Annotated in this window: 36 protein-coding genes, 2 pseudogenes and 1 riboswitch (1 of these 39 cut by a window edge); of the genes and pseudogenes, 21 read left to right on the top strand and 17 right to left on the bottom strand. The window is 52.9% G+C overall.

Annotated features, from left to right (window positions below; genetic code table 11):
* Window positions 1–38: 38 nt before the first annotated feature.
* From asmA to udk, 3 genes are all read right to left on the bottom strand, one after another.
* Window positions 39–1862: an outer membrane assembly protein AsmA gene (gene asmA, locus QRY16_RS09680; protein ID WP_289776424.1), complete on the bottom strand. Its 1824-nt coding sequence runs from the start codon at window positions 1860–1862 to the stop codon at window positions 39–41.
* Window positions 1863–1878: 16 nt separating this feature from the next.
* Window positions 1879–2460, bottom strand: a complete 582-nt coding sequence (gene dcd, locus QRY16_RS09675; RefSeq protein WP_193404891.1) for a dCTP deaminase — start codon at window positions 2458–2460, stop codon at window positions 1879–1881.
* Window positions 2461–2537: 77 nt separating this feature from the next.
* Window positions 2538–3179, bottom strand: a complete 642-nt coding sequence (gene udk / locus QRY16_RS09670) for a uridine kinase (protein WP_193404890.1) — start codon at window positions 3177–3179, stop codon at window positions 2538–2540.
* A gap of 284 nt (window positions 3180–3463) precedes the next feature.
* Here udk and QRY16_RS09665 point away from each other — a divergent pair, with 284 nt between their 5' ends.
* The 3 genes from QRY16_RS09665 (at window position 3464) to yegD (ending at window position 5851) form a co-directional block, all read left to right on the top strand.
* Window positions 3464–4078 (top strand): phosphatase PAP2 family protein, encoded by a 615-nt coding sequence (locus tag QRY16_RS09665; RefSeq protein ID WP_193404889.1) that lies wholly within the window; start codon window positions 3464–3466, stop codon window positions 4076–4078.
* 153 nt (window positions 4079–4231) lie between these two features.
* The gene (locus QRY16_RS09660) at window positions 4232–4414 is read left to right on the top strand and encodes a hypothetical protein (protein ID WP_289776423.1); all 183 of its coding nucleotides are present in this window, start codon (window positions 4232–4234) and stop codon (window positions 4412–4414) included.
* An 84-nt stretch (window positions 4415–4498) separates the two neighbouring features.
* Window positions 4499–5851 carry a molecular chaperone gene (gene yegD, locus QRY16_RS09655; RefSeq protein ID WP_289776422.1) on the top strand — a complete coding sequence of 451 codons (1353 nt, stop codon included), beginning with the start codon at window positions 4499–4501 and terminating at the stop codon, window positions 5849–5851.
* A gap of 141 nt (window positions 5852–5992) precedes the next feature.
* On the opposite strand, the gene QRY16_RS09650 is transcribed toward yegD, so the two are convergent.
* Both QRY16_RS09650 and QRY16_RS09645 read right to left on the bottom strand, forming a co-directional pair.
* The gene (locus QRY16_RS09650) at window positions 5993–7336 is read right to left on the bottom strand and encodes a carbohydrate porin (protein WP_289776421.1); all 1344 of its coding nucleotides are present in this window, start codon (window positions 7334–7336) and stop codon (window positions 5993–5995) included.
* 224 nt (window positions 7337–7560) lie between these two features.
* A complete protein-coding gene (locus QRY16_RS09645) occupies window positions 7561–8520 on the bottom strand; it encodes an aldo/keto reductase (protein ID WP_289776420.1) in 960 nt (319 codons plus the stop codon).
* A 239-nt stretch (window positions 8521–8759) separates the two neighbouring features.
* On the opposite strand from QRY16_RS09645, the gene QRY16_RS09640 reads away from it, so the two are divergent.
* The 13 genes from QRY16_RS09640 (at window position 8760) to QRY16_RS09580 (ending at window position 28547) form a co-directional block, all read left to right on the top strand.
* On the top strand, window positions 8760–9992 hold the full coding sequence (locus QRY16_RS09640) for an MdtA/MuxA family multidrug efflux RND transporter periplasmic adaptor subunit (protein ID WP_289776419.1): 1233 nt from the start codon (window positions 8760–8762) through the stop codon (window positions 9990–9992).
* The gene (locus QRY16_RS09635; RefSeq protein ID WP_289776418.1) at window positions 9992–13114 is read left to right on the top strand and encodes an MdtB/MuxB family multidrug efflux RND transporter permease subunit; all 3123 of its coding nucleotides are present in this window, start codon (window positions 9992–9994) and stop codon (window positions 13112–13114) included. Before QRY16_RS09640 ends, QRY16_RS09635 begins: the two co-directional genes overlap by 1 nt.
* Window positions 13111–16188 carry a multidrug efflux RND transporter permease subunit MdtC gene (gene mdtC, locus QRY16_RS09630; RefSeq protein ID WP_289776417.1) on the top strand — a complete coding sequence of 1026 codons (3078 nt, stop codon included), beginning with the start codon at window positions 13111–13113 and terminating at the stop codon, window positions 16186–16188. The genes QRY16_RS09635 and mdtC overlap by 4 nt, the downstream gene beginning before the upstream one ends.
* 12 nt (window positions 16189–16200) lie before the next feature.
* Complete coding sequence (mdtD, locus tag QRY16_RS09625) at window positions 16201–17607, top strand: MFS transporter (RefSeq protein ID WP_289776416.1); 1407 nt, start codon at window positions 16201–16203, stop codon at window positions 17605–17607.
* Window positions 17604–18992 carry an envelope stress sensor histidine kinase BaeS gene (baeS, locus tag QRY16_RS09620; RefSeq protein WP_193404882.1) on the top strand — a complete coding sequence of 463 codons (1389 nt, stop codon included), beginning with the start codon at window positions 17604–17606 and terminating at the stop codon, window positions 18990–18992. Before mdtD ends, baeS begins: the two co-directional genes overlap by 4 nt.
* A gap of 6 nt (window positions 18993–18998) precedes the next feature.
* A complete protein-coding gene (gene baeR, locus QRY16_RS09615; protein WP_193404881.1) occupies window positions 18999–19706 on the top strand; it encodes an envelope stress response regulator BaeR in 708 nt (235 codons plus the stop codon).
* Window positions 19707–19833: 127 nt separating this feature from the next.
* Entirely contained in the window at window positions 19834–21234 is a 1401-nt protein-coding gene (trhP, locus tag QRY16_RS09610) for a prephenate-dependent tRNA uridine(34) hydroxylase TrhP (protein ID WP_289776427.1), read from the top strand.
* A gap of 327 nt (window positions 21235–21561) precedes the next feature.
* Window positions 21562–22461 carry a lipid kinase YegS gene (yegS, locus tag QRY16_RS09605; protein WP_193404880.1) on the top strand — a complete coding sequence of 300 codons (900 nt, stop codon included), beginning with the start codon at window positions 21562–21564 and terminating at the stop codon, window positions 22459–22461.
* Between the two features lie 167 nt (window positions 22462–22628).
* On the top strand, window positions 22629–23843 hold the full coding sequence (gene manD, locus QRY16_RS09600) for a D-mannonate dehydratase ManD (RefSeq protein ID WP_289776415.1): 1215 nt from the start codon (window positions 22629–22631) through the stop codon (window positions 23841–23843).
* A 10-nt stretch (window positions 23844–23853) separates the two neighbouring features.
* Complete coding sequence (locus QRY16_RS09595) at window positions 23854–24864, top strand: Zn-dependent oxidoreductase (protein ID WP_289776414.1); 1011 nt, start codon at window positions 23854–23856, stop codon at window positions 24862–24864.
* An 80-nt stretch (window positions 24865–24944) separates the two neighbouring features.
* Entirely contained in the window at window positions 24945–26228 is a 1284-nt protein-coding gene (locus QRY16_RS09590; RefSeq protein ID WP_289776413.1) for an MFS transporter, read from the top strand.
* Window positions 26229–26295: 67 nt separating this feature from the next.
* Window positions 26296–27798: a mannitol dehydrogenase family protein gene (locus tag QRY16_RS09585; RefSeq protein ID WP_289776412.1), complete on the top strand. Its 1503-nt coding sequence runs from the start codon at window positions 26296–26298 to the stop codon at window positions 27796–27798.
* A gap of 59 nt (window positions 27799–27857) precedes the next feature.
* Window positions 27858–28547, top strand: a complete 690-nt coding sequence (locus QRY16_RS09580; protein WP_193404875.1) for a GntR family transcriptional regulator — start codon at window positions 27858–27860, stop codon at window positions 28545–28547.
* A gap of 104 nt (window positions 28548–28651) precedes the next feature.
* Here QRY16_RS09580 and fbaB read toward each other — a convergent pair whose 3' ends face one another.
* The 3 genes from fbaB to thiM all read right to left on the bottom strand — a co-directional run bounded on the left by fbaB (window position 28652) and on the right by thiM (window position 31437).
* Window positions 28652–29704, bottom strand: a complete 1053-nt coding sequence (fbaB, locus tag QRY16_RS09575; RefSeq protein ID WP_193404874.1) for a class I fructose-bisphosphate aldolase — start codon at window positions 29702–29704, stop codon at window positions 28652–28654.
* Window positions 29705–29848: 144 nt separating this feature from the next.
* Complete coding sequence (gene thiD, locus QRY16_RS09570) at window positions 29849–30649, bottom strand: bifunctional hydroxymethylpyrimidine kinase/phosphomethylpyrimidine kinase (protein WP_289776411.1); 801 nt, start codon at window positions 30647–30649, stop codon at window positions 29849–29851.
* Complete coding sequence (gene thiM / locus QRY16_RS09565) at window positions 30646–31437, bottom strand: hydroxyethylthiazole kinase (protein WP_419776120.1); 792 nt, start codon at window positions 31435–31437, stop codon at window positions 30646–30648. Before thiM ends, thiD begins: the two co-directional genes overlap by 4 nt.
* 31 nt (window positions 31438–31468) lie before the next feature.
* A riboswitch (TPP riboswitch) is annotated at window positions 31469–31570 on the bottom strand.
* A gap of 344 nt (window positions 31571–31914) precedes the next feature.
* Between thiM and QRY16_RS09560 the strand changes: the two genes are divergently transcribed.
* From QRY16_RS09560 to QRY16_RS09550, 3 genes are all read left to right on the top strand, one after another.
* On the top strand, window positions 31915–33393 hold the full coding sequence (locus tag QRY16_RS09560; protein WP_289776410.1) for a flagellin N-terminal helical domain-containing protein: 1479 nt from the start codon (window positions 31915–31917) through the stop codon (window positions 33391–33393).
* Window positions 33394–33924: 531 nt separating this feature from the next.
* On the top strand, window positions 33925–34884 hold the full coding sequence (locus tag QRY16_RS09555; protein ID WP_289776409.1) for an AEC family transporter: 960 nt from the start codon (window positions 33925–33927) through the stop codon (window positions 34882–34884).
* A 109-nt stretch (window positions 34885–34993) separates the two neighbouring features.
* Window positions 34994–36187: an IS4 family transposase gene (locus QRY16_RS09550; protein WP_289776408.1), complete on the top strand. Its 1194-nt coding sequence runs from the start codon at window positions 34994–34996 to the stop codon at window positions 36185–36187.
* A gap of 22 nt (window positions 36188–36209) precedes the next feature.
* On the opposite strand, the pseudogene QRY16_RS09545 reads toward QRY16_RS09550, so the two are convergent.
* The 5 genes and pseudogenes from QRY16_RS09545 to prfC form a co-directional block, all read right to left on the bottom strand.
* A pseudogene (locus tag QRY16_RS09545) lies at window positions 36210–36668 on the bottom strand (TatD family hydrolase); the annotation flags it as partial.
* Window positions 36665–37717, bottom strand: a complete 1053-nt coding sequence (locus QRY16_RS09540) for a patatin-like phospholipase family protein (RefSeq protein WP_289776407.1) — start codon at window positions 37715–37717, stop codon at window positions 36665–36667. The pseudogene QRY16_RS09545 and the gene QRY16_RS09540, both read right to left, overlap by 4 nt.
* Before the next feature lie 223 nt (window positions 37718–37940).
* Entirely contained in the window at window positions 37941–38102 is a 162-nt protein-coding gene (locus tag QRY16_RS09535) for a DUF1328 domain-containing protein (RefSeq protein ID WP_003848537.1), read from the bottom strand.
* A gap of 99 nt (window positions 38103–38201) precedes the next feature.
* On the bottom strand, window positions 38202–38816 hold the full coding sequence (gene osmY, locus QRY16_RS09530) for a molecular chaperone OsmY (RefSeq protein ID WP_289776406.1): 615 nt from the start codon (window positions 38814–38816) through the stop codon (window positions 38202–38204).
* A gap of 257 nt (window positions 38817–39073) precedes the next feature.
* Window positions 39074–40660, bottom strand: coding sequence for a peptide chain release factor 3 (prfC, locus tag QRY16_RS09525; RefSeq protein WP_289776405.1), 1587 nt, complete (start codon window positions 40658–40660; stop codon window positions 39074–39076).
* A gap of 488 nt (window positions 40661–41148) precedes the next feature.
* Here prfC and ftnA point away from each other — a divergent pair, with 488 nt between their 5' ends.
* Window positions 41149–41658 (top strand): non-heme ferritin, encoded by a 510-nt coding sequence (gene ftnA, locus QRY16_RS09520; RefSeq protein ID WP_193406416.1) that lies wholly within the window; start codon window positions 41149–41151, stop codon window positions 41656–41658.
* Window positions 41659–41858: 200 nt separating this feature from the next.
* On the opposite strand, the gene QRY16_RS09515 is transcribed toward ftnA, so the two are convergent.
* Entirely contained in the window at window positions 41859–42461 is a 603-nt protein-coding gene (locus QRY16_RS09515; RefSeq protein WP_289776404.1) for a cupin domain-containing protein, read from the bottom strand.
* A gap of 260 nt (window positions 42462–42721) precedes the next feature.
* Here QRY16_RS09515 and QRY16_RS09510 point away from each other — a divergent pair, with 260 nt between their 5' ends.
* Window positions 42722–43204 carry a YlaC family protein gene (locus QRY16_RS09510; protein WP_193406414.1) on the top strand — a complete coding sequence of 161 codons (483 nt, stop codon included), beginning with the start codon at window positions 42722–42724 and terminating at the stop codon, window positions 43202–43204.
* Here QRY16_RS09510 and QRY16_RS09505 read toward each other — a convergent pair.
* From QRY16_RS09505 to QRY16_RS09495, 3 genes and pseudogenes are all read right to left on the bottom strand, one after another.
* Window positions 43201–44604, bottom strand: a complete 1404-nt coding sequence (locus tag QRY16_RS09505) for an aminotransferase-like domain-containing protein (protein WP_193406413.1) — start codon at window positions 44602–44604, stop codon at window positions 43201–43203. The two genes, QRY16_RS09510 and QRY16_RS09505, sit on opposite strands and share 4 nt — an antisense overlap.
* Window positions 44605–44649: 45 nt before the next feature.
* Window positions 44650–46740: pseudogene (locus QRY16_RS09500) on the bottom strand (putative bifunctional diguanylate cyclase/phosphodiesterase).
* 154 nt (window positions 46741–46894) lie between these two features.
* Window positions 46895–47052: the 3' end of a putative bifunctional diguanylate cyclase/phosphodiesterase gene (locus QRY16_RS09495; protein ID WP_289776403.1), read on the bottom strand. The gene runs 1948 nt beyond the window's last position; 158 of the gene's 2106 nt are visible here — the last part of the coding sequence; its start codon lies beyond the right edge, outside the window — the gene reads right to left on this strand; it ends in the stop codon at window positions 46895–46897.

The following is a 47052-nucleotide window of genomic DNA, read 5'->3' as shown; positions in this document are numbered from 1 at the left end:
CTGAACAGGCCAGTCATGAAGCGTGAAACCTGCGCCCGTTACGGGCGCAGCAACGTTTTCATGTCACGGCGACTGTCCATTTCCTGCTGACGATCAATCCACTCATTCAAGCGTGATTTGGCTTCATTTTGCAGTCGGTTACGCAGGACCTCATCGACAGGTAATGTATATTGTACGTTATTCCAGTTGCCAAACATGCGCAACGGAATAGCCTGATCGGTCAGCGCGGCAACCAGCTTATCGTCACCGCTCCAGCCGCTGAATTTCAAACCAAGGGTGACATCCAGCTGCTGCTGCTGCAGGTCCACCTTGCCTTTACCTTGTAGCGCCAGATGTGTGCCGTGGCCGTTCAGGTCGTCGAACGTCAGCTCGCCGTGATTCAGCGCTACCTGCCCTGCGATCTGCTTAATACCTTGTTCATCATCTTCTTCGCTGCTGACGCGGTTACTGACCCGCGCGACGGCGCGGCGCACCATTTGTTGCAGATTAATCTGCGCCAGCCTGAGATTCTCGGCGCTAATGGCTGCCCTGCCCTGCCAGTCTTTTTTCGCCGCCTCAACGGACAGATTTTCACCTGACAGTTGTCCAGATAAGCTCACCGTGCCCTGTAACGATTCTGGCAGCCCCAGCGCATTAAGGAGCGGTTGAATCGCTACCTGCTGCAATTCTGGCTGCAAAGTTACCCGTGTTTCAGGTTGTCGAATATCAACCGTACCCGGAACAGAAAAACTGCCTGCGCCGAGCGCGCCTTTCAGCGTGTTCAGCTGCATCAGGCCCTGCTGATTACTGGCATCAAGCTGTAAATTATTGAGGGTTAACCCGCGCCACTCCGCGCTGTCGGCACGCAGTTTTAAAGCCAGATCGAGCGTCTTAAGCGGCGAATCGGCGTTACTTTGCTCTCGCGCCTCGGCAATTACCGGCGCGCGGGCAACGGTCGCGTGTTGCTCACCTTCACCAATACGCTTTGCTGCGTTCACCATTAAGTTATCAAGGTTTAGCGAAGTAGCATGAAGATTGAGCGCTAAACGCGGCGGCTCTGCCAGACTGCCTTCCGCCTCACCGGACAGCGAACTGTCATTGGCAGTCAGTTGCAGGCCAGTAACGGCAAACTGCTGTTTATCGCCGTTCCAGCTTCCCTGAAAACTCAGCGAGCCTTTAATACCCTGCGGCTGAATATCGGCACCCGCCAGCGTGTAATCAAGCTGATCAATCTGCCCGCTCAGGCGATGCGGGTACTGCGATGCATCCAGCGCACCTTTTACCTTCACCGTCGCGTTGCGTTGATTGCGCGTCAGGTTGGTACTTAAGGTGATCGTGGCTTGTTTATGATCGTCCTGTTCAAGATTGAGATTGAAGTCGCGGAAGTTATATTCGTCGCCACCCGCTTGTTGCCAGATGACTAAACTGTCGGCGACTTTAAGCTGGCCGATATTAAATGACCAGCCGTCAGAAGGAGATGGCGGCTCTGCATTACGCGGCCCCTGCGGCACATTCTGCGGCCTTTTTTCTGCGCTGTCTGGCGTGACGCGCACCACAGCGTTTTTCAGCATAACCTGGCTGACACTTAACTGATGCGATAGCAAGGGCCACAGATTAACATCAAGCCGCATGTTTTCCGCTGAGACCACAGGCTGTGCAGCACCCGGCGCGGTTAAGCTCATGCGGCCTGAAAGAATGCTCATCTGCGGCCAAACGTGCCAACGCAAATCGCCATGCAGGTCGAGCCGATACCCACTACGTTGTTCAACCTGTTGCACCATATAGGCACGGAAGTCGTTGGGATTCACCAGTAATACTAATGCGGTCATTCCCGCTACGACCACCACTAACAGGATGGCCAGCGTGGGTGTCACTCTTCTCATGACGTCCTCAGTAAATTCAGTCTTTGTCGATACGGCTGGCGTCGGCACCCTGCTGTCCGCGATACTTCGCATCTTCGCGACGGTTATAAGGGCGCGCGGCTGGGCCAGAGAGCGGCTCAAAGCTCAGCGCGCCAATCAACATGCCAGGACGCAGCGCCAGCGGTAATTTACCGGAGTTGTAAAATTCGAGCACAATGCGGCCCTGCCAGCCGGGATCGATACGGTGCGCGGTGACGTGTACCATCAAACCCAGGCGGGCCAGTGAAGATCGACCATCCAGCCAGCCGACTAAATCGTCAGGCAGCGTCACCGATTCCAGCGTCACCGCCAGCGCTAGCTCGCCCGGATGCAAAAAGAAGGCTTCGCCTTCCGGCAGGACAATTTCATCGCTCATGACGCGATCCAGCGCGGCGCTGACTTCATGTTTCGGTCCGCTCAGGTCAATAAATGCCGCCGTGTGGCCACTGAAAGTACGGAACTGATTGCCCAGGCGCACATCGACCGTGGCCCCATTAATGCGTTCCATCGGCGGGCGCGGCGTAATCGCCAGCTTGCCGGTATCCAGCCAGGCTTCAATATCGCGGTCGCATAATCTCATTGACGTAACTCCATGAATTAAGTGTAGCGAACGGTCAGCATGACGTACCGTTCGCGTCACGTCCTGTCAGACGCAGATTATTCAAAAAACTGATTGATTTTGGCTTTGAGAATATCAATAGCGATGCGGTTTTTTCCACCACGCGGCACAATAATATCGGCATACTGCTTAGAGGGTTCGATGAATTGCAGGAACATCGGACGCACCGTTTTTTGATACTGACTCATGACCGAATCCATCGAACGACCACGCTCATTAACGTCACGCTTCATGCGCCGCATTAAACAAATATCGAGTGGCGTATCGACAAAAATGGAGAAGTTAAGTTCCTGGCGCAGGCGCGAGTCGGTCAGTAACAGAATACCTTCCAGAATAATAACTTTTTTCGGTTTGAGATGAATAGATTCCTGAGTGCGCGTGTGTTCAACATAGCTGTAAACCGGCAGATGAATATCCTGACCGGCTTTAACCGCACGCAAATGTTGCAGTAACAAATCATGATCCATCGCGCTGGGATGGTCATAATTGGTTTTAACCCTCTCTTCCATGGTGAGGTGACTTTGATCTTTGTAATAAGCATCTTCAGGGATCACCCCGATATGCTCGTCACCAACCTGATCACGGATTTCACGATAGAGCGTACTGGCAATTAAACTTTTACCGGATGCGGACGCACCGGCAATGCCAACAATCACGCACTGATGAGACTTGTCAGTCATACTTTTAAAGACCTGATAACTGGAGCCAGCGACTGTACACGGATTACGCGCCCAGCCTGCGGGCCTAAATGGAGAGGGTGAGTTGGCGCTAAGTATAGGGATTTCGGCGTTTTGATGCCAGAGAAATGGCGCCAGCGGCTTTTCAGAATTTCCCCTTTGGAAGCTAATCATTTCATGGATAAACTAGCGGCCAGTTTCGATCCGCACAAAGCGGCCGTGGCAACACCCTTTTTGCCGCATGATGGCGGGAATCATCGTGTCCGCCAGTATTCACAAGGAGTCGTATGCTCTGGAAGACCTTGACCTACTTTGGCGACAGTATGCTGTTGATCCCGACGGCGGTGATCATCGCGCTGATTCTGCCGTGGAAAAGCGATAATCGCCGCACCGCGTTATATTGGATTGTGGCGTTTGGTTTGGCGGGTTTGTTTGTCAGTCTGTCTAAAATTCTGTTTCTCGGCTTTGGTATTGGTAGCGCCCGGTTTAACTTCACGGGCTTCAGTGGTCACAGCGCAATGTCTGCCACCTTATGGCCGGTAATGTTGTGGTTAATCTCTGGACGCTGGTCCGGTTTATGGCGCGGATTCGCCATTGGTATGGGCTATATGATTCCGCTGTTGGTGGGGTTTTCGCGCCTGGTTATTCATGCGCACTCAAAAAGCGAAGTGGCTACCGGCTTGTTGCTCGGCTTTACCTTAAGCACCGCTTTCCTGATTTCGCAGCGCCGGACAGCATTAAAAGGTTTTAGCTGGCCGCAGATTAGCGCTGCATTACTGGTGCCGGTGCTGCTGTTAAGCCATGGCCGTGTTGCCACCACTCAACAATTCCTTGAGCGCTTTTCCGCCGATCTGGCTGGCTTAGAAAAACCGTTTACCCGCGCCGATCTTTTCCGCCAGTAATCACTAAAATGGCCTCCCATGGTTGAAAGGCCACGTTATCGCCGAATAACGCCTCTGACAACATAATCGCCCCTGCAAAGCGGCGCACACTGCTGGGACTATACCTGACCTCTTGCCTCCCATAACTCACAGCGGATTTCGCGGATTGCTACCATGGAATCCCATTTTTCTGACGTTTTTTGCCTGGTATTGATGCTGGTGAGCGGCAAGGCGGTCTCGCCTTTTGTCTTTGGACAGGCTATTTTCAGCCTTATTAGCCTGTTACGGCTTGCGACAGTGCGGCTGGCGGGTCCGGCCTGGGGGCTTTTGAATACGTTAGCCAGCCTTAATGCGTGATGCCCGGGGCAGCGCAGTAAGCCGCTTGCCAGCCCTGTCAAGCTACGCTAAAGTCGCCCCCTTTTTTCCGGCTCGGGGGCAAAGATGTTTATAGGATTTGATTACGGCACGGCCAACTGTTCTATTGCGGTAAGCGAACAAGGTGCGCCGCGCCTGTTGACGCTGGAAAATGGTCAGCGCCTGCTGCCTTCAATGCTCTGTGCGCCCACGCGTGAATCCATCAGCGAATGGCTTTACCGCCATCATCAAGTCGCCACGCCCGACAGTGAAACTACCGCGTTATTACAGCGAGCACTGCGTTATAACCGTGAAGAAGATATTGAAGTCCTGCCTGGTAGCGTGCAGTTTGGTCTGACCGCGCTGCAAAACTATATGGTCGATCCTGAAGACGTGTGGTTCGTTAAATCCCCTAAGTCATTTCTCGGTGCCAGCGGCCTGAAGCCACAACAGATTGCGTTATTTGAAGATCTGGTCTGCGCCATGATGCTGCATATTCGTCAGCAAGGTGAAAGTCAGCTCGGCCAGACGATTGATCAGGCGGTAATTGGCCGCCCGATTAACTTCCAGGGTTTAGGTAGCGAGGACGCTAACCAGCAGGCAGAAGGGATTCTGTTGCGTGCGGCTAAGCGCGCCGGTTTTCGTGATGTCGAATTTCAGTTTGAGCCGGTGGCCGCTGGCCTGGATTTTGAAGCAACGCTGGAAAAAGAGACGCGCGTGCTGGTTGTTGATATTGGCGGCGGCACAACTGACTGCTCAATGCTGCTAATGGGACCGCAATGGCGCAATCAGGCCGATCGTCGTGAAAGCCTGCTGGGTCACAGCGGTTGCCGTATTGGCGGTAACGATCTTGATATTATGCTGGCGTTCAAAACGTTGATGCCATTGCTTGGTCTTGGCGGTAATACCCAGAATGGCATCGCCCTGCCCGCGCTCCCCTGGTGGAACGCTGTCGCAATCAATGACGTTCCGGCGCAAAGTGAATTTTACTCCGTGGCCTGCGGTAAATTGCTGCGTGATTTAGTTCGCGATGCAGAGAACAGCGACACCGTTGCCCGCCTGTTAAAGGTGTGGCAGCAGAAGCTGAGTTATCGTCTGGTACGTGCAGCGGAAGAGAGCAAAATTGCCCTATCGGATCGCGTTGAAACCGACACGCCACTCGACTTTATTGCCCCTTCTTTACAGGCAGCCATCAGCGTGGAGATGTTGCGCGAAGCCATCAATCAGCCGCTGGAAAAGATCCTTGAGCAGGTGCATCTGGCGCTGGCGACCAGCCATATTAAACCAGATGTCATTTATCTGACCGGAGGCAGCGCACGTTCGCCGCTGTTGCGTGCAGCGTTGCAGCAGGCATTACCGGATACGCCTATTGGGGGCGGAGATGATTTTGCCTCGGTAACGGCAGGATTAGCCCGCTGGGCGGAAGTGATGTTTGCTTAATGGCTGATGAGTTTGAATAAAGTGATACGGTCCTTAACGGACCGTTTTTTATGGCTGTAACGGCATAGAAAGAACAGGGTTAGCCTGTTTGATCGCGAATAAACTGCAGGCGGATCGCTCTCGCTAACCCCGTGAACTTAATTAAAAGGCGATATTCGCGCTGATGCCGCCAATAAACGCATCTTTCACTTCACTCACCGCACCCGGCGCGGTGACATATTGCAGGTTCGGACGCAGCGACATCCATTTCGTCACTTTAGCGTTGTAATAGATTTCGTAATCGTATTCAGAACCATCCTGAATCGGCAAATACGTTGGGCTATTGTAGTCGGTTTCACCATTAGCCGCATTCTGCTGACGCAGCGAGCGGGTATAGGTACTGTTTACGTGAATACGTGCGGCACCGATGCCAATCTCATCATCGGGACGCGCATCAAACGGTCCTTTCCAGGTAAACGCAATGGACTGATAGTTATCCGTTTTCGACGTTTTGTGGTCGTTCATTACCGCCTGAACGCGCACGCCTAAACCACGATGCACATCGCCATCCTGTGCTGTTAACTGTTGTTGCAACAACACGTAACCGCCGTAAGCGTGGTCCTGCTCCTGATACGCCCCGTTGCGCCAGCTGCCATAAACATCCCCGTTAGCAGAAGAGTAGTAACCGCCGATGCGATAGTTACCCGGCAGTTTTTGTGGACCAAACTGCGGCATCCAGCCCAGTTCAGCCGGAACCATGTTCCCTTCGGAATTGCTGGTATCAAGACGGAAGCCGTCACCGCGATTGTAGTTCGCCTGGTTTTGGTTATAGAAACCAACCTGGAAGAACACCTCAGGGGTAAAATTCAGCTTGATACGGCCACCCCATTGCGAAACTGGCCAGTTAAACCACCGATCGCCACGCCAGTTACCGGCCTGACCGCTACCCAGCGCAAGGTTCTGGAACAGGTTGCCGTCAAAATTATCAAAGTCTTCGCCAACGGTGACGCGGCCAGCTTTAATATCCACGACGTCATCAAACAAGCCCTTACGTAACCAGAACTGGGTCAGACGCCAGGTTTGTCCACGTCCATACACTTCCTGAACGGATGACAACATCCCGGTGCGTTTGTCAGCAACCTGATCCGACACGTTATGTCCGTCACGATTGGTAACGGTCATCTGGAATTCCGCATCCTGCCAGTTCAGCAGTTTTTCCAGATCGAAATTGGTGGAAAATGTCCACTGGTCGCTGTAGCGCATGGTGGTATTAGTGTCAGCACCACCCCCTAAATTCGCGGCGCTTTCCATGGTGTAGTTAACATCAAATTTAATGCCGTCATCCTGTAGCTGCGTTCGGTAGCCGCCCCAGTCACCGAACATCCATTCAGAGTCAGGGCTAAGCGCGTCAGCCGCTAAAGCCGAGCCGCTTAACATGGCGAACATCAGGGTGCCGGTCGCTACGCGACGCAGCGGAAAACGTTGCACTGCTTTTTTGCTTTTCATGATGTTTATTCTTATGTGAGTTGCTGGATAGTAAGCGCAGAGAATAGGATCGGGAAAAGTTCAATTTTTATAAAAAAGTGCGCAAAAATCCCCTAAGAAACCGTTTCTTTACACATTTGTGAATTGGATCGCTTATTGTTAATACTTTTGTGAGGTTGTATGTTTTTTTATTGTGCTTTTTTTATGAAAAGTATGAAAAGGAGCATCCCTGCCCCTGCTGAAAATTAACTGCTGGCGTTGGCCAGTTGTTCAATTTCTGCTTGCGTCAGCTTCAACTGTGTCGCGCCGACTAAATCATCGAGTTGCGTCAGCGAAGTCGCACTGACGATAGGTGCGGTAATACCCGGACGGGCGATTTGCCAGGCCAGCGCAACCTGCGTCGGTGAAACCTGATGCGCCTGACTGATCTCATCCAGCGACGCAAGGATTTTTAACCCGCGTGGATTGAGATATTTCTCTACCACACCTTGTCCACGTGCGCTTTTGCTGGCATCTGCGGCGCTACGGTATTTGCCGCTAAGGAAACCGCTGGCGAGCGAGTAATAGTTGATGACGCCTAAACCGTGTTCCGTTACCACCTTTTCCAGTTCGGCTTCGTAGACTTCCCGATCGTAAAGGTTGTACTCCGGTTGCAGGGTTTCATAACGCGCCAATCCTTCTTTTTCACTTGTTTGCAAGGCTTCCTGCAAGCGGGCGGCACTGTAATTGGAAGCACCAATCGCGCGCACTTTGCCTTCTTTAATCAGCAAATCAAAAGCGTTTAACGTCTCTGCCAATGGCGTGTCTTCATCATCACGGTGGGCTTGATAAATATCGATATAATCCGTTTGCAGACGACGCAAAGAGTCCTCAACAGCCTGACGAATATATTGCGGTTTTAGCCCGGTTTTTTCCGGTGACATTTCCATACCGACTTTAGTCGCCAGTACGATGCTGTCTCGTTTGCCGCTTTTTTTCAGCCAGTGACCAATAATCGTTTCCGATTCGCCTCCCTTATTGCCGGGCGCCCAACGTGAATAAACGTCAGCCGTATCGATAAACCACAATCCTTTATCCACCAGCGCATCCAACAGAGAAAACGAGGTGCTTTGGTCAATGGTCCAGCCAAATACGTTGCCGCCAAACGTTAGCAACGGTACTTCAATGCCACTGTCACCTAACTGCCGGGTTTCAATTTGACTCATGGGGTTCTCCTTTAAGCGAGTCGAGAGGAACGCTCACTCAGCATAGCAAAGGGATTTGGCGCGTTTATGCATAATCCGGGCGGAATATTGTCAGAATATGAATACTTACCCCGACCTGACAGTTATCCTTATTTCCTTCAATTTCTGTCCGACAGAGACAGCTACACTCTGTCGTTTGCAGGCCGACGACTTTCGGCTTGTTTATGGAACGACGACACTGCTGGAGAGCAATAAAAAAGATGAGCACCCGCAATCCTTTTACGAAAAAAAGCCTGATGGTTCTGGTGGTGCTTGCCGCTGCCGTAGGCGCTTATTACTGGTGGCAGCATCCGGCGCAGCCCAATACCGACACGCAAGCGGATACCCACCCGCAACGTGGAAAAGGCGGCAACCGCGCCCGTCGTCCGCTGGCGCCAGTGCAGGCTGCCAGCGCCACCACGCAAAGCGTGCCGCAATATCTCAGCGGTTTAGGCACGGTTACCGCAGCCAATACGGTCACGGTGCGCAGCCGGGTAAATGGTGATTTGGTTGCAATTCATTTTGATGAAGGTCAGCAGGTCAAAGCCGGTCAGCTGCTGGCAGAAATCGATCCACGTCCCTATCAGGTGGCATTAACCCAGGCACAAGGCCAGCTGGCAAAAGACCAGGCAACCCTTGCTAATGCCCGACGCGATCTGGCGCGCTACGAAAAGCTGGCGAAAACTTCGCTGGTGTCACAACAGGAGCTCGATACCCAGCGCTCACTGGTCAGTGAGACACAGGGCACCATCAAGGCTGATGAGGGCAGCGTCGCCAGCGCCCAGCTCGATCTGACCTACAGCCGCATTACCTCCCCGATTGACGGACGAGTCGGCCTGAAACAGGTTGACGTGGGTAACTACCTTACCAGCGGCGATACCAGCGGGATTGTGGTCATCACCCAAACGCATCCTGTCGATGTTGTTTTCAGCGTGGCTGAAAACAACATCAGCCAGATTTTAAAAGCACAGAAAGGCAGCGAGCCTCTGTTGGTGGAAGCCTGGGATCGCAGTAATCAGAACCTTTTGACTACCGGTAAATTGCTTAGCCTCGACAATCAAATTGATGTCACTACCGGCACCATCAAAATCAAAGCACGCTTCGATAATCAGGACGATCTACTGTTCCCTAACCAGTTCGTCAATGCGCGATTAAAGGTCAATACCTTGCAGGATGCGATTGTGATCCCCACTGCTGCACTGCAAATGGGGAATGAAGGCCACTTCGTCTGGGTGATCAACAGCGAGAATAAAGTCAGCAAAAAAAGCGTCACCGCGGGGTTGCAGGATAGCCAAAAAGTGGTGATCAGCGCCGGGCTGGAATCCGGCGAGCGCGTTGTCACCGACGGATTAGATCGTCTGACTGAAGGCGCCACCGTAGAGGTCGTCGCGCCGCAAAGCACCGCTACACATAGCAGTCGCGCGACGTTGCCATCGAAGGGAGATCGCGAGTAATGCAGGTGTTGCCTCCTGATTCCAGCGGTGGACCGTCGCGCCAGTTTATTCTGCGCCCGGTCGCAACCACACTCTTAATGATTGCTATTTTACTGGCAGGCGTGCTCGGCTACCGCTTTTTGCCGGTCTCGGCACTGCCCGAAGTGGATTATCCAACCATTCAGGTCGTCACGCTTTATCCCGGCGCCAGCCCGGATGTGGTGGCTTCTTCAATAACGGCTCCGCTGGAACGTCAGTTTGGTCAGATGTCCGGCCTGAAGCAGATGGCTTCGCAAAGCTCCGGCGGTGCGTCGGTGGTCACGCTACAGTTTCAGCTCACGCTACCGCTCGACGTTGCCGAACAGGAAGTGCAGGCGGCAATCAACTCCGCGACAAATCTGTTGCCCAGCGATCTGCCAAATCCGCCGGTTTACAGCAAGGTCAACCCCGCCGACCCGCCAATTATGACGCTTGCCGTTACCACCAGCAGCATGCCGCTGACCCAGGTTCAGGACATGGTGGAAACGCGCATCGCACAGAAAATTTCCCAGGTTTCTGGCGTGGGTCTGGTCACGCTTTCCGGCGGCCAGCGACCCGCAGTGCGGGTGAAAATGAATGCGCAGGCACTAGCGGCGTCAGGCTTAACCAGTGAAACCGTACGGACCGCAATCAGCAATGCTAACGTCAATTCGGCCAAAGGCAGCCTTGATGGCCCAACGCGTTCTGTCACGCTCTCTGCCAACGATCAGATGAAATCAGCAGAGGATTATCGTCAACTGATCGTTAGCTACAACAATGGCGCACCAGTGCGATTGGGTGATGTGGCCACCATCGAACAAGGTGCCGAAAACAGCTGGCTCGGCGCCTGGGCCAATCGCGATCCGGCCATTGTACTGAACGTGCAGCGTCAGCCAGGCGCAAATATTATCGCCACCGCTGACAATATTCGCGCCATGCTGCCTGCGTTGACGGCAACGTTGCCAAAGTCGGTGGATGTGAAGTTGCTTACCGATCGCACCACCAATATTCGCGCATCCGTCAGCGATACTCAGCATGAGTTAATGCTAGCAATGGCGCTGGTGGTGATGATCATCTATCTGTTCCTGCGCAACGTTCCCGCCACTGTCATCCCAGCCGTCGCGGTGCCGCTGTCGCTGATCGGCACTTTCGCCGCCATGTATTTCCTTGGCTTCTCGATCAACAACCTGACGCTGATGGCATTAACTATCGCCACCGGCTTTGTGGTAGACGATGCGATAGTGGTGATCGAAAACATCTCACGCTATATCGAAAAAGGCGAAAAGCCGCTCACCGCCGCCCTTAAAGGGGCGGGTGAAATTGGTTTTACCATTATCTCCCTGACCTTCTCACTGATTGCAGTATTAATTCCGCTGCTGTTTATGGGCGATGTGATTGGTCGTCTGTTCCGCGAATTCGCCGTCACGCTGGCGGTGGCGATTTTGATTTCGGGTATTGTATCGCTGACGCTGACGCCAATGATGTGCGCACGTATGCTGAGCGTTGAATCACTGCGCAAGCAGAATCGTTTCTCGCGCGCCAGTGAGGCGATGTTTGACCGCATCATTGCGGTTTACGGTCGCGGTTTAAGCCGGGTGCTGAATCATCCCTGGCTGACTTTGTCGGTGGCGCTTGGCACGCTGGTTTTAACCGTTTTGCTGTGGATAGCGATCCCGAAAGGCTTCTTTCCGCAGCAGGACAACAGCATTATTCAGGGCACCTTGCAGGCCCCCCAGTCAGTCTCCTACGCCAGCATGGCGCAGCGTACCCGCGATGTCGCCTCAATCATTATGAAAGACCCCGCGGTACAAAGCCTGACCTCGTTTGTTGGCGTGGACGGCACGAATGCCGCATTAAATAGCGCGCGTTTGCAGATCAACCTGAAACCGCTGAGCGAGCGCGATGATCGTATTCCTGAAGTGGAGCAGCGTTTACAACAGCAGGTAAACCAGATCCCTGGCGTACAGCTATGGCTACAAGCCGTACAGGATTTGACGATTGAAACTCAGGCCAGCCGCACGCCGTATCAGTTCACCCTGCAATCAGGATCGCTGGAGTCATTAAGTACCTGGGTGCCAGCGCTGCTGAGTGAGCTAAACAGGTTACCGCAGCTACGTGATGTCAGCAGCAACTGGCAGGATCAGGGACTGGAAGCTTACGTAAATGTTGATCGCGCCAGCGCCAGCCGCCTGGGCATTAACATGGCGGACATCGATAATGCCCTGTATAACGCCTTTGGTCAGCGGTTGATCTCGACTATTTACACCCAGGCTAATCAATATCGCGTGGTGCTGGAGCAGGACAATCGCACTACGCCAGGGCTGGAAAGTCTGGACGCGATCCGCCTGGCCAGCAGCGACGGCGGCAGCGTGCCGCTCAGCGCCATCGCCAAAATCGAACAACGCTATACTCCCCTGAGTATTAACCATCTCGATCAGTTTCCATCCGCCACCTTCTCGTTTAACGTCGCCGACGGCTATTCACTTGAAGATGCGGTTAAGGCCGTAACGCAAGCCGAAGGCCAACTCGGTATGCCTTCAGACGTTATGACGCAATTTCAGGGCAGCACGCTGGCGTTTGAAGCCGCGCTGAGCAGCACCGTTTGGCTGATTGTGGCGGCAATTGTCGCAATGTACATCGTGTTGGGCGTGTTATATGAAAGCTTTATCCATCCGATCACCATTCTTTCGACGCTGCCAACCGCGGGGGTCGGCGCGCTGCTGGCGTTGATGTTAAGCGGCAACGAGCTGGATATTGTTGGCATCATTGGCATTATTTTGCTGATCGGCATCGTGAAGAAAAATGCCATCATGATGATCGACTTTGCGCTGGCTGCTGAACGCGAACAGGGCATGGCTCCGTATGACGCCATTTATCAGGCCTGCCTGCTGCGCTTCCGCCCGATTTTGATGACCACGCTGGCGGCGCTGTTGGGGGCGCTGCCGCTGATGCTCAGTACCGGCGTTGGCGCCGAGTTGCGTCATCCGCTGGGGCTTGCGATGGTTGGCGGTTTAATCCTCAGCCAGATCCTGACGCTGTTTACCACGCCGGTTATCTACCTGCTGTTTGATCGTCTGGCGCTCGCTACGCGCCATCGCCTGGGACGTTCGGAGGCGGCAGAGTGAAGTTCTTCGCGCTGTTTATCCACCGACCGGTCGCCACGACGCTGTTAACAATTGCGATTGCGCTGGCGGGCATACCTGGATTTCGTTTGTTGCCCGTGGCTCCGCTGCCCCAGGTGGATTTTCCCGTTATCGTTATTTCCGCCTCGCTGCCGGGCGCTGCGCCTGAGACGATGGCCTCATCGGTGGCGACGCCGCTGGAGCGATCGCTGGGGCGCATTGCGGGCGTCAGTGAAATGTCCTCCACCAGTTCGCTGGGCAGCACGCGCATCATTCTGGTATTTGATTTTGATCGCGACATTAACGGTGCTGCGCGCGATGTGCAGGCCGCGATTAACGCGGCACAAAGCCTGCTGCCAACCGGTATGCCCTCTCGACCAACCTATCGCAAAGCTAACCCATCTGATGCGCCAGTAATGATTTTGACGCTGACCTCGGACATCTACAATCCGGGTCAACTGTACGATTATGCCTCAACGCAACTGGCACAAAAGCTGTCACAAATTGAGGGCGTCGGGGATGTCACGGTAGGGGGCAGCTCATTACCAGCCGTGCGCGTGGCGCTGAATCCGCAGGCGCTGTTTAATCAGGGCGTTTCGCTGGATGCGGTGCGTGAAGCCATTTCCAACGCCAACCAGCGTCGCCCGCAAGGAGCGCTGGAGGATCGCGAACAGCGCTGGCAGCTGCGTACCAATGATAAGTTGCAAAGCGCCAGCGAATACCAGCCGCTGATTGTGCATTACAATAATGGCGCGGCGGTAAAACTGTCAGATGTGGCAACGGTAAAGGATTCAGTGCAGGACGTTCGCAACGCCGGGATGTCACGCGGTAAACCTGCGGTGTTGCTGGTCGTGCGTAAAACGCCCGAAGCCAATGTTATTGATACCGTGGATCGCATCCGTGCCGAACTGCCAGAACTGCATGAAGTGATCCCGGCGGCGATTGACTTGCAGGTGGCGCAGGATCGCTCTCCGACAATACGCGCCTCGCTGCATGAAGTTGAGCAATCCCTGGTTATTGCAGTGGTGCTGGTGATTCTGGTGGTGTTTGCCTTCCTGCGTTCGGGACGCGCCACGCTGATCCCCGCCGTAGCGGTGCCGGTTTCACTCATTGGCACCTTTGCGGCAATGTATCTGTGCGGCTTTAGCCTGAATAATCTGTCACTGATGGCGCTGACTATCGCCACCGGATTTGTGGTGGATGATGCGATTGTGGTGCTGGAAAATATTGCACGTCATGTCGAAGCCGGAATGAAGCCGTTGCCTGCGGCGCTGAAAGGGGTGCATGAAGTCGGGTTTACCGTGCTGTCGATGAGTTTGTCATTGATTGCGGTGTTCCTGCCGTTGCTGATGACGGGCGGCTTGATTGGCCGATTTTTTGCCGAGTTTGCTATCACGCTCTCGGTAGCGATTATCATCTCGCTCTTTATCTCCGTCACGCTCACGCCGATGATGTGTGCTTATTTGCTGAAGCCGCACGCGCCGCGCAGCCAGCCGCGTCGGCGTGGTTTTGGCCGTGTCTTGCTGTCGATGCAACAAGGTTATGGTCGTTCACTGCATTGGGTGCTTGATCATGCGCGTTGGGTACTGATGCTGTTGTTGGGCACCGTGGCGCTGACCGTCTGGCTGTTTATCAGCATTCCTAAAACTTTTATGCCTGAACAGGATACGGGCCGCCTTTCTGGTTTTATCTCTGCCGATCAGAGCATTTCGTTTCAGGCGATGCGCGGCAAATTGCAGGATTTCATGCAAATCGTGGGGGCCGATCCGGCGGTAGATAGCGTGGTCGGGTTTACCGGTGGACAACGTACCAACAGCGGATCGATGTTCATTTCGCTAAAACCGCTGTCGGAGCGTAACGAAAGTGCGCAGGAAGTGATTGCGCGATTGCGCATAAAGCTGGCAAAAGAGCCGGGGGCAAATCTCTATCTGAACGCGGTTCAGGATATTCGCGTCGGCGGGCGTGAATCCAACGCCAGCTATCGATATTCGCTGCTGTCGGACAATCTCAACGATTTAAGAACCTGGGAACCGAAGATCCGACAGGCATTTGCGGCCTTGCCGGAGCTGGCAGATGTGAACTCCGATCAGCAGGACAAAGGCAGCGAGATGGCGCTGACCTATGACCGCGACAGCATGGCACGCCTAGGCATTGATGTTTCTGAAGCCAATGCCCTGTTAAATAATGCCTTTGGTCAACGCCAGATTTCCACTATTTATCAGCCGCTCAATCAGTACAAAGTCGTGATGGAAATCGATCCGCGCTATACCCAGGACATCAGCGCGCTGGATCAGATGTTTGTCATTAACAACGAAGGCAAAGCCATTCCGCTGTCGTGGTTTGCCAAATGGCAACCCGCCAATGCCCCGCTGTCGGTAAACCATGATGGCTTATCTGCCGCGACGACAATTTCATTTAACCTGCCGGAAGGCGTGTCGCTGTCGCAGGCGTCAGAAGCCATTGACCGCACCATGACGGCGCTGGGCGTACCCGCCAGCGTACGTGGCAGCTTTGCCGGCACCGCGCAGGTGTTCCAGCAGTCGCAAAATAGTCAGGTGTGGCTGATGTTAGCGGCCATCGCGGCGGTGTATATCGTGCTGGGCATACTTTATGAAAGCTATGTGCATCCGCTGACGATTCTGTCAACGCTGCCTTCGGCGGGCGTGGGCGCGCTGCTGGCGCTGGTGTTGTTCGATACGCCGTTCAGCCTGATAGCCTTGATCGGTATTCTGTTGCTGATTGGTATCGTGAAAAAAAATGCCATTATGATGGTTGATTTTGCTTTGGATGCCGAGCGTAACGGCAACCTCTGCGCGCGCGACGCAATTTTCCAGGCGTGTCTGCTGCGCTTCCGGCCGATTTTAATGACCACGCTGGCAGCGCTGTTCGGTGCGCTACCCTTGGTATTAAGCAGCGGCGACGGCGCGGAGCTGCGCCAACCGCTCGGCATCACTATTGCGGGCGGCCTGGTGATGAGTCAGCTACTCACGCTCTACACCACACCAGTGGTGTATTTGATGATGGATAAACTGCGGCGCAAAAAGCCGTCTCATGCCGTTAACGCCACACAAAGTTAAGGGGACGAATTGATGGGTACTCAGAACGCGACGGTGCGCTGGCAATTGTGGATTGTCGCTTTCGGATTTTTTATGCAGACGCTGGACACCACCATCATCAATACGGCCATTCCGTCTATGGCGAACGACCTGGGTGTGAGTCCGCTGCATATGCACTCGGTTATTGTCTCTTACGTCTTAACCGTGGCGGTAACGTTGCCCGTCAGCGGCTGGCTGGCCGATCGCTTCGGTGTACGTAATATCTTCTTCAGCGCGATTGTGTTGTTCAGCCTCGGTTCGCTGCTGTGCGCTTTTGCCGGCACGCTCAATCACCTGGTTATGGCGCGCGTAGTGCAAGGCATTGGCGGGGCGATGATGGTGCCGGTGGGCCGTTTGACGGTGATGAAAATCGTGCCGCGCGAACAATACATGTCGGCAATGACCTTCGTTACGTTGCCTGGGCAAATTGGACCGCTGGTGGGCCCGGCGCTCGGCGGCGTGCTGGTACAATACGCCAGCTGGCACTGGATTTTCTTAATCAATATTCCGGTTGGCATTGCAGGTGCCATTGCCACCATCATGTTAATGCCAAACTATTCTATGCCCACCCGCCGCTTTGATTTTTCCGGTTTCCTGCTGCTGGCGGCGGGCATGGCGACCTTAACGCTGGCACTGGATGGGCAGCGCAGCAGCGGTGGTTCACCGCTATTGCTGGGCGCAATGATCCTGGTCGGCTTCTTTTCGCTGCTGCTCTATCTGATGCACGCGCGCGGCAACGAACGCGCCATTTTCAGTCTCAGGCTGTTTGCGAACCGCGTTTATTCCATTGGCCTACTTGGCAGTTTTACCGGTCGTATCGGCAGCGGTATGTTGCCGTTTATGACGCCCATTTTTTTACAGATCGGCATGGGTTACAGCCCGTTCCACGCGGGATTGATGATGATACCCATGATACTCGGCAATATGGGAATGAAACGCATCGTGGTGCGCATCGTCAATCTGTTTGGCTATCGCAACGTGCTGGTTGGTTCAACCATTGCTTTGGCTTTTATCGTGCTGCTGTTCCCGCTGGCGGCGTTGTTGGGCTGGGTTTGGCTGCTGCCGCTGGTGTTGTTTCTGCAAGGCACAGTGAACGCAATTCGCTTCTCCTCCATGAATACCTTAACGCTAAAAGAGCTGCCGGATGAGCTCGCCTCCAGCGGCAACAGTTTGCTGTCGATGATTATGCAGTTGTCGATGAGTATCGGCGTTACCATTGCCGGTTTGCTACTGGGCGCGTTCGGTCAGGATGCCGTCCGCGACAGCGCAGCCAGTCACCAAACCTTTGTTTACGCCTATTTGTGCATGGCGTTAATTATTATCCTGCCTGCCCTGGTATTCTGGCGCGTACCCAAAGAAATCAGTAAAAACGTCGATCTGCGACGCCGGAGAAGTCAATGAAACCGACTCTGCACCTCGGTATTGGTGCCAAACTTTTTATGGCCATATTCGCCACCAGCATGATGGTGTTGATCACCATGCACTGGGGCGTACGTCTCAGCTTTGAGCATGGCTTTGTGGATTACATTAAGCGCGGCAATGAACAGCGTTTAAATATGCTCAGTGATGCGCTAGCGGATCAGTTCGAGCAGCATGGCGACTGGGATTTCCTGCGTCATAACGATCGACTGGTATTTAATATTCTGCGTTCGCTGGAGCAGAATCCCGACAGCAGCAATCAGCTCCCCCCGCACGGCTGGCGCACCCAGTTCTGGATTATCGATCAGCAGTATAAAGTGCTGGTTGGCCCGCGTTCGCCAGTGCCGCTGGAGGGATCGCGCCGCAACATTACGTTAAGCAATGGCAAAATTGTCGGATGGGTCATCGGATCGCCGCCGGAGCGCCTGACGCGCAGTACTGACATCAACTTTGATCAGCAGCAACGCCGCACCAGCTGGTATATCGTCGGGTTATCGACCTTACTGGCGGCACTGATGACCTGGCTGATTGCCCGCGGCCTGCTGGCCCCAGTAAAACGGCTGGTGGATGGAACGCACCATCTGGCGGCCGGCCATTTTGCCAGTCGGGTTGAGGTCAGCAGCCACGATGAGCTGGGTCAGCTGGCGCATGATTTCAACCGCCTTGCCAGTTCGCTGGAAAAAAATGAACGTATGCGGCGTGCCTTTATGGCCGATATATCGCATGAGCTGCGCACCCCACTGGCGATTTTACGGGGCGAGCTGGAAGCGATGCAGGATGGCGTGCGGAAACTGACCCCGGAAGCCATTGCCTCGCTGCAAAGCGAAGTGGTTGTGCTCACCAAGCTGGTGGACGATCTGCACCAGCTCTCCCTTTCTGATGAAGGCGCCCTTGCCTATCGCAAACAGGCCACCGATTTAGTGCAGCTCATGGAAGTCACAGCGGGGAGCTTTGCCGAACGCTATCGCTCGCATGGTTTAACGCTTAACTTATCCCTGCCGGAAGATGCCCCTTTCTTTGGCGATCCAGACAGGCTATTGCAGCTGTTCACTAATTTGCTGGAAAACAGTCTGCGCTACACCGATGCGGGCGGCGGTCTCCAGGTGCGCCTGTGGTATGAAGCGCCTTACTGGATGCTGACATTTGATGACAGTGCGCCCGGCGTAGATGGTGAATATCAGGCGCAAATATTTGAGCGTTTTTTCCGCACCGAAGGCTCACGTAACCGTGCCAGCGGCGGTTCTGGCCTGGGTTTAGCCATCTGTAAAAATATCGTCGATGCGCATGGCGGAGACATTTCTGCGACACACTCTGATTTAGGTGGCCTGAAAATCACGCTACAATTGCGCTATGTTCCTCATGCGTAGCTGATTATGAGCCAGGAAAAACAAGACCCGCTGATTCTTATTGTGGAAGATGAGCCGAAACTGGCTCAGCTGATGATTGATTATCTTCAGGCTTCTAACTATCGCACTCATCATATTGCCCATGGCAACGAGGTGCTGGACTACGTTCAGCATACACTGCCTGATCTGCTGTTGCTGGATCTGATGCTACCAGGCACCGATGGCTTAACATTGTGCCGTGAAATCCGTCGTTTCTCCGAGCTGCCGATCATTATGGTCACGGCGCGAACCGAAGAGATTGATCGCCTGCTGGGGCTGGAAATTGGTGCCGACGATTATATCTGCAAACCGTTTAGCCCACGAGAAGTGGTGGCGCGCGTCAAGACCATTCTGCGTCGGGTAAAACGTTCCCCAGAAGAAGTGCAAAAATCATCGCTGCTGAAAGTTGATGAAGGCCGTTTCCAGGCCAGCTGGCGCGAAGAACCGCTGGATTTAACCCCTGCCGAATTTCGCTTGCTGAAAACCTTGTCATTAGAACCCGGCAAGGTGTTTTCACGTGAGCAATTGCTGAACCATCTGTATGACGACTACCGCGTCGTTACCGATCGCACCATTGACAGCCATATTAAAAACCTGCGCCGCAAGCTGGAGAACCTTGATGCGGAACAGCCGTTTATCCGTGCCGTTTATGGCATGGGGTATCGCTGGGAAGCTGACAGCTGTCATTTGATCTAGATTGATTTAGATCAATTTACCCAACGCTATTCACAGCCTACAATTCCGCACCTTTTACGGGGCCGCTCAGAACGGCCTTGTACATGCCGCATCCGGCGGTGTGCTGACCTGACATCAGTGAGAAAATCTGTTGAAACCCGAACTCCTCTCTCCAGCCGGAACGCTGAAGAACATGCGTTATGCCTTTGCCTATGGTGCAGATGCCGTCTATGCCGGGCAGCCCCGCTACAGCCTGCGGGTGCGTAATAACGAATTCACCCATGAAAATTTGGCTAAAGGCATTAATGAAGCGCACGCGCTGGGTAAAAAATTCTATGTCGTGGTAAATATCGCGCCACATAACGCCAAGCTAAAAACTTTTATCCGCGACTTAACGCCCGTAGTGGAAATGCAGCCAGATGCGTTAATCATGTCCGATCCGGGTTTGATCATGCTGATACGCGACGCCTTCCCGCAGATGCCAGTTCACCTTTCCGTGCAGGCTAACGCAGTGAACTGGGCAACGGTGAAGTTCTGGCAGCAGATGGGCCTGACGCGGGTGATCCTGTCACGCGAGCTGTCGCTGGAAGAGATCGCCGAAATTCGTCACCAGGTGCCGGAAATGGAGCTGGAGATCTTTGTCCACGGGGCGCTGTGCATGGCCTATTCCGGCCGCTGCCTGCTTTCCGGTTATATGAATAAACGCGATCCCAATCAGGGAACCTGCACGAATGCCTGCCGCTGGGAATATAAAGTGGAAGAAGGCAAACAAGACGATGCGGGCAATATTGTCGAAATGCATCAGCCGATTGCGGTGCAGAACGTCACACCAACGCTGGGTGTCGGACAGCCTACTGATAAGGTGTTCCTGCTCGAAGAAAAAATGAAGCCGGGCGACGTGATGAGTGCTTTTGAAGACGAACACGGCACCTACATCATGAACTCCAAAGATCTGCGCGCCGTGGCGCATGTTGAACGTCTGAGCCAGATGGGCGTGCATTCGCTGAAAATAGAAGGCCGTACTAAATCATTTTACTACTGCGCGCGTACCGCCCAGATTTATCGTTGGGCCATTGACGATGCGGCGGCGGGTAAACCGTTCAATCCACAGTTACTGCTGGCGCTGGAAGGCCTGGCGCATCGCGGCTATACCGAAGGTTTTCTGCGTCGCCATACCCATGACAGCTACCAGAACTACCAGCAGGGTTATTCGGTTTCGGAACGTCAGCAGTTTGTCGGCGAGTTCAGCGGCAAACGCCGGGGCGACTGGGCAGAAGTGGCGGTAAAAAATAAATTTATGCTGCATGACAACCTGGAGATCATGACGCCATCCGGCAACCTGATTTGTACTCTGGATGCGCTGCAAAATGCGCGCGGCGAAGCCATTGACGTTGCGCCGGGTGATGGGCATCGCGTCTGGTTACAGGTGCCACAAAACGTTGATCTACCGTTTAGCCTGCTGCTACGCAATTTTACTGATGGGCTGAATACCCGCGATCCGCACGGTAAATTATTTACCAGCGAAAAAGTTTCGGCGAAGTTAGAGTAGGATCACAGACCCCCGCTGCGCTCTGTTTTATAGTCGCGCCTGCTGCTAACGAGTAACAAAAAAAAGCAGGTAACACTAGGAACCACCTCCTTCACCCGCCCGGCTCCCCCGTGCGGGTTTTCTTTTTTCTCCCTTTCGCCAATAATTTTTTAGCCTCAGCTGTGTTATACCCTGAAGCGTTCAAAGTGCTATAAGGCGGTGAGCCAACCAAAGCTAATGAACACAGTAAACGACTGTTTCGGGCAGACAGATGCCGCTAACCAGAGGCAGCCCGGACACTAAAGGATATACCTCCTCTTTTCTGAACTGGCCTTCAAGGAACGTATCATGGATAAAAATTCGCTAACGTTATTGATCCTCAACGGCAAAGGTGCAGGCAATGAAGACCTGCGCGTGGCGATCAATAAGCTGCGTGATGAAGGCTTTAATATTGCGGTGCGTGTTACCTGGGAAAAAGGCGACGGACAGCGTTATTTAGATGAAGCGATGACGCTGCAAGCCGAAACCGTGGTGGCTGGCGGTGGCGATGGCACCATCAATGAAATTGCCACTGCGCTGGCAGTCCTTGAGGTGGCAAGCCGCCCCGTGTTAGGAATTTTGCCGCTCGGGACGGCGAACGACTTTGCCACCAGCGCTGGCATTCCAACAGAGATGGAAGCGGCGCTACGGCTGGCGATTCAGGGTAAAGCCTGCGAGATCGATCTGGCGCGAGTCAATCAGCAGCGCTATTTCATCAATATGGCAACCGGTGGTTTTGGCACTCGCATCACGACCGAAACGCCGGAGAAGCTAAAGTCCGCGCTTGGTGGCGTCTCTTATTTCATTCATGGTTTGGTGCGCATGGATACGCTTAAGCCGGACAGCTGCGACATCAGCGGACCGGATTTTCACTGGCAAGGCGATGCCCTGGTGATTGGTATCGGTAACGGTCGCCAGGCGGGCGGCGGTCAGCGTTTGTGTCCTGCTGCGCTGATTGATGACGGGCAACTGGACATCAGCATCGTCACCGCACAGGAACTGCTGCCGACACTGATGCATTCTCTGACCGGCGATGATGAAAATCCAGGCATTGTAAGAAAGCAGCTGCAATCACTGCATATTCGTTCGCTGCATGAAATGACTTTTAACCTGGACGGTGAACCGCTGTCGGGGCGTGAGTTTCATATTGACGTTCTGCCCGGCGCATTGCGTTGTCGCTTACCGCCGCAGTGTCCGCTGTTGGCCTGACCGCGTTTTAAAGGGCGGTATTGACGCCGCCCTGAGCTCCCTCAACCCCTTCCCTCTTTCCCGCTGGCTGACAGTGTGAGTCTGTTCACAACTCTGCTACATAAACTTGTATGGTAGTATTAATGCGCGTACTTTTTCTTCATTAAACGCTGAATGAAGGCAGAAAGATGAAAATTGTTAACGCGGAAGTGTTTGTAACCTGTGCAGGCAGAAACTTCGTTACCCTGAAAATCACCACCGATGAAGGACTGACCGGCGTGGGTGATGCCACCCTGAATGGCCGCGAATTACCTGTCGCCTCCTATCTGAAAGATCACGTTTGCCCGCAGTTAATAGGTCGCGATGCGCATCAGATTGAAGACATCTGGCAATACTTCTACAAAGGGGCGTACTGGCGTCGTGGCCCGGTCACTATGTCAGCGATCTCAGCCGTGGACATGGCGTTATGGGACATCAAAGGAAAAGCCGCCAATATGCCGCTTTATCAGTTACTTGGCGGTGCATCGCGCACTGGCGTGATGGTTTACTGCCACACTACCGGTCACTCCATTGACGAAGTTATTGACGACTACGCCCGGCATAAAGCGCTGGGCTTTAAAGCGATTCGCGCGCAATGCGGCGTTCCGGGCATGAAAACCACTTATGGCATGGCAAAAGGCAAAGGTCTGGCTTACGAACCGGCAACCAAAGGCAGCTGGCCGGAAGAGCAATTATGGTCAACCGAAAAATATCTCGATTTCACGCCAAAACTGTTTGCCAGCATCCGCGATAAATTCGGATTTGATGAGCATTTACTGCACGACATGCATCATCGCCTGACGCCGATCGAAGCCGCACGCTTCGGCAAAAGCGTAGAGGATTATCGCCTGTTCTGGATGGAAGATCCGACCCCGGCGGAGAACCAGGCCTGTTTTCGCCTGATTCGGCAGCACACCGTGACGCCAATTGCGGTAGGCGAGGTATTTAACAGCATCTGGGATTGCAAACAGTTGATTGAAGAGCAGCTGATCGACTACATCCGCACCACTATTACCCATGCGGGAGGCATTACCGGTATGCGGCGTATTGCCGATTTTGCCTCGCTGTACCAGGTGCGTACCGGCTCGCATGGCCCTTCCGACTTGTCGCCGGTGTGCATGGCGGCCGCACTGCACTTTGATCTTTGGGTGCCGAACTTTGGCGTCCAGGAATATATGGGCTTCTCCGAACATATGATGGAGCTGTTTGACGCGAACTGGACATTTGACGATGGCTACATGCATCCGGGTGATAAGCCGGGTTTAGGCATTGAATTTAACGAGAAGCTGGCAGCGAAATATCCCTATGAACCCGCCTGTTTGCCGGTAGCCCGCCTTGAAGACGGCACGTTGTGGAACTGGTAAGGAGATCGTCATGAAGAGTGTTGTTATTGAGCGACCTGGCGAGCTGGTGCTGGCCGACCGACCGTTGCCTGAACCGGCTACTGGTGAAGTACGGGTGAAAGTACAGTTTGCCAGCATCTGCGGCTCTGACGTTCACATCTGGCATGGTCATAATCCGTTTGCCAAATATCCACGGGTAATTGGGCATGAATTTTTTGGCGTTATTGATGCGCTGGGCGACGGCGTGGCGAGTACACGTCTCGGCGAGCGCGTAGCGGTCGATCCGGTGGTGAGCTGCGGTCACTGTTATCCGTGCTCTGTTGGTCGCCCTAACGTCTGTAAAGAATTGCAGGTAACGGGTGTGCATCGCGACGGTGGTTTCAGCGAATATGCCGTCGTGCCAGCAGCTAATGCTTATCGTCTGCCGGACGCGATCCCTGACAGACTCGCCAGTCTGATCGAACCGTTTACCATTGCCGCTAACATCACTGCCTTTCTGAAACCGCAACAGCAGGAGGTGGCGCTGATATACGGCGCGGGTCCAATGGGCTTAACCGCCATTCAGGTATTGAAAAACGTATACCATGTTGAGCAGGTTTTAGTGGTGGATCGCCTGCCGCAGCGCCTTGAGCTGGCCTTACAGAACGGTGCCGATCGCGTGTTTAACAATGCCGAGGTCCCGCTGGCCGCGCAGCTGGAAGGCGTGCAGCCGACACTGATTATTGATGCAGCCTGCCATCCGACCATTCTGGCTGAAGCCGTTGCCCTCGCTTCGCCCGCAGCACGCATCGGTTTGCTTGGCTTCTCTGGCGAACCCTGCAGCCTTACCCAGCAAAGTTTAACCAGCAAGGAGCTGTCGCTGTTTACTTCGCGCCTGAACAGCCATCGCTTTCCGCAGGTGATTGAATGGATGGAAAAAGGATTGATCCAGCCGGAGAAGCTGGTCACGCACTATTTTCCTTTGCATGACATCGAACGCGCCATGACGCTGTTCGAAAAAGATCCTCGTACCTGCTGCAAGGTGATCCTGCAAATGCATTAACCTAATCCGTACCCCAGCTGTCTTCTGCCGGTGCGTACCCGCCGGCCTATTACAAATAGAAAACAGATCACGGAGTTTCTATGTTTAAGAATCTGCGCTGGACCCTCGTATTACTGTTATTCCTTGTCTATATGATCAATTACCTCGATCGCGTAGCGCTGTCGTTGACCGTGCCGCTGGTAGAAAAAGATCTGGTGATTAATGCTGAGCAGTTCGGCATGATTTTCGGCAGTTTCTTCTTCGGCTATGCGCTGTTTAACTTTGTGGGTGGCCTGGCGACCGACAAATATGGCCCGAAAATGGTGCTTGCCGTCGCTGTCGGCGCATGGTCAATCTTTTGCGGCATGACGGCGCTGGCTACCGGCTTCTGGTCGTTATTGATTTTGCGTGTGCTGTTCGGCATGGCAGAAGGCCCGATTTGCGCTTCGGCGAATAAAGCCATCAACGGCTGGTTTCCGAAAAAACAGGCGGCAACCGCCATGGGGTTGCTGAGCGCCGGTTCTCCGCTTGGGGGCGCGGTCGCGGGGCCCATTATTGGCTATCTGGCGCTCGCCTACGGCTGGCGACCCGCGTTTATCATCGTTTGCTGTATTGGTCTGGCGTGGATGACCATTTGGCTCTTCTTTGCCGCCGATACCCCCGCAAAGAGCAAGCTGGTAACGGCAAAAGAGCGAGCGCTGATTGATCAGATGAAAGCCGAAAGTCCGAATGATGAAGCCGACTTATCGCAAACGTCACACACCTTCGGCTACTATTTGCGCCAGCCAGTCATCCTGGTCACGGCGTATGCTTTCTTCTGTTACAACTACATTCTGTTTTTCTTTCTGAGCTGGTTCCCGGCGTATCTGGTGCAGGCGCATGGCCTTGACATCAAAGCGATGAGCATCACCACGATGATCCCGTGGATTGTCGGTTTTGTTGGCCTGGCGCTCGGTGGCTGGATCTCCGATAAAATTTTTAATTTCACCGGCAAGCTGCTGTTGTCACGTAAAATTGTGTTAGTGGTCTCACTGTTTGCTGCCGCCATTTGTGTCGCGCTGGCAGGTACGATAAAAGATGTCGTACCTGCCGTGATGATGATGTCGGTATCCATTTTCTTTCTCTACATCACCGGCGCGATCTACTGGGCGATTATTCAGGATGTGGTGCATAAAAGCCGAGTTGGCAGCATCAGCGGGTTTATTCATCTGGTAGGCAGCTTATCCGGCATCATCGGTCCAGTCGTCACAGGCTTTATCGTGCAGCACACGGGCAAATTTGACAGCGCCTTTGTGCTGGCAGGTTGTGTCGCTGCCGTCGGCGCATTCCTGGTGCTTTTTGTGATCCGCAGTCCGAAAACCAGTGATAAACCGGTTTCGGTCTGAGCTTCACGCGGTTAACGCATTATTGATTACGGGGCGCTCGGCGTCCCGTTTGCCATAAGGACGGACTATGTTACAGATTGATCGCCTTCCCGCTGATATTCAGCAGCCACGCTACGACCGTAGCCAACTTAAAACCCGCATGGTGCACATCGGCTTTGGCGCTTTTCACCGCGCGCATCAGGCGCTGTGTAGCGATAAGCTCGCCGAACAGGGCAGTGACTGGGGCTATTGCGAAGTGAATCTCAACAGCGGCGCACTGATTCAGGCGCTGCGGGCACAGGATTTACTCTATACAGTCACTGAAATGGCTGACGATTCGCTGAATACCCGCGTTATCGGTGTCATTACCGCCGCGCTGCATGGCAAAGGCGACGGCATCGATGCAGTCATTGAGGCAATGAGCCAGCCAGATGTGGCGATTGTGTCGATGACCGTGACGGAAAAAGGCTATTGCCATTTACCCGCCAGTGGCGATCTCAATCCTGACCATCCCGATATTGTGCATGACATCGCCCATCCTGACGCCCCTCGTTCACTGCCGGGGCTGATTCTGGCAGCCATTCGTCGTCGTCGCGCTGCCGGTTTAGCGCCGTTTAGCGTGATGTCCTGTGACAATATGCCGGAAAACGGCCACGTCACGCGCAACGTGATCGTACAGCTGGCGCAGCATCAGGATGAGGCATTAGCCGACTATATTCAGCAGCACATTACCTTTCCCTCGACCATGGTCGATCGTATCGTGCCCGCCATGACTGACAGCGCCTTTGAACAGCTCAGCGCCCGCCTGGGTTCCGCCGATCCCGTGGCCGTTGAAGCGGAACCGTTTTTTCAATGGGTGATTGAAGATAACTTTGTCAGTGGACGCCCCGCCTGGGAAAACGCAGGTGCCGAACTGGTAAACGATGTCCTGCCATTCGAAGAGATGAAGCTGCGCATGCTGAACGGCAGCCATTCATTTCTGGCCTATTTAGGCTTTCTGGCCGGTTATGAACACATCAGCGACTGTATGGCAGACGGCCATTTTCGCGCCGCCGCTCGCGCCTTAATGGTAAACGAGCAAGCACCGACGCTGCGCACTCAGGGCATTAATTTGCAGGAATACGCCAGTAAGCTTATTGCCCGCTATGAAAATCGCGCCATTAAGCATCGTACTTACCAGATTGCGACCGATGGCACCCAAAAACTGCCACAGCGTCTGCTCGACAGCCTGCGCTGGCATCTGCGCAACGGGAGTCGTTGCGATCTGTTATTGCTTGGCATCGCCGCCTGGATGCGTTATGTCGGTGGCGTTGATGAGCAAGGCCAGCCGTTCGAGATCCGTGATCCTCTGAAAAACGAGCTGACAAAGTGCGTAGCAAACAGCGAGGAAGGAGAAGCACGCGTGCGCGCGCTGCTGGGAATAAAAACGGTTTTCGGCGAAGATCTCCCGCAAAATGTCGAGGTTGTTGCACGATTAACGGATTTTTATCAGCAACTTTTGCAGCAAGGTGCCCGCGCTACCGTTCACCACCTTATGAATCAGACAGCATTGCGCACTAGCAAAAGCGCTGGCGCAGATGTAGCGCGCTGATTAGACTGATTCTTTCTTATCGGGCTGGCTTTTGCCAGCCGTAATACGGATATTGCTGCATGTCGATCGCCTATACCATTACTACCAGCGAACCAGTGAATCAGCAGATATATCGGTATCTGCGCAAAGACATCGTTACCTGTGTGATTCAACCGGGTTCGCTGTTGTCTGAAAAAGACGTTTCTGCTCGCTTTAATGTGTCACGTCAGCCGGTGCGTGAAGCGTTTATTAAGCTGGCAGAGGCTGGACTGGTACAGGTGTTGCCACAGCGCGGCACCTTCGTTCGTAAAATTTCTGCCAAAGGCGTTGCCGATGGCCGCTTTATTCGGGAAGCAGTAGAAATCTCCGTCGTGCGTCGCGCCGCGCAGGAAATTGAAGCGCCAGCACTGATGGCGCTGGAGTACAATTTACAGCTGCAAAATATGGCCTCTGAACGACACGACAGCCAGACGTTTCTTAGCCTGGATGATGAATTTCATCGCCTGATCGCTGAAAGCATCAACTGCGCGCTGGCGTGGGAAACGGTAGAAAATATCAAGGCGGCAATGGATCGGGTACGTTTTTTAACGCTAAGCGAAGTCTCTCCACCAGAGCGTTTGATCCAGCAGCATGAAGAGATTTTCACTGCGCTGAAACAGCATGATGCCGATGCAGCAGAAGCAGCGATGCGTCGTCATTTGCAGGAGATGATTTTTTCTATTACACCAATAGCGGAACGCAACAGCGAGTGGTTTGAAGAAGGATCCTGAGCCAGCTCACTGCCCCTTCCACAACCAGGGCCAGCGGGTGCTGGCCTTTTTAGCCTTATCGAACGCAGCGGGAATTCACCCGTCGGCGGGAAAGCCAGTTTGAATTACGCAATCGTCACATCTTTAGACAAATACACATCCTGTACGGCATTGATCAATGCGACGCCATCTTTCAGTGATTTTTTAAATGCCTTACGACCCAGTATCAGCCCCATGCCACCGGCACGTTTATTAATCACCGCCGTGCGCACGGATTCGGCAATATCCGTTTCCCCGGCTGAAGCACCGCCAGAGTTGATCAGGCCAGCGCGCCCCATATAGCAGTTGGCAAGCTGATAGCGAACCAGATCGATTGGATTCTCTGTGGTCAGCTTGCTGTAGACCCGCTCGTCCGTATGACCAAATTTCACGGCGTTATAACCACCATTATTTTCCGCCATTTTTTGCTTAACAATATCCGCACCAATGGTTGCCGCCAGATGGTTAGCCTGCCCGGTCAGGTCAGCGCTGGCGTGATAATCCACCCCATCCTTTTTGAAATCGTTATTGCGCAGATAAGCCCACAGAACCGTGACCATCCCTAGTTCATGTGCCCGCTCAAACGCGGCGGAAATTTCTTCAAGCTGACGACGTGATTGCTCAGAACCGAAGTAAATCGTCGCGCCAACCGCTACCGCGCCCATATTGAACGCCTGCTCCACGCTGGCATAGAGCGTCTGGTCATATTGCGCCGGATAGCTCAGCGTCTCGTTGTGGTTCAGTTTCACCATAAACGGAATGCGATGCGCATAGCGCCGTGACACTGAAGCCAGCACGCCGTAGGTTGATGCCACGCAGTTACAACCAGCTTCAATGGCCAGCTCAACAATATTCTTTGGATCAAAGTAGTGAGGATTTGCAGCAAACGATGCGCCGGCCGAGTGCTCAACGCCTTGATCCACCGGCAGAATAGACAGATAGCCGGTTCCCGCCAGGCGGCCGGTATTATACAACGTTTGCATATTGCGCAGCACCGCAGGAGAACGGTTGTTATCGATCATGACGCGATCGACAAAATCCCCGCCTGGTAAATACAGGCTTTCCGCTGGAATGGTCATGCAGCGATGTTGGAGAAGGGAATCAGCTTCCTGACCCAATAACTGTACGATGTCCGTCATGTAAGCTCCTGTTAAATGTCGAAGATGAACCGGCACCCGCCGATTCGACCCCAACAGCCTGGACCGGAATGCCCCGTCGATGCAAATTGCTGACTCCATTTTTCAGACGGATCCGCAGAAAAAAGAGGCCCTTCGCGCTTTGCCCTACCACCATTGATGAAAATGATGCACCGGTCCAATGCCTTTCCCGACTTCCAGCGAGTCGGCCTGTAACAGAGCCTGTTGTAGCCAGGCTTTAGCTTCGCTCAGGGTATCGTTCCAGTTCTGATGACGTGGCCGCAACGCCGCCAGCGCCGCCGACAGGGTACAACCCGTGCCGTGGGTGTGCCGCGTATTAACGCGAGGTGCGGTAAAGCGCTGCTGCGCCGAACGCGTGATCAACCAATCGGGGCTCTCTTCGTCACTCAGATGGCCGCCTTTCATTAGCACCGCCTGGCATCCCAGGGCCAACAAGGCTCCCCCCTGGGTCAGCATCTCGTCTTCATTACGCGCCATTTCACACTTTAACAGCGCCGCCGCTTCGGGCAAATTAGGGGTAATCAGTGAAACCTGTGGCAGTAACAACTCACGTACGCTGGCAATGGCGTCAGGCGAAAGCAGGGCATCGCCGCTTTTTGCCACCATCACCGTGTCGAGTACCACAAACGGCAAACTGGCTCGTTTCAGGCGATTAGCTACCCGCTCAACGATCGCGGTTTCCGCTAACATGCCGATTTTTGCGCTGTCGATACGCACATCATCCAGCACTGAATCGAGCTGGGCCGCCACGAAATCAGGTTCGACACGGTAAACCGACTGCACGCCACAGGTGTTTTGTGCCACCAGCGCGGTGATAACGCTGGTGCCATAGGCGCCTAACGCAGAGAAAGTTTTCAGATCGGCCTGGATTCCCGCGCCGCCGCTGGGGTCGGTTCCGGCGATAGTTAAGGCATTAATCCGCTTCATACTGCCACCTCCAGCAGCCATAACGCATCAAGGAAAGCGGCGACAAAACTGCCCGGACCTTGCGACTGTGCGGCAGCTTTCTCACCCGCTAACGCCATGATACGGCAGGCGCTGGCAGCGTTAAGCAACGCATCCCCCGGCAAACTGGAAAACGCCGCCACCACCGCAGATAAAGCACAACCGGTGCCAACCACACGCGTCATGAGCGGGTTGCCGCCAGCGACGCTTAAAGTACGCGCGCCATGAGTAACGTAATCGACTTCACCCGTAACGATGACAATGGTTTGATAGTCGCGAGCAAGTTGTTGAGCGGCCTCCAGGGCGGCATCGGCCTGATGCAGACTATCGACGCCTCGCCCGCCAGCCGCCTGCTGCGCCAGCGCTAAAATTTCTGAGGCGTTACCGCGAATCGCGGCAGGTTTCTGGCGAAGCAATTGCTGGCAGAATTCGCTGCGTAATTTAAGCGCGCCAACCGCGACCGGATCGAGCGTCCAGGGCGTACCCGCTTTATTCGCAGCGGTTACTGCGGCCTGCATGGCAAGCTGGCGATCTCGCGTTAAGGTGCCGACATTTATCAGTAACGCATCGGCAAAACCGCTGAACTGAGCGGCTTCGTCAACATCAATGACCATGGCGGGGGAGGCATTCAGCGCCAGCAGCACGTTGGCGCTGAAGGTTTGTACAACGTCATTGGTCATGCAGTGCACCAGCGGCGCGTGTTGACGGAATTGATGCAGAATGGGCGCGACGAGCGCGTCAGAAAGGCGTTCAGGTTGATGTGTCATCATAACTCCCAACCGGCGAACAAGAAGGCAAATGCGGTCAGGCATCAGACTTCCCTACGCTGGCATTATCCAGTTCAGGTAATACGGGTATTTCTCAGCCCTTCCCTTGCGGAAAGCGGCACCCCGAGTCGTTAAGTCACTCTCATTACATTTCACCAGCATACGGGAAGTGTCGCTTGCAACACAAGCCAGCCTGACTGCATATGCCTTCTTGAGCGCCGGACACAGATACCCCCGACTTCCCTTTAGGCATTATCCAGCGGCTGAAAAAATAATGGTACATAGCGAGCTCTTCAAGCGACTGATGTATCAGCCATAACACTGGGCAACATCTCAGAAAGCGCTGAGCAGGAAAAAAAGAAATAAAAAAGGAAGTTAAAGTTTTTTTGGAGGGTGACGATAGTAGGTATGACGGCGCTGAAGCCGACGGGTTGAAGCCCACACCTTAACCAAATGACTTGATAAACAGGAACTTTTACCATGGCTCAAGTAATCAATACCAACAGCCTCTCGCTGATCACTCAGAACAACATTAATAAGAACCAGTCTGCTCTGTCTACCTCTATTGAGCGTCTGTCTTCTGGCCTGCGTATCAACAGCGCGAAAGATGACGCTGCGGGCCAGGCAATTGCCAACCGCTTCACCTCTAACATTAACGGTCTGACTCAGGCGGCACGTAACGCTAATGACGGTATCTCAGTTGCACAAACGACTGAAGGCGCACTGTCAGAAATCAACAACAACTTACAGCGTGTACGTGAACTGACCGTGCAGGCACAGAACGGCACTAACTCTGATTCTGACCTGTCTTCAATCCAGGACGAAATTAAATCACGTCTGGACGAGATCGACCGCGTTTCAGGTCAGACTCAGTTTAACGGCGTGAACGTGCTGGCAAAAGACGGCACCATGAAAATCCAGGTGGGTGCTAACGACGGTCAGACCATCGACATTGATTTGCAGAAAATTGATTCTTCTACACTGAATCTGTCTGGTTTCAGCGTTAAAAATAACGATGCTGTTACTACCAGCGATGCAATCACCGCGTTTGGTGATACAACAAGCACTACGGCAACTATTGATTATTCAACCACTACTCTTTCAACAGGTGCGTCAGCTGGAACGGGTGCTGCTATTTCTGGTATTTCTAAAGATACCAGTGGAAACTATTTTGCTCAGGTAACTGGAGGTGATAAACCAGGTTATTATGCTGTTACTGTTGATAGTGATGGCAAAGTTACTATGGATAGTGGTGCAACAGCTGAGGCTACAACTCCTACAGGCCTCACCGCAGCAACCAGCATTACCACAACTACCGGCGGTACTGATGTTGATTTTGGAGACGATACCGCCACGGCTTCGTTGGGTACTGTTAGCCTGGTTAAATTACAAGATGCTAATGGCAAAGATACTAATACCTACGCTCTGAAAGATGCCGATGGTAATCTTTATGCAGCGAATGTTGATGAAGATACCGGTGCTGTTTCAGTTAAAACAGCAAGCTACACCGATGCTGATGGCAAGCCTGTAACAGATGCTGTAGTTAAGTTAGGCGGCACCGATGGTAAAACCGAAGTTGTAACTGACGCTGCTTCTGGTAAAACCTACGCAGCAGCAGATTTGAAAGACGCAGACCTGTCAAGCACAGATAATACTGTTGAAGCTGTGGCTGACGGCAAAACTGCAGACCCTCTGGCAGCTCTTGACGCAGCGATTGCACAGGTAGACAAGTTCCGTTCAAGCCTGGGTGCAGTACAGAACCGTCTGGACTCTTCTATCACCAACCTGAACAACACTACTACCAACCTGTCTGAAGCACAGTCTCGTATTCAGGATGCTGACTACGCTACTGAAGTTTCAAACATGTCTAAAGCACAGATTATCCAGCAGGCGGGTAACTCCGTGTTGGCGAAAGCGAACCAGGTTCCACAGCAGGTACTGTCACTGCTACAGGGCTAATAGCTCATGGCTCCCCGCTTTTGCGGGGAGCTTTATTGTTTCAACCGTAAAAATATTGCTAATGCAGTATATTTACCGATGAAATCGTTGAGATTTTATTCATTAACCGAATTCAACCGGCAGTTTTTTTATTACGTTCAAGCCGGGCAACCAAATTCACCATAAAATGCCGGGCCTTAGCGGTATTATTTTCCAGACTAAAGGTCATCTGTTAATTATTCCCCGGTTTACGTTAATATCCTGACGGTACATATGCTGCTATTTTTTATGTCCAGTGATTCAGTCAGGAATGCGTCCACTTTCTGTTAATTTTGGCGTAAAATAATAACTCAGCGTTATATTCCTCTATTCTGACAGAGAAAAATATCTCTCCAGTTATTACCGAACTGTTATTAAAGATAATCACCTGCGCGGATTTATCACTGCTCTTTAATCCTGAACAACTTTTCTCATTTCGGACAATCAAAGCGTTACGAAGCTGGCAACAACCTGTTAACCTTGTTGCATTGAACCACTGACTCTTCATCGCTTATGCCAACCTTGCTGAATACGCTCAGCCATCAAATCTATTTATCCGCACCGCTGTTTGTTCTTATCTTGCTGGGCTACTGCCTGACGCGCGTCGGTAAATGGCCCGCCACCATCAGTGAAGGCATGAACCGCTTTGTCTTCAATGTCGCCCTGCCCTGTATGCTGTTTCGCGTAATGAGTGATTTTTACAAAAGCCCGCCGGTGGATTTTCGCCTGTTGCTGGCTTTTTTTGGTAGCTGCCTGCTGGTATTTATTGTGGGGCGTATACTGGCGACACACATATTTAAGCTGGATGGCGTAGCCGGTTCAGTATTCGCACTCGGTGGGATCTTCTCAAATAATGTGATGTTGGGCATTCCGGTGGCAACCGCCCTGCTAGGGACAGAAGCCTTGCCCTCGGTGGCGCTGGTACTGGTCTTTAACAGCCTGATCCTCTGGACGCTACTCACGCTTTCGGTTGAATGGGCTAAGCAGGGTAACGTCTCGCTAAAAGGTTTAGGCCGCACGCTGATAAGCGTGCTGAAAAACCCGCTGATCATTGGCATTCTGAGCGGCACCGCATGGAGCTTTTTACAGCGCCCGCTGCCGTTAATTGCCGCTGAACCGTTGCGTATGCTGGCGTCGATTGCGGCCCCGCTATCGCTGATCACGCTTGGCATGAGCCTGGCGCATTATCGGGTGCGCGAGGGATTGAAGGAAAGCTATACCATTTGTGTGCTGAAGCTGATCTTTCAGCCGATGACGGTATGGGCAATTGCCTGGCTGGCCGATCTGCCACCGCTGGAGAGCAAAGTGGTGGTCCTGCTGGGATCCATGGCGGTAGGCGTGAATGTTTATTTAATGTCGCAGAAATTTAATGTGATTACCGGCCCGGCGGCGGCCAGCATGTTATTTTCGACGATTTTTGCCGCAATAACGACGCCATTATGGATGATGCTGATGTCGCTGGCGGGATATTAAAAAACCCCGGCACCTGCTGGGGAATCCCCAGAAATGTGCGGGTGAAAAAAGACAGGCATAGAGTTATGTGATCTACTGATTGTGCCAACAATTCAATGAGATCACCTCTATGCCTGCCCATCAAGTATGCCAGAAATTTTTCCGCGACTCTCTGTTGCCGCTACATAAATACCGCCAGAACGCTCTGCTTGACGCCACAACGGCCATCGTTAACGGTGCATCACTTTCTCTGACCAGCATCGGGCGATTTATGCCGGGTGGCGCTCAGGTCAAAAATAAGATTAAACGGGCAGACCGTTTACTGGGTAACCATGCGCTTCAGAAAGAGGTGCCGGCGATCTTCAGCAGCATCATTTCAATGCTGACCGGCAGGCTGTCTTTATGCGTGATTGCGGTGGACTGGAGCGGCTATCCGACGCAGGATTTCCACATTCTGAGGGCCAGCCTCGTGTGTGATGGACGCTCAATACCGCTGCTGAGTCAGGTAGTTACATCGGATAAGCAGCAGAATGCTGATATCCAGTCAGCGTTTCTCAGTGCGCTCAGTCACGCTGTCGGCCCCGATAAAAAGGTTATCATCATTACGGATGCGGGGTTCCGCAATACCTGGTTCCGGCAGGTAAAAGCGCTGGGCTGGGATTTTATCGGGCGGGTTCGGGGAGCGGTGCTGCTTAATCTTCACAGTGAGGGCGACCGCTGGCGCAGAGGTGAAACGCTGACTACGTCAAAAGAGCCGGTCTGTCTGGGGCCGGGCTCGCTTGCCCGCGGTAAAAAGATTCGTTGTGACGGTTATTTTTATCTTCACAAACAGGCCCCGAAAATGCGTAAAAATAAACGCGCACGCGGACGATATTTTAGTGCAAAAACAGAGAAAGAACAGCGGGAAGCTGGTCGTGAGCCCTGGCTGATTTTTACCAGTACAACTGAATTTGAGCCCCGTAAAATAATGAAGCTTTACAGTCGCCGCATGCAGATAGAGCAGAACTTTCGGGACGAAAAAAGCGAACGTTACGGCATGGGGTTGCGCACCAGTTACAGCCGCTCAGCAGGAAGGCTGCTGATAATTAGCCTGCTGGCAACGCTGAGCACAATCGTCCTGTGGCTGCTGGGTTATCATGCTGAAAGTAAAGGATTACATCTGAGATATCAGGCCAACAGTATAAAGTCGCGACGGGTCATATCCTACCTGACGTTAGCGAAGAACATCCTCAGACATTCTTCGCTGGTCTTAAGGCAGCTGTTGCCGGATGAGGTCCTCAATCATCTTGCCCGTTCATACCGGAATATGGTCATGATTTACTGAGCTGCGATTAGTGGGGATCCCTCAGCCCGCGACGGGGTAAATCGTGCCGACGCAGATGCTGCGCCAGTTTGTCATGGGTACGACGCGAATGCAGGATGACCGGCAAATCGTAATGTTTCGCTAGTTTTAACTGGCTATCAAGCAAACGCTCCTGCCTGTCAAACTGCGGATCGTCGCGATAGAGATCCAAACCGATTTCTCCGATCGCCACCAGTTTTTCAGGCGTCTGCCTGAGATAATCTTCCAGCGCCTCCAGATGAATGTCCTGATGCGCCTCAATCGCGATGGGATGCAGTCCAAGCGCCGCATACAGCGCCGGATGATCGGCGGCGAGCTGGCAAATTATGCCGAAACGGCTGGCGTCCACCGCTGGCACAATGATTTTCTCAACCCCCGCCTCGGCGGCACGCGCAATGCTTGGTCCGGTCTCGTCAAGAAAGGGGGGAAAATCAAAGTGGCAATGGGTGTCGATAAATCTCATGCTAATGAACCTTTATCGTAATCGGCGTCGTTACCGGCCAACGGCGGCGTGATGATGAGACGCGTATCAGGCGCATTCGCCACTGGCGCGGGTGGCGTGACGGTGACGTAACGCATAAACGGTTCGGCATCGCTCAGCCACTGGCCCAGCGTGGCAAGAAAGTAACGTCCGCAGCGACGTCCTAAATGGTAATCCTGATTCAGCGCTGACACGCGACTGCCCAATGCATTACTGGCCAGCGCGCGCGGTGGGAATATTTCAATGATACGTAAATTGCCAGGCGGTTGCTCAATGTATTGCTGAATCTCCTGATAACTCTGCTCATGCTGGTGCAGTATGTTAATCATCGGTTGCAACGCACTGTCGCTCAGCCAGCGTTCCATACGCTTAATCCATTTGGGCGTATAGGTCATTTGCGACGGTACGGTGCGAATCACCACAATGGTATCAGCCCCGCGCTTAGCCGCTTCACGCACCGGAATCGCATCGCTAATGCCGCCGTCCAGATAGCTGATCCCTTCAAGATCCACACCAGGCCGGTAGAAGCCGGGAATCGCGCTTGATGCTTTAATAATGTCCAGCCAGTTATCATTCGTTGGAGCAAAGTAGCTGGGCGAGTAATCGTCAGTGCGGCAGGCGCACATGTAAAATTCGCGACCGCTGGTAAACAGCGTTTGCGCTGTGGCCATTTCAAGCGGAAATTCACTGCGGGTGATGTCAATTAACCAGTCGAGATCGATCAGATGACCGCCGCGAACAAAACGCAGCGGGTCGAAGAACAGTTTGTTGGTGGTATAACGCGTGATAACGCGACGGGCATAGCCGGGTTGGGCACAGACAAAAGCAGACAGATTTTGCGCCCCCGCCGAGGTGCCTAGCATTAAATGAAAGGGATTAAAGTTAGCGCGCTGGAATTCATCCAATACGCCAGCGGTAAAGATACCGCGCTGGCCGCCACCTTCACACACTAACGCTATTTTTTTAGCTTTGAACGGCGTCAGCGCCAGGGGTTCGATCGCCCCGAGTGTAACTGGAATGCGTATACCCAATATCTGAACCTCTGATGAAATTCTCTATCGGGTATGCAGGATGTCTTTCCGTTGACGTTCAGCAGCATCCCGGAGAACCAGTCATGTTGTCCTTTGACCGGGTAGAATGCTTTACGCCTTCTCCCCTCTGTAGCACCGTGTTCGCTATCCTTACGCTGCGTGTCACGCTACAGATGACTGGCCTCCGCTGTATGCTATTGCATTATGCCACCGGACTCATCGGTCAAAGTTTTTTACGGCCAGTAAACAGGCTGATGAGGAACAGGATAATACCAACGACGAAGACAACTTTAGCTGCCCATGCTGCGGTACCGGCTAAGCCACCAAAACCTAAAGCTGCGGCAATCAGCGCGATAACCAGAAAAATAATGCCCCAACGAAACATAAGCCTCTCCTTTACCATAGTGAAAATCGAACTGCTTATTTCATCCCATGACGGGTGATTTTTATCTGTGCGGCACCCGAAGGTGTCGCACATTTACCATTAAGATTTAACCGCCAGGTCATTCTTAACGCTTTTCACGCCTTCAATTGCTTTTGCAATGCTTTCAGCGCGATCCGACTGTGCCTTATTCGCTACCGTGCCTGAAAGCTGAACCACGCCGTCGGTGGTTTCAACTTCCACGTTACGCGACGGCACGATGTCGTCTGCTAATAGCTTAGCTTTAATTTCGCTGGTGGTTGCTGCATCACCCGCATAACCTTTCAGTGACTGAGATTTGCTGTCCCGAACGTGTAGTTTATCGCTGACGGATTTAACACCTTCTACCTTCTGCACCACGGCCACAGCCTTTTCGGCCTGATCCTGTGAAGTGACAAAACCGCTTAACGTCACCACGCCCTGATGCGTCTTGACTGAAATATCCGTACTTTTAATCGCTTCGTCATCCACCAGTGCAGCTTTCGCCTTGGCGGTCACGCCACTGTCATCCATATAACCATCGACTTTTTTCATAGAACTATCGATCTTAGAACCCGCACTATCTGTAGTTTGCTGTGCTTTTTGCGACAGCGACTCGTCAGCCAGCGCGCTGCCACTCAGCAGAGCAGAACCCACCATTGCGGCAATAAAGGTTTTAGCAATCTTAGTTTTGTTCATCGATATATTCCTTCTATCCGTTAATTCACTCACAACCGTGAGCGCGACAGTAGCAAACGGCGCTACTGCAATGCTGGGCGAAGGCAGAAAAAAGTATTCTTCGCCGCCCGACAGAATAATGATAGTTGATATTTTGTGCTTTGCTGGAGTAACTGGTTGATAGCGCGCCAAAATAGGCAAAAAGAAGGATTTTTAGGAGGAGTCTGTAGCAGCAAAAACAGGGCCATTCACAGATAGAATGGCCCAACATCAGTCTATTAATGCTCGCGTGTTTTACGGAATTTAACCTCGGGATAACGTTCCTGAGTGATATTTAAATTCACCATAGTGGGGGCGATATAAGTCAGATTATCGCCGCCATCAAGAGCGAGATTGGCCTCATTTTTACGCTGAAATTCGTCGAATTTCTTCGCATCGCTGCATTCAACCCAACGCGCGGTTGACACATTGATCGCTTCATACAGCGCTTCAACGTTATATTCACTTTTCAGGCGCGCTACCACCACGTCGAATTGCAGCACACCAACAGCGCCTACGATCAGATCGTTATTATGTACCGGGCGGAACACCTGTACCGCGCCCTCTTCCGACAGCTGGACCAGCCCTTTCAGCAGCTGTTTCTGCCTGAGAGGATCGCGCAGACGAATACGGCGGAACAGCTCTGGCGCAAAGTTCGGTATACCGGTGAACTTCATATTTTCACCCTGGGTAAAGGTGTCGCCAATCTGAATAGTGCCGTGGTTATGCAAACCGATAATATCGCCCGGATAGGCTTCTTCGACGTGAGAACGGTCGCCCGCCATAAAGGTCAACGCATCCGCAATGACCACATCTTTTCCGGTACGGACCTGGCGCAGCTTCATGCCTTTTTCATATTTGCCGGATACCACACGCATAAACGCCACACGGTCACGGTGTTTCGGGTCCATATTGGCCTGGATCTTAAACACAAAGCCAGTGAACTTCTCTTCTTTGGCTTCTACGGTGCGGCTGTCGGTTTGGCGTGGCATCGGCGTCGGTGCCCAGGAAACCAGGCCATCCAGCATATGATCTACACCAAAGTTACCCAGCGCGGTGCCGAAAAATACTGGCGATAATTCACCATTCAGAAAAGCTTCACGCTCGAATTCGTGCGACGCGCCTTGCACCAGTTCGAGTTCATCACGTAACTGGGCCGCTAACTCTTCACCGACCGCCGCATCCAGCTCTGGGTTAGCCAGGCCTTTCACTACGCGCACGTCCTGAATGGTGTGACCTTTACCGCTCTGATACAGATAGGTTTCGTCGTTATAAAGGTGGTAAACGCCTTTGAACAGCTTGCCACAGCCAATCGGCCAGGTAATCGGTGCGCAGGCAATCTTCAGCTCGTTTTCAACTTCATCCAGCAACTCCATGGGATCGCGAATATCACGGTCGAGTTTATTCATGAAGGTCAGGATCGGCGTATCACGCAGCCGTGTTACTTCCATCAGTTTGCGGGTACGATCTTCAACGCCTTTTGCGGCGTCAATGACCATCAAACAGCAGTCAACCGCCGTCAGCGTACGATAAGTATCTTCAGAGAAGTCTTCGTGTCCTGGTGTATCCAGCAGATTAACCAGGCTTTCACGATACGGGAACTGCATCACCGAGGTGGTAATAGAGATCCCGCGCTGCTTCTCCATTTCCATCCAGTCGGATTTAGCGTGCTGGTTTGAACCACGGCCTTTTACCGTACCAGCCGTCTGGATAGCCTGTCCAAATAGCAATACTTTTTCGGTAATCGTCGTTTTACCGGCATCGGGGTGCGAGATGATCGCGAAGGTGCGGCGGCGTGCCACCTCTTCTAAAAAGGGATTAGACATGGAATTCTTCTCAACGGAGCAGTGCGGTGGCAGTTTGCCAGGCGCTGCAGGTAAATCACGATGGCCGGCAGAACTTTACCGGCAGGTAATCGGTGCCGAATGCGACTATTTTTCGTCGGCGTTTAAGCACGAAGTTACATTGGCGGCGATCCCGGTTACCCAGTCAGCATTTAGGCGGCATAGCATACAATATTTTGTCCGTGCGGCCTACAGGCGGTGACATCGCTTGTTTGCCCTTACGTTAACCTTCGGTTTGCGAATAAAAAGAAGGATAAGAACAGCACGGTGGCACGACAAGGGGCCAGCAAAGAAGAGGTTAAAAACGGACAAAAATGATAATCGCTCGCATTCAATTCCCGAAATAATTCTTTTTAAATCAAACAGATAATGTTTAATTTTTAAAGAAAAAAGCTTCACTTCACTCACCGCTTTGATGCATACTTTATCGTCTCTCACCTGCTTAATTCGCCTATTAAAAGGACGCGACCATGCTGACCGCTGAAATGACTGGACGTTTAAACGACCAGCTAAACCTGGAATTTTTCTCTGCCAATCTTTATCTGCAAATGAGCGCCTGGTGCAGCGACAAAGGCTTTGAGGGTGCTGCCGCCTTCCTGAAAGAACACTCTCGCGAAGAAATGCAGCATATGCAGCGTCTGTTCGATTATCTGAGCGATACCGGCGCGATGCCCGTTCTCGGCACCATCGCCGCCCCGCCGGTGGCCTACAACTCGCTGACCGAGCTGTTTCAACAAACGCTGGAGCACGAGCAGCTGATCACCGCAAAAATTAACGAGCTGGCACACGCAGCGATGTCTACCCAGGATTACTCCACCTTTAACTTCCTGCAATGGTATGTTTCCGAGCAGCATGAAGAAGAAAAACTGTTCAAAACCGTGCTGGATAAACTGGCACTGGTGGGTGACAGCGGTAACGCTCTGTTCCTGATCGATAAGGATCTGGCCCGCATGAACGCTGAAAGTCACCACGACGCGTAAAAACCCGAAGCCCGCCTTACGAGGTGGGCTTGTGATTATTACGTTTGCAACACAACATAATGCAGTGAAAAAAGCTGCGTTCTGGCAGTCGCCAGTTTTTATGAATGCTTACCCGCAGCCGTAAAAAATGCGCTAAACGGCGTCTTCTCCCGCTGACGGAGGAAGATAAGGACGAGAATAAGCCCGGCACCGCCTGTGCCTTACTGGTGCGCCGACAGCTTCGCAATCGGTGTCCAGATTGCCGTCATAGCCCCCTCATTACCGGTAAACGGATCGCGCGTTGGTAGCGGAACCTGATTTACCTGCTCCAGCGACTGTCGGAGCCTGTCTGGTTCATCTCGCCGTGTTTCAGGCGACATCCCTTCCGGATAGGCGCCCACAGCAATAAAATCGTCGCTGGCATGAATTTGTTTATGACCGACACCCGCTGGAATTAATACTGCATCCCCCGCCCGTAACGTCACCATGCGTCCGCTGTCGCCACCAAACAGCACTTCCGCCCAGCCTGCTGCTACGCCAAGTAATTCATGTGTATTCGGATGATAATGCGTATAGGGGAAGATCGGATAACGCCATGCCGGCGGCCAGCCGTTTTGCGCAAACGTTTTTTCAAACCATGCGGTAATATCTTGCTGATCTTCTGGCACCACGCGTGGCCAGATAATTAGCGGTAAGGGGTTATTAGGGACGCCGTCCGACGGGTTGGATAACATCAGATGCTGAGGATTAGCAGACGCCCCGGCCGAAAAAGTGCCTGCAGCAAAGGACATCAGTAACATCAGACTGGAGGTTTTAGCACTCATACATGTTCTCCGGTTTTTGCTTAAGTGTGACAAAGAGCGGGAATAAAGCAATGTGCTCAAACCGACAAAAATTACATAATCCCCTGAATTAACTTACTAAAGCTAAATATCTTATTATCTTTCCTGTCACGCTGACGTTAATACAAGCAACATCCCCAACCCTGTCAGGCAAACTGTTATATAAAAAATGTTCAAATCTGTGTCTGCTCGCCTTGACTGTTATCTGTTTTAATCGTTAACAGATGACAGTGAGGTGAAAAATGCACGACATAAAACAAATCCTGATTGACGAGATCGCTCTGCTAAATCGCGAAGAACGTCGCGACAATTTGCCGCGGTTTAGCCTGTCTTTTTTAAAAAATCATCCGGGTCTTTGGGCGGTGATGTATCTGTGCTACGGCTTATGCGTTGCGTTGATTTTCTCTACCGAAATGCTCGGCTGGCCGGCGTTTTGGTTTGCCACCGCCTTTGTGCTGGTGATGAGTTTTTTGATGTTGCTGGATATTAATCCGAAGTATCGCTTTGAGGATATTGATGCGCTGGATCTGCGCGTTTGCTACAACGGCGAATGGTATTATGTGCAGCCGGTGCGCGAGCAAGCGGTGTCGCGCATCTTATCCCTGCCCGAAACGCCAGAGCGGGTGAAAAGCGGTATCCAGCGCCTGCTGAAGCAAAAAGGCGAAGTGGATTTTTATGACATTTATTACCTGACATGGGGAAACAAGGAAGCGGCGAGCGTTTAAGGCTGCACCATTTCTGCCATTAACTTACCCAGTGTGACGATTGCCGCCTCGGCCCGAACATCCCACGGCCAGGCGGTATTCAGGCGAAAACAGTGACTAAACTGTTTCTCCGCCGAGAATAACTCCCCTGGGGCAATGCTAATCCGTACCGATAACGCACGTTGATAAAGCTGCGTTGTATTGATGCTGTCCGGCAACGTCACCCATAAAAAATAGCCACCAGCCGCTTCGCTTACCGTTGAATGCGCCGGTAACACCTTTAATAAAGCCTGTCGCACCATCTGCTGGCGCTTTGCCAGCGTCTGACGTAAACGCTTTAAATGCGTGTCGTAGCGGCGGGTTGCCAGAAAATCTGCCAGCGCCAGTTGCATCGGCGCGCTGGTAGAAAGGGTGCTCATTAGCTGTAAGCGCTGAATGCGCTGCGCATGTTGTCCTGCCGCCACCCACCCTACGCGGAATCCTGCCACCAGTGACTTGGAAAACGAGCCGCAGTGTAAAACATTGCCCTGCCGATCCCAGGCTTTAGCGGGCAGCGGTGGAGTAGTGCCACTCCAGAGTTCAGCATACACATCATCCTCAATCAGCGGCACCTGATGACGGGCAAGCAGTGCCACCAGCTGCTGCTTACGCTCAGAGGTTAAGGTTACGCCAAGCGGATTCTGTAGTGACGTCATCAACCAGCAAGCTTTTACCGGCCAGCGCTGTAAGGCGTCCTCCAGCTGCTCCAGATTGATGCCGCGTTGCGTATCAACTGGAATCGCCAACGCTTTCAGCTTCAGCCTTTCAATCGCCTGTAGCGCGCCATAAAAGCTGGGCTGTTCGATTACGACATAATCACCCGGTTCCGTTAACGATTGCAGACTGAGATTCAGGGCTTCCAGCGCGCCGCTGGTAATGACGATCTCATCGGGGGAGAGCGTAATGCCTTGCCGGGCATAACGTTGTGCTAACAGCTGACGCAAGCTGGCATTGCCAGGCGGTAAATTATGCAGCGCATCGGTCGGCGTAAGCTGGTGCGAAACATTTGCCAGCGAGCGCATCAACTGACGTTGCGGGAACAGGGCAGGATCGGGGAAAGCCGATCCAAACGGCACAATGTGGGGATCACGGGTCGCCTGTAATACATCAAATACGAAATCGTTAATATCGACTTTTTCGCTGATGGCCACGCGCAGTGGTTTGGCAGCCAGCGCACGTGGCGCAACGTAATAACCCGACTGCGGGCGCGAAATAATCCAGCCCTGGCTTTCCAGTAATTCGTAAGCGTGCAGCACAGTCATCAGGCTCAGACCTTGCTGCGCAACCTGCTGACGCAGTGACGGCAAACGCGTACCGGGGGGCCAGATACCGGCCTCGATTTGCTGCTGAACGTCCTCTATTAATCGCTGGTATTTCGCCACAGGCACGGCTCCTTTTTTATCTGCCTGATTCTACCTTGCATGACATCAGAAGCCAGCCGTTAACCCATTATTCTCATCCACAAAGTTATTTAGCTCTCCGATTTTTTCCGGTGGGATCGGTTTACCCAGCAAATATCCCTGCAATGTATTACAACCCAGACCAGTTAAAAACGCTTGCTGCTCGGCGGTTTCCACCCCTTCTGCCACCACTTTTAGCTGTAGCGACTGTGCCAGCGCAACAATAGCGGACACAATGGTTGCCCCCTCGGTTTGATGTTGCAGTTCATGGACAAACGCCCGATCAATTTTTAACTCACTGGCCGGTAAACGCTTCAAATACAGCAGACTGGAATAACCCGTACCAAAGTCATCAATGGAAGCTTTTACCCCGAATTGCGTCAGTTCCGTCAGGATGCGCACACTCTCATCCGGGTCGCGCATGGCGGTGGTTTCGGTCACTTCCAGCGTCAGTAATTCTGGTGGAATTTCGTATTTTGCCAGCGCGTCGATAACCGTTTCCACCAGGGCGCTCTGCTCGAATTGCAGCGCCGACAAATTCACCGCCACCGACCAGTGCGGGTGGCCTTGCAGATGCCACTGGCGTAGCTGACGACAGGCTTCGTTAATCACCCAATGGCCAATATTGACGATCATACCGGTCTTTTCTGCCATCGGCAGGAAGTGATCCGGCATCAGCAGTCCGCGTGTCGGATGCTGCCAGCGCAATAAAGCTTCGAAGCCGAGAATCGGCCCGCGTGGCGCGCAATACTTCGGCTGATAGAACAGCCGCAGCTCGTTATTATCCATGGCCTGCCACAGATCGTTATTCAACTGTAGCTGGCTCTGCGCCTGGGTATTCATTGACGGCTGGAAGAAAGTGTAACCATTGCGACCGTTATTCTTGGTATGGTACATCGCGGCATCGGCATTGAACATTAACTCACGCTCATCAATACCATCGTCTGGATACACCGCTATACCGATACTCAGGGACACCGTCAGCTCATAGCGAGAAATAGTGAACGGGCGGTCAATCGCCTTCACCAGCTTGTCGGCCATCGCTGCCGCGTCGTTAGGGTCATCAATCTCAAGCAGCAACACAAATTCATCGCCTCCAGGACGCGCCAGCGTGTAATAACCGTTCATCTGCTGATTCATACGTTCCGTCACGCCGATCAGCAGATTGTCGCCAATATGGTGACCAAAGGCGTCATTAACGGCCTTGAAGCCATCCAAATCCATAAACATCAGCGCAAAATGGCTACGCTCACGACTGGCCTTGTTGATCGCCTACTCCAGTCGATCTTCCAGCAAAATGCGATTCGGCAAACGCGTCAGGTTATCGTGCAATGCCAGCTGAGCCAGTTCCCGGTTCGCTTCAGCCAGCGAACTGGCAAGCATGGAGGTTCGCGCCTGCATACGTGCATCCAGCATCGACACCAGTAACGTGATGCCGAGAATAGTGATTGCGATGACAGTGACCAAAATCATCAGCCAGTTACCGTTTACGCCCGCCTGGGTTGAATGGCTGTGCAACGGAAATTCAGCGGCCATCATGCCGGTATAATGCATGCCGGCAATGGCTAACCCCATTACCACCGATGCGCCAAAGCGCAGCACGATAACGCGGCTGGAGGTGCTATCGCGTAAATTAAACGCCAGCCATAACGCCACGCCGGAAGCCACTAATGCAATCACGACAGAAGCCGCAACCCAGCCCCAGAGCCAGACGATACCATGCGTAAACATTAGCGCCGCCATGCCGGTATAGTGCATTGCCGCCACGCCTGTCCCCATAATGAGCGCCCCCCCCATTAAGCGGCGCAGCGGCAACTCGCCCTGACAAACCAGCCATAAGGCAAAAATAGAGGCGCATACCGCAATCGCCGCCGAAATCACAGTCAGCGCTGGGCTGTAGTACATCACCCTACTCATGCTCATCGATAGCATGCCAATAAAGTGCATAGCCCAGATACCGATACCCATGGCAAAACCGCCGCCCAACAACCAGAGTTTGGCTGTTTTGCCGGTCGATATTGCCACTCGCCCCGCCATATCCAGCGCGGTAAACGAAGCCAGCATCGCGACCAGAATCGAAACCATAACGATAAAAGCGTTGTATGAAATTACTATCATACTGATTTCCCGGATAAAGACGCGCAAACAGCTGTGGCGTTGGTCGTTAAAAGTGATACAAAGATTGCTTTGTTGTACATGTTATCGGCAATGCTAAGCACTTCATTAGACAGCTACAATGAAAGAGTTTGATGTCGGGAGCAGCTAACGACCCTCACCGGACTTCGGTTAAAGACGTCAGACAGGTGGGCAGCAAGCCGGGGAGAAGAGTGGAGATCATAAATTCACCGACACGGTCAGCGGGTGTGGGTTTACCCAGAAAGTAACCCTGCATGGCGTCGAAGCCCAGCCCCGTTAACAATCGCTGCTGTT

Origin of the sequence: Mixta mediterraneensis (genome assembly GCF_030283135.1) — a bacterium.
GTDB lineage: Bacteria > Pseudomonadota > Gammaproteobacteria > Enterobacterales > Enterobacteriaceae > Pantoea > Pantoea mediterraneensis.
Note: the sequence above shows the minus strand (reverse complement) of the source record. Positions and strands in the feature narration are given on the sequence as shown.

Bases quoted from the DNA above. Each gene is read 5' to 3' on its own strand.
- QRY16_RS09595 (WP_289776414.1), top strand. From the start codon at position 23,854: ATGAAGAGTGTTGTTATTGAGCGACCTGGCGAGCTGGTGCTGGCCGAC.
- QRY16_RS09580 (WP_193404875.1), top strand. From the start codon at position 27,858: ATGTCGATCGCCTATACCATTACTACCAGCGAACCAGTGAATCAGCAG.
- baeS (WP_193404882.1), top strand. From the start codon at position 17,604: ATGAAACCGACTCTGCACCTCGGTATTGGTGCCAAACTTTTTATGGCC.
- ftnA (WP_193406416.1), top strand. From the start codon at position 41,149: ATGCTGACCGCTGAAATGACTGGACGTTTAAACGACCAGCTAAACCTG.
- QRY16_RS09650 (WP_289776421.1), bottom strand. From the start codon at position 7,336: ATGAAAAGCAAAAAAGCAGTGCAACGTTTTCCGCTGCGTCGCGTAGCG.
- mdtD (WP_289776416.1), top strand. From the start codon at position 16,201: ATGGGTACTCAGAACGCGACGGTGCGCTGGCAATTGTGGATTGTCGCT.
- yegD (WP_289776422.1), top strand. From the start codon at position 4,499: ATGTTTATAGGATTTGATTACGGCACGGCCAACTGTTCTATTGCGGTA.
- QRY16_RS09635 (WP_289776418.1), top strand. From the start codon at position 9,992: ATGCAGGTGTTGCCTCCTGATTCCAGCGGTGGACCGTCGCGCCAGTTT.
- dcd (WP_193404891.1), bottom strand. From the start codon at position 2,460: ATGAGATTATGCGACCGCGATATTGAAGCCTGGCTGGATACCGGCAAG.
- QRY16_RS09535 (WP_003848537.1), bottom strand. From the start codon at position 38,102: ATGTTTCGTTGGGGCATTATTTTTCTGGTTATCGCGCTGATTGCCGCA.
- QRY16_RS09555 (WP_289776409.1), top strand. From the start codon at position 33,925: ATGCCAACCTTGCTGAATACGCTCAGCCATCAAATCTATTTATCCGCA.
- thiD (WP_289776411.1), bottom strand. From the start codon at position 30,649: ATGAAGCGGATTAATGCCTTAACTATCGCCGGAACCGACCCCAGCGGC.
- QRY16_RS09550 (WP_289776408.1), top strand. From the start codon at position 34,994: ATGCCTGCCCATCAAGTATGCCAGAAATTTTTCCGCGACTCTCTGTTG.
- QRY16_RS09590 (WP_289776413.1), top strand. From the start codon at position 24,945: ATGTTTAAGAATCTGCGCTGGACCCTCGTATTACTGTTATTCCTTGTC.
- QRY16_RS09585 (WP_289776412.1), top strand. From the start codon at position 26,296: ATGTTACAGATTGATCGCCTTCCCGCTGATATTCAGCAGCCACGCTAC.
- QRY16_RS09665 (WP_193404889.1), top strand. From the start codon at position 3,464: ATGCTCTGGAAGACCTTGACCTACTTTGGCGACAGTATGCTGTTGATC.
- udk (WP_193404890.1), bottom strand. From the start codon at position 3,179: ATGACTGACAAGTCTCATCAGTGCGTGATTGTTGGCATTGCCGGTGCG.
- asmA (WP_289776424.1), bottom strand. From the start codon at position 1,862: ATGAGAAGAGTGACACCCACGCTGGCCATCCTGTTAGTGGTGGTCGTA.
- QRY16_RS09660 (WP_289776423.1), top strand. From the start codon at position 4,232: ATGGAATCCCATTTTTCTGACGTTTTTTGCCTGGTATTGATGCTGGTG.
- QRY16_RS09645 (WP_289776420.1), bottom strand. From the start codon at position 8,520: ATGAGTCAAATTGAAACCCGGCAGTTAGGTGACAGTGGCATTGAAGTA.
- QRY16_RS09510 (WP_193406414.1), top strand. From the start codon at position 42,722: ATGCACGACATAAAACAAATCCTGATTGACGAGATCGCTCTGCTAAAT.
- yegS (WP_193404880.1), top strand. From the start codon at position 21,562: ATGGATAAAAATTCGCTAACGTTATTGATCCTCAACGGCAAAGGTGCA.
- QRY16_RS09560 (WP_289776410.1), top strand. From the start codon at position 31,915: ATGGCTCAAGTAATCAATACCAACAGCCTCTCGCTGATCACTCAGAAC.
- osmY (WP_289776406.1), bottom strand. From the start codon at position 38,816: ATGAACAAAACTAAGATTGCTAAAACCTTTATTGCCGCAATGGTGGGT.
- fbaB (WP_193404874.1), bottom strand. From the start codon at position 29,704: ATGACGGACATCGTACAGTTATTGGGTCAGGAAGCTGATTCCCTTCTC.
- prfC (WP_289776405.1), bottom strand. From the start codon at position 40,660: ATGTCTAATCCCTTTTTAGAAGAGGTGGCACGCCGCCGCACCTTCGCG.
- thiM (WP_419776120.1), bottom strand. From the start codon at position 31,437: ATGATGACACATCAACCTGAACGCCTTTCTGACGCGCTCGTCGCGCCC.
- QRY16_RS09640 (WP_289776419.1), top strand. From the start codon at position 8,760: ATGAGCACCCGCAATCCTTTTACGAAAAAAAGCCTGATGGTTCTGGTG.
- QRY16_RS09515 (WP_289776404.1), bottom strand. From the start codon at position 42,461: ATGAGTGCTAAAACCTCCAGTCTGATGTTACTGATGTCCTTTGCTGCA.
- baeR (WP_193404881.1), top strand. From the start codon at position 18,999: ATGAGCCAGGAAAAACAAGACCCGCTGATTCTTATTGTGGAAGATGAG.
- manD (WP_289776415.1), top strand. From the start codon at position 22,629: ATGAAAATTGTTAACGCGGAAGTGTTTGTAACCTGTGCAGGCAGAAAC.